The organism is Paenibacillus tianmuensis (genome assembly GCF_900100345.1).
In the GTDB taxonomy this organism is placed as follows: domain Bacteria; phylum Bacillota; class Bacilli; order Paenibacillales; family NBRC-103111; genus Paenibacillus_G; species Paenibacillus_G tianmuensis.
The window spans coordinates 1-57,671 of record NZ_FMTT01000013.1 but is presented as its reverse complement, the minus strand read 5'-3'; the positions used below and the strand labels follow the sequence as shown (position 1 = coordinate 57,671).

Genomic DNA, 57,671 nt, shown 5'->3' with positions numbered 1-57,671 from the left:
CTGAACCATTTGGTCAAGCTGATCGACGAATACGATATCGATTCGGTCATCTACTTTTCGCTCAAGTTTTGCGACATTTATTCGATGGATTACCCGTACATCCAAAGCAAGCTTAGCGAGAAGGGTACGCCCGTGCTACTAGTGGAAGGCGAGTGCAGCATGACGAATATCGAAAGCATCCGCACCCGGATTCACACGTTCCTCGAAACGATGATGTATTAGAAAAGGAGAAGAGAGATGAGCGAATTTAAAGTGGAAGCGAAAAGCCGCGAAGAACAGTACAAAAAGATGATGTCCGTCCTCGAAACGTACCGGGCCGAGCCGTCCGATCCGTCCTCGGCGCTGAAAGCGGCGCGGATGAGGTCGTTGTTCAACGGCTACCGCCTGACGCAAGCCTATAAAGAGGATACGAAAGTAGCTTATGTCGTCGAACAGTTTCCGAATGAAATCGTCTTCGGCTTCAATATGCTTTCTTGGAATATGGAGTCGATGGCGATCCTGCTGGCCCAAACCGTCAACGTGGACCCGTTCATTAATTTGACGCAGGAGAAAAGTCTTTCCCGGGACATTTGTTCGTTTCTGCGCGGGTCGCTGGGCGTCATGCTGGCGAACGGCTACCCGAATCCCGATCTGGTGATGGTGAACGATCAGCCGTGCGATTGTCTGGCCAAAGTGGGGAACATGTCGAGCAAGCTGTACGATTGCACGTTCCTCTCGATCAATACGCCGAACCAGATCAACGAAGACACGCTGGCCTATCTCGTGCAGCAATTGAAAAAGCTGATCGCCGATATCGAAAGCAACCTGAATATCCCGTTCGACGAAGAGCTGTTCCGGCAGGTCGTTCAATATTCGAATGAAGCGAGAGACTATTACTGCAAGACGGTCGAGTTAAACAAAACCTACGAGCTGCCCGGCGTGTCCAGAGAATTGCTCGAAATTTTCGGCATGAACGGCTTCGGCTTGAAGGAAAACGTGCAAATCTGCAAAACCTTGTACGAAGAAGCGCTCGCAATAAGCAAGCAGTCCGACCCGAACAAAAAGAAGAAGCGGATTCTGTGGGCAGGCCAAGCGCCGCACAATGACCACGAATTAATCCGCTATTTCGAGCAGCAGGTCGAGATCGTCTATTGGGCGCCGCTGTGGGATGCCAATCTGGTGTCGCTTGATCCGGAGGACCCGTTAACAAGCATCGCGGAACGGGCGATCTTATATCACTGGAACGCCAAACGGTTAAAAGAAAATATTTCTCAGGTTTGTACTTCATTTCATATCGATGGTGTTGTAATATCAAATATATGGGGTTGCAGGAACATGATGGGAATCAGTTCGATGATTCGGGAGATGTCCGGTGAACAAGGATTGAAGTACTTGACGATCAGCGTGGATTACGTAGACAAGAACAACTATGCGTTCAATCACGTGAAAAACCGCATCGACGCTTTTCTGGAAATTATGAGCGACTGAATCATCCACTTATTCGGGATAAAGGAGAGTAGCCCTATGATTACCTTAGGAATTGATATCGGTTCTTTGTCGACCAAATCTGCGATTTTGAACGACAACAGCGTCGTAGCCTACGATGTCGTGTACACCGGAGGCGATAACCGGCAGTCCGCGGAAACGACGTTCAACAACGTGCTGACGAAAGCCGGACTCACGAAAAAGGATATCGACGTCATCGTCACGACCGGCTACGGCCGGGAGAACGTGCCGTTTGCGGATAAACACGTATCGGAAATTACGTGCCACGCCAAAGGGATGCATTTCTTGAACCCTTCCATCCGGACGGTCCTTGATATCGGAGGGCAGGACAGCAAGGCGATCCAGATCGGGGAAAAGGGCAACGTCGTCAACTTTATGATGAACGACAAGTGCGCGGCGGGCTGCGGCCGGTTCCTCGATATTATTGCCAGAGCGCTCGGGGTCAAGCTCGAAGAGCTGGGCGGGATTCACCAAACGGCCACCTCGACGGCCCGGATCAGCAGCATGTGTACGGTGTTCGCGGAAACGGAAGTCGTATCTCTGGTCGCGGTCGGCACGCCGACGCCCAGTATAATCAAGGGCGTGCACGAATCGATAGCGACCCGGGCGATCGCGCTGCTTAAGGCGGTAGGCATCAAGGAGCCGCTCGGCATGAGCGGCGGCGTCGCAAAAAATATCGGCATCGTTAGCGCGCTGCAGGATTTGTTAAACATGAAAGTGGAAGTGACGGATTACCCGCAAGTGACGGGAGCGATCGGGGCGGCTTATATCGGCCGGAGCGCGTAACCGGCGGGCGCTGCAAATCAGGAAACCATGAAAAGGGGAGTCGCTTGTGTCCATGTCGCCGGAGACGGAAAAAGCGCACGATGCGGTTGTTATCGGGCCGGCAAGCCAGGAGAAGTCCATTTCGATCCGAACGATTTTGAAAATTACGATGCCCGTCATTCTTTCGATGTTTTCGCTCAATTTGATGGTATTTGTCGACCGGGCCTTTGTCTCGATGTACGATCTGGGACAATTTGCGGCTGTCGTACCGGCCGGTAACGTAGGGACGGCGATCTCCAGCATATTTATCGGCATCGTCGGCTTCGTCTCCACGCTCATCGCCCAATATTACGGAGCCGGCAAATACCCGAAGTGCGCCTCATCGATGTGGCAGGGCGTCTATCTCAGCATCGTTTTTTCGGTGGTGCTGCTTCTGATGTCTCCCCTCGCCGTCAATATTTTTAATTGGATGGGGCACACGGGGGAGCTGTTGGCTTACGAGAGGCAATTCTTCTACCTGATCATGGTTTCCAGCTGCGTCCAGCTGTTCATAACCGCATTTTCCGGCCTGTTTCGAGGCGTTGCCAGCACGACGGTCATCATGATGGTCGGGATTCTATCCAATGTGTTCAATGTGTTGCTTGGCTGGCTGCTGATCTTCGGAAAGTTCGGTCTCCCGGAGCTTGGGGGTATTTGGGGTTCGGGACTGGCGACCATCAGCAGCTCCGTGCTCGCCGTGATCGTGTATATGATCTTGTTGGGGAGACGGGGGGTGCAAGCGAAGTATGAGATTCCAGCGCAGATGAAATGGGACGGCGCCTTGCTCCGCAAGCTGCTTCGCTTCGGGTTTCCCGCGGGCATTCAGGCGTTTCTCGGCACCGGGTATTTCAGCCTGCTGCTGCTGATTATCGGCAAGACCGGGGAATTTCCGTTGTCCGCTTCCAATATCGCGTTCACCATCGAAGGGGTGTCGATTTTCCCCATTTGGGGGCTAGGCGCGGCCATCGCCATTATTGTCGGCCAGGAGAAGGGAGCCGGACGTCTCGACAATGTCCGGAGAGCCGCGAAATTGGGGCTTGGGATCGGACTTGTGTTCAACGTGCTGATCATCTTCATCTTTAATTTGTTCCCGCAGGCTTTAATCTCGATCTTCGGCGGAGGGGAGCAGCAGGACACGTTCCTGAAGCTGATGGCGGTCACCGTCCCGCTCGTCCGGCTCACTTCGCTGTGGATCGTGTTCGATACGATGCAGATCATCATCGGCAATGTGCTGCGCGCGGTCGGCGACACGATGTTCATGATGGTCATCTATATCGTCGTTCCTATCTTGTTCTATCTTGTGATTCCGTACCTGTTCAGCGTCGTTTGGGGGCTTTCGTTAATCTGGATATGGATTGCCTTGATCGTTTATTCCATGGTGATGCTGCTTCTGGTATCCGTCCGCTTTCTGGGCGGGAAATGGAAGCGGATCGAAGTCATCTGAACGCAGGCGGCCCATCATCCATTACTATAATTCCATTGGGAGAGGTGCTACAGCACATGGAGTTTTCAAATGTATACGAAGACGCTGAACGGGCGGAAGCCTACGCTACATTGGAGTTTCCGGGAACGTATTATTTGGCTTTTCGGGATTTGCCGGAGATGCTGACCAAGCATATCGCCGGAGCGAGCGCTTTGGATTTCGGCTGCGGAGCAGGGCGATCGACCCGTTTTTTGCGGGATCGCGGCTTTGACGTGATCGGCATCGATATTTCGGCCGGCATGCTGGGCAAGGCGAGAGAAATGGACGCAGCCGGCGATTACCGGCTCATTCCGGAAGGGGATCTGCGTCTGCTGGACGGGGCGACCTTCGATCTGGCGCTGTCGATGTTCACCTTCGATAACATTCCGACCTTGGAGAAGAAGCTGCAAAATTTCAAACAGCTCGCTGCTTCGCTGAAGGAAGGCGGGAAAATCGTGATGGTTGTCTCCTCTCCCGACATTTACCTCCACGAATGGGCTTCCTTCACGACGAAGGCTTTTCCGGAAAATCAGCATGCCCGAAGCGGGGACAAAGTCAAAATCATCATGAAGGATACGCACGATCAAAGGCCGGTAGAGGACGTCATGTGGTCGGACGCCGCTTACCGGGACATTTTCGACCAAACCGGGCTTTACGTGGTGGAAATGCATCAGCCGCTTGGCCGGGAGGAGGAGCCTTACCCATGGATTAACGAAACCCGTATTTCGCCGTGGGTCATGTACGTACTGGGGAAGAAATGAGCGGCATGTTTTCGTAAGGCTGAGGATGCCCCGAAGAGCTTAGGCGCTCGGGACATCCTCAAGCTCTTGATCGTGAGAAGGAGCCAAGCGCTCTTTTTTAGTTTACATAATATTTATTATGTTTACTGTTTCGATGACAAATCGGAGGATAGACTACGAAACGAGGCTTGCAGCGGCAAGAACGATTAGGTGGGTTTTGCTTTTCTATGGAAATCAAGTGAGCAACAATATTTTAGAAACGCTCTTTTCGTGAAGATTGTTGCTTAATGGGTACTCAATTGTTTATTTACCCTCCAAAAAATCGTTGAGTAGATTCCAATATTTCAGAGATTCTGATTTAAGATATGGTTTAAAAACATCTGGATTGAGGTCGCTATCAGAAGAGAGATTTTATCCGTTTTATAGTCCTTTTTCTAAATCAAATGGTTTATCGTTAATGCCCTCTTGAGTGCAATTTTTGAAAATAAAGTTATAAGAAAACCAGTTTCTTCTCTCCATACGGCTGCAGCTAACGTGATCAATGCTCTTATTGCTCATCCCGTCTAAAGTATTGTCTTTTATTATTGCTATACTTTGATCAGTCGCTGATTCTAACTTCATATGTAACAGGTCCACTATCAATTGATGGTTTCACGATTTTAAATTGAGCAGGTTGATTGTACTTATAACCGTTCCACAAACAAACCCTTCCCTTATAATTATAAGAATTTGCTTCTTCAACACCACAATTATCTCCAGCAGCATTGAAGTAGAAATTGTTAATTATAAGAAAACATAACATTACCAATAAAATACCTATCGAAACGGTAATATATTTAAATCTGAAAGAACACTTCATTATTCCCCCCTTGCAGGACTTATCCTCGTATTTCATTCAGTTCCTTGCTCAAATAGTTGAGTGTCACCGCTCGTTCCTGTGCCTCTTGCCGGTCAAACAAGAGCTGCTCCATAAACTCCCAAATATCCTCCAATTTGCGTCTGTACCGATAAAATTGCAGCACATCGGGGTTGATTGCAAAATCGTTATGCACCTTCCGATAAATCTGCACAAAATCATCGTAATAAGGCTCGTCAACCAGGAACATCAGATCGGCTTCGACAGGAGCCACTTTCAGCCCTTCCCAGTCAATCAGCATCAGCTGCCGGCTGGATTGCATCAGATTCCAAGGGTGAAGATCGGTATGGCACAGGGCCATTCTTAAATTTCGATTCCTCAAATCGGCAGACAGCTTCTCTACGGTATCCGTCAGTCCATTCAATTGGTTCAGGTGAGAGGTTATCAATTCCTTGACGTCAAGAGGAAGCTCGTGAACTTCTCGTTCCAACGTATTCCTCAACTGCGGCACAAACGGAACAGCAAAGTCTTCCTTCAACGCCTTCGTTTCCACCGGAATTTCTTCGCCGTATAAATGAAGCTCCGCAATCATGTTCGAAAGCTCGCCAACCTGCTCCGCGGTTAAGGCTTTCTCACCAATCGTTTCTCCCTCGATATATTCGTACAGCAAATAAATCCCGTCGTCATCTTCACATTTGTAAGCGCCGGTTTGGGTTGGCACAGGTACGGGAAGCTTGCCTTTCAAGCCGCTATGCTGCATAAGCCATACCGTGATGGGCACATATTGATCAATGAGCGCCGTCAATTTCGGAGTCGACGCCCGGCTCTTTTCGTAAGCCTTCAAGAAGAAGGTCTGCTTGCCGCTGTACACTTTAAAGGCTAGTGCCGCCCAGCCGCCCCGTTGTGGTAAAATGTTAGTAGCATCCAGATCGTAGTGTTCTTTCAAAAGGTTTGGGATATTGTCCATAAGCTCCTCCTGCAAAAATTTGTATCCTTATTATACATCATGACAAGGCACAGGGGTCAAATCCGAGGCAGGAACTTTACAAAATGATGCATTAAGTTTACAAAACAAGTTGACAAAAAAGCAGGGGAACCATACAATTTTAAAATCATAAACTAAAAAATGGTTCGTACTAAGGGGAAGAAAGAGAGAGCCGATGAAAAAACAAAAAGTGACGACCCACGATATATCCAAGCTCCTTGGCATATCGCGAAATACCGTGTCCAAGGCGCTCAACAATCATGCAAGCGTTTCCGAGCAAACGAAGCAGAAGGTGCGCGAAGCGGCCGCCAGTCTCGGCTACAAAACCGCGGATGTGACGGCAACGGAGGAGACGGAGGCGGCAAACGCGACGGCCAGAGGCGGCATCGCTTTCATCACGAACATATTTACCCCTGCCAACAACGGCTTCTGGATGGGCGTTATCAAAGGGATCGAGGAGATTACAGCCAAGAACGGCTACGAGTTGCTGTTCGATTTCATCAAGCCGGACGAGCTTGCCAAGCTTTCGCTGCCTTCATGCGTTGTGAACCGGTCGGTGAACGGCCTGATCGTCAGCGGCTATCTCAGCAAGGAATATACCGATCTTCTGGCCTCCGTCGATTTGCCCAAAGTATTTCTCGATGCCCGTCCGGACCTTTCGTTTTCCGCGCTGTACGCCGATATTCTATTGGTGGACAACGAAGACAGCGTATACGATATGACGACCCATCTGATCGGGAGGGGGCACCGTCATCTGGGATTCGTAGGCGATATCGCCAGCTGCCGGTCGTTTATGGAACGGTGGCTCGGCTTTAAACGGGCGCTGCTCGACGCGGGCTTAACTCTGGAGCCGGACTACTGCGCCACCGGGCCCAATCCGTCGCAGTATCATCATTACGACGATATCGAAAACGCGTTCCAACGCCTCGAAGCGTTTCCGACGGCTTTCGTATGCGCAAACGATACGATTGCCATCCGCGTCATTCAATATTTGCGAAACAAGGGCCTTCAGGTGCCGGAGCAAATCGCCGTGACCGGGTTCGATCATTCCGAGCATGCCGATTTCGTCACGCCTGCGCTGACCACCGTGCACTATGACGAGAAGGATTGGGGCCGCCGCGCGGCCGAAGAGCTGCTGTGGCGCATGAACAACCCTGCACGGCCTTACGAAATGGTCCGTCTGGGCACGAAAGTGATCTACAACGACTCCACCTCGACTGTCCCGGCATCCTTGCCGATTGCGGCAGCTCCGCGTGTTTCCTGATAAATCCATGTGATTTTACACACTGTAATATTACAAAACGCAATGATGTAAATGATAATGTAAAATTATTGTTTACAATGTTGCGTTTTTTGTTTATGATGAACCTAGTCGATTTGTAAGGGTTTACATTCTCTTCTTACAGGAGGTCATCCGTTTGAAAAAGTTAAAGGCTTTTGTTCCTGTAGCATTCCTTACCGCAAGCCTCGTTGCCTGCCAGAACGGCGGGAATAACGGGGCGAACTCCGCCGACGGCGCAGGGCAGTCCAAGCCGTCGGACGCTTCGCTTAACCTTTCAATGACTTTGATGGGCGGGGCGAAAACGCCGAATTCCTGGGCGGAAAAAGAGCTGGAAGAAGATTTGACGAAAGCGCTCGGAAAACCGGTTGCACTTGAGAGCGTTTTCCTGCCGGGATGGGAAGATGCGCAGACGAAGATCAATTTGAATATGAGCGATAAAAGCACTATGCCCGACATTCAGTGGTGGTACGGCATGGACAAGGAATACACGAACTGGGTAAAATCCGGCGCACTCGTCGACCTCGTGCCTTACCTCCAGAAGCACGGCAAGACGGTTTTGAATTACTATTCTCCCGAAACGATGTTCTATTCCTATGAAAAAGGGAAGATGTACCGCCTGCCGGGAGACGTAGCGGAAGCGACCTCCATGACGACGATCATCCGCAAGGACTGGCTCGATAAGCTGGGGCTGAAAGTGCCGACGATGGTGGATGAATATATCGAAGTTTTGAGAGCGTTTACCAAGCGAGATCCCGACGGCAACGGCAAGGACGACACGTACGGCTTGTCCGGTCCGGGAATCGCAGGCTCGGCGGAATACCGCACGTTCGCGCCGATTTTCTTCGCGTACAAGTCGATTCCGAACGAATTCATGGTGCAGCCTGACGGAACGGTCAAATACGGCGCGGTGCTTCCGCAGACGAAAGAAGCTTTGAAGGTTTTGCAGAGCATGTATAAGGAAGGGCTCATCGATCCGCGGACGATCAGCAATACGGACGCCAACAAATTCGAGGAAATCGCCGCAAGCGGCAAAGTCGGCTCCTTCTACCGCTGGATCGCTTATTTCAACCCGTCCAGCACGCTGTACAAATCGTTCAAGGCGAACAACCCTTCGGGCGAGCTGCTCGCGATTCCGCCGATCAAAGGCCCGGACGGCTTCAGCTCGGATTATCCCGAAGCGGTCGGAGGCTGGTGCTTCATCGGCGTGACCAATAAGGCCAAAGATCCCGCGGGCGCGGTTCAAGTGCTGAACCGGATCGCTTCTCCGGAAACGTTCAAGCTGGTCAGCTTCGGCAAGGAAGGCGAGCACTACAAGATGGAGAACGGCCAGTTCCAATCGCTTCTGACCCCGGACGCACAGAACAAGCTCGGCATCGGCAACTACACCTGGTACTTGAGCCGGAAGGACGAAGCGAATATTTCCAACATTCCGCAGGTGATTGACCTGTTCAAGAAGAGCGAGGCGACGTCCAAGCCGCTGCGGGAGATGGTGGTCAGGTTCAAGACGAACGATCGTCCGGCCTTCAAGGAATACATCAAGGATATCGAGAAAGTGCGGGACGAAGTGTTCTACGGCATCATTTCCGGCAAGAAAAGCATCGACGAATTCGATAAGTTCGTCGACAAATATTATGCGATGGGCGGCAAAAAGGTAGAGGAAGAGGCGAACGCCCTGTACAAAGCGCAAAAGCAGGAATATGCGGAATTTTTAACATGGTACGACAAAGAAATCAAGCCTTATAAATAAGGGGGAAAACCTCTTGCTAAAAGATCTGGTCAGGGACAAGTACTTATATTTGCTGCTGCTGCCCGGTATGCTGTTCATCGTTGTGTTCAAATATATCCCGATGTACGGCTTGGTCATTGCTTTTCAGGAGTACAACATATTGCAGGGCGTCGGGGGCAGCGACTGGGTCGGGTTGTACCAGTTCGAAAAGCTGTTCACGATGCTGGACTTCACGAACGTGTTCAAGAATACGCTGATCATCAGCACGCTGAAGCTGGTCTGGGGCTTTCCGGCGCCGATCGTACTGGCGCTTTTGCTAAACGAGGTCAAGCAGCTCGTGTTTCAGCGGTTCGTGCAAACCGTCGTGTATTTGCCTCACTTTATTTCGTGGGTTATTTTTTCCGGGATTATCATCATCTTTTTGAATCCGGTGGACGGTCTGGTTAATCAGGTGATGGGCTGGTTCGGGGGAGCGCCAATTGACTTCCTGATCGAAAAATCGTATTTCCGCTCCATTCTGGTCGCTACCGATATTTACAAGGAGGTCGGCTGGGGGACGATCATTTATTTGGCCGCCATTTCGGGTATCAGCCCGCAGTTGTACGAAGCTGCTATTGTGGATGGGGCAGGAAGGTTCCGGCAAATGTGGAATATCACGCTTCCGTCGATCCGCCACGTGATCGTCATCCTGTTTATTCTCAGTCTCGGCAACATTTTGGACGCCGGATTCCTGCAAACGCTGCTGCTGTACAATCCGCTGGTCATGGATGTGGCGGATATTATCGACACGTACGTATACCGCAAAGGGATCGTGGATGCGAGCTATAGCTTGGGGGCGGCGGCCGGTGTGTTTAAGTCGGTCATTGCGCTGATTCTGGTCGCAGCTTCGAATCAACTGGCGAAAAGGTTCGGCGAGGAGGGCTTATGGTGAGGAAGCTGAAAAGAAAGCCGTCCGCCGGAAGCAGGCTGTTCCAAGCGGCCAACACGCTGTTCATGCTGGCGCTCGTCGTTATCATGCTTTACCCGTACTGGTACGTGATCATGTATTCGTTAAGCGATGCAAAGCTGGCGGGAAGCGGCGGATTGTTCCTCCTGCCCAAAGGCTTCTCGCTCGCCGCTTACGAAACGGTACTCGGCAATGCGGCCGTGCTGTCCGGCTTCAAGGTTTCGCTCATCGTTACGCTGACGGGCACCTTGCTCGCCACGTTCATTACGGCGGCGACTGCGTACGCGATCTCAAAATCGCGCTTGCGGGGCCGGAAGCTGTTTACGCTAATGATTTTGTTTACGATGCTGTTCCACGGCGGCATGATCCCCGGTTATTTGCTCGTCAAGGAACTGGGGATGCTGGACTCGTATTTGGCGCTCATTCTTCCGTCGGCGATCGGGGCGTGGAACATTTTCATCATGCGCAGCTTTTTTGCCGGAATTCCGGCGGAGGTGGAGGAGTCGGCTTACATCGACGGGGCGAACGATCTGGTCATTTTTTTCCGGATCGTGCTTCCGCTGTCGAAAGCGGTGCTGTCCACGATTGCCTTGTTTATGGCCGTCATGTATTGGAACGACTTTTTTTCCACGATCCTTTATATTTCTTCGAAGGACAAATGGGCGCTGCAAGCGGTATTGCGGGACCTGCTGACCAATACGTCGACGGCGATGCAAAGCCAAGGCATCAGCATCGCCTACCAGCAGGAAATTAGCGAATCGACGATCAAAATGGCAAATATCGTGGTCGCCACGCTGCCGATCTTGATCGTATACCCGTTCGTGCAAAAATATTTCGTCAAAGGCGCGATGATCGGTTCCGTTAAAGGTTAGAAAGGAGTCAGCATGGACAACGTTATGGTATTGTATGATCCGGAGTTCCCTTTTCTTGGGGAACGAATGGACGAAGGCGGTCTCGAACGGCTGTCCGATGTCTTCCGCGTCGTTTCGGCGGAGCAGCTGCCGCAGGCGCTTTCGGGCATGGACACCGGATGCCTGGTGAATCTCCATGCCCCTTATTTCCCGAAGGACGCGTGGGGTGCGATCCTGGATTTTCTGCAAAAAGGAGGCGGGCTTGTCAGCATGGGCGGAGCCCCGTTCCGCATTCCGGTCTACCGCGAGAACGGAGCATGGCATGCCGAAGCCGAGCAAACGGCCTATCATCGGCAGCTTCGCATTCACGAAGCGATGACGGTCGATCCCGCTCCGGTCGCGAAGCTGGCGGCCAGCGAAGAGGTGCCTCTGCTGCGGGGGCAAGAGCCGCTGTTTGAGATTCAGCCGACCTACAGCCTCATTCTCCATGTAACGCGTCATGACGATCAGCCGCACGAAAGCGGCTCGGCCGGACCGATGGATGCGCATCTGTACCCGCTGCTGAAAGGCGTATCGTTCGAGGGCCGTGAGGTCGCCGCTCCCGTGGTGCTGCTGGAAAATACGAAAGGCGAGTTCGCCGGAGGCCGCTGGCTGTTCGTTCACCAGCTTGCCACAGCGTCGTTCTGGGAAAAGGGCGGGGCTGCGGCCCTTGCGGAGTGGGCGGCGTACTGCGCACTTGGCGTGACCGAGCTGACGCTCAAAACGAACTACGCCACTTATGAGCCAGGCGAACGGCCGAAGCTGAAGCTGCAAATGCAGGGCCTGCGGCGAACGGGCGGGACGGCTTCGGCCGGCCGCTCTTGGCGCTTTGCCATCGAAGTCCGCAGGGAGGATCGGACAGCGAATGCGGGCGGAGGTCCGGCGGACCCGTTATGGTCGGGGGAGCTTCAGGCCGCCGTGTTCCGCGAGCAGAGCTTTGCGGAGCTGCTGCTGCCGGTTTCCGTCGAGCCAGGGCTGTACGAGATTGTCTGCAAAGCGGAGTCTGACCTCGGCGAGGTCCGCATGCTGCGGCAGGGCTTTTGGGGAAGGGACGAAGAGCTGCTGCGCGCGGGCAGTCCGTTGCGGTGCGACCAGGATTACTTTTGGAAGGACGACCGTCCGATGCCGGTGGTCGGCATGACTTATATGAGCTCGGATGTGGCACGGAAATTTCTGTTTTTGCCGAACGTGTCGGTGTGGAACCGGGATATGGCGCAGATGAGGCGGGCCGGAATCAACTTCATCCGGACCGGAATCTGGACCGCGCACCGGCAGGTGATGTTCGTCGACGGCCATCTGTCCGAGGAGGCGCTGCGCGCGATCGACGCTTTTATTCTTACGGCGAAAAGGCACGGGCTGGAAGTGAATTTTACGTTTTTCACGTTTGCGCCGGAGGCGTGGGAAGGGGCGAATCCGTATCTGGACCCGCGGAGCGTGGAAGCGCAGAAACGGTTTCTGGCCGGTATCGTATCGCGGCATCGCCATACGACAAACGTGCATTGGGACTTGATCAACGAGCCTTCGCTGTTCGATCCGAAACAGGTGTTCGCCGGTCCGCGTCCGGTGCGGGACCGGGAGGAGCGTGCGGCCTATTCCGCTTGGCTGCAAAGACGGCACGGCTCGGTGCGGCGGTTGCAGGAGCGCTGGGGCATGACGCCGTCCGAGCTGCCGACCTTCGAGGCGGCCAGTCCGCCCGCGCCGGAAGAGATCAACTTCGACGTGCACGATATGGCGAGAGGGAAAAGGGGAGCGTCTTGGCTCGACTACACCCTTTTTACGATGGAGATGCACAATGAATGGATACGCAGTCTAAGCGGCACGATCCGCGCGCTGCATCCCGGGGCGCTCATTACGGTCGGGCAGGACGAAGCGCTTGGCGGCCAGCGTCCGTCGCCGCTATTCTACGGCTCTGAGGTGGATTATACGTCGGTTCATTCGTGGTGGCTGAATGACGATTTGGTATGGGATGGGATTTTTACCAAAACGGTGACGAAGCCGAATCTGGTGCAGGAAACCGGCATCATGTATCTGGAGGCGCCGGACGGGCGGGCGAAGCGGTCGGAGGCCGAGCTGAAATATTTGCTGGAGCGCAAATATGCCTATGCGTTTGCTACCGGCGCCGCAGGCGCGGTCCAATGGATCTGGAACACGAATTATTACATGAACAACATTAACGAGTCGAACATCGGCGCCCTCCGGGCCGACGGGACGGAGAAGCCGGAGGCGGATGTTTCGTACGATTTCGGCCGTTTCATGAACAAAATCCGCGACTTGTTTACCGGAAGGAAACCGGAGGAAATCTGCGTCGTCTTCCCGTATTCGAACGACTTTTCGAACCGCAGGCTCGCCTGCGAAGCGACTTCCCGGCTGACCCGGGTGCTTGCTTACGAGCTGAAATGTCCGTTTTTCGCTGTCGGGGAATACGATCTCGGACCGCTATCCGAACGCTGCCCGAAGCTGATCGTCGTTCCGAGCGCGCACAATTTCAGCGACCGGGCGATGGAGACTTTAGTCGAGCATATTCGTACCCGAGGCGGGACGCTGCTCTTCACAGGGCCGCTCGGGCTGGATGAATATTGGAGGCCGACCGGGCGTCTCAGCGAGCCGTTCGGTCCGTACCGGGAAGGGAACGTATGCCGGGAAGAGCAGCTGATGATCGACGGGAACGCCCATTCCGTCTCGTTCGGACGCCGCAAAATCGCCGAGCTGTGCAAAGGGATTCCGGAGGAGGATACGGCGTCCGGCGGTACCCGGCTGACCGACGTTTTCCTAGGGATGGGACGCCTATTCTGGTGTCCGCTGCCGATCGAATTGAACGACCGCACCGAACCGATTCGCGAGCTGTACAAGCACGTCATCCGGGCCGTCGGTGTACAGCCTGACATGGTGTGGCGGCAGGGCGGGGAGCTTGCAGGTATTTATGGACGCAAGCTTTCGTTTGTGAAGGGGGCGCTCTTCGTCTTCGTATCCGAGTACGCTCATCCTGCGAATGTGGAGATTGAGGACCCGGCTAACGGCGCGCAGTACCGTTTTACGATTGAAGCGGAGCGTTCGGTATTGTTTGCTGCGGACGTGACAGGCAAGCTTATTGCCGTTTATCGCGATAATGAAGTGCGAATCGAGCATGGGAACGAACAACCGGCGTGGCTGTAACGCCCGGACGGGGATGAGGAATGAGACTGTGCGTGAGTCACAGTCTTATTTTTTATATGTAAGGATGTGCGGATGGCCTTGTGCCTGCTACAGTCATTGAATTGAATTACAAGGTCATTTCCTTTACTATGAATAGGGAAGGAGGGGCTTACGTTGATCACTGCGAATGAGATACTTTCGATTATAGGCGATGGAACGTTTTTAGGGCGTGTATTCAACAAAGATGTGGATTGGGACGCCGAATTGGACGCCCGGGATGAAGCTGAATTCGATCAAACGTGGAGTTCCAGTTACAACAAGCTGGAAGCAATCGATCCGTCTGAAGGCACGGTGATCCATGAGATTAGGGAGACGGTGTTCAAGCAAACGTTTCAGATCACTCAGAGCCCGGATCTGGCAGGGTATGTATCGGACGACTTCGGGCTGATTGCCAAGGCATTTGAGAATAAAATCGATATCGAATTTGTCAATCATCTGTGGGATTCCTACAGGAAAGGCAGCTTTCCGAGATAAGAAAAATCGAGGGCTTCCAAAAGTCCAAATCCTGCACAAGACACGACCTTTAGAGGCACGTGTCTTTTTTTAATTTAAGACGGAAATGTTGCGTTACAGCCTGGTTGGCGGACCCTGCAACAATTTCTGCGCTGCTTCCCTTTATTAGGAGGATAATGACAATATTTGCTGAATATATAAAAAATGTGGTCGGAGAACATACATGGAATGGGGGCGTTTTTGTGGAATCTAAGCCATTAGTCCGTGGACTGAAGACACGGCATATTGAACTGATTGCGCTCGGAGGCACGATTGGCGTCGGCTTGTTCATGGGGTCGGCAAGCACGATAAAATGGGCCGGTCCGTCCGTATTGCTGGCCTATTTATCCCCGATACCCGTGTCTCGCTGATTGTCGGAGCGGCATTCATTCTGATCGTCGTTGCGAGCTATTCTGTTTTTGGCATAGGAAAACGGCGGTAAGTCAAAGAAGTGGAAGAAGCATAGAAAGGCGCAATTTTATGAAAATGTAGCCGAGCGAGTTCAGGTCATGTCCTGCGTCCGCTCGGCTGTATTCTATCAAGTCGAAGATAGCTCACATTGATATATTTTCCATAAAGGGTTACTATGTTAGAAGCGTTTCTTGACGTCTAAGGCCATTTTGGCGCTTGGCGTTGAAGGAACGGCGATGCCACCCCAAGGACTTTGTTGCAGGGAACAGCGATGAGAGCCTGAGGGGATACGACTCCGAATGCCTGCTAAGGCAACTTGGACAGAACTTTTGGGAGGGAACGGATAATGAGCGAAGAAGAAAGCACAGCGGGCTGGGATGCCATTGATGAGGAAATGTCGAGGCTTTACGGGGATCAAGAGCCGATGCATTACGGATCGATGCTTCCCTTTATGTTGGGGGGAGAAGATCCGCTGGACGGCATCAGTGCGTATAAGGTGGACGAGCCTGCGCCACATTGGCATTTTGTGACTTATGGATTTACGGAGCTATACGATAAGGAGTCGGACGATGCCGAAGAGAGCGGCTATGGATTCGAATTGACGTTTCGGCTGGCACGCGAGGAAGACGAGGAAGAGCCTCCGGCCTGGGCGCTGAACCTGCTCCAAAATATGGCGAGATACGTGTTTAAAAGCGGCAATATTTTTAGATCGGGCGATTACTTGGATGCCAACGGCCCGATCTGCCTGGATGCCGATACGCAGCTGACCGCCTTGGCCTTCGTCGAGGACCCAGAGCTTCCGGCCATCGATACGCCGAACGGGCGGGTGCAATTCGTGCAGATGGTCGGGATTACGCGCGACGAGCTCGAAGCGATGCAAACGTGGAATACGCTTGGCGTGCTCTCCGTTTGCTTGAATCATATGCCTCATTACATCACGGATTTGGGACGGGCTTCGCATCTGGGGATTCCGGCCATTTCCGAAGCCGTGCAGAAAGGAATGCAAGAGGAAGGCTCGAATACCGGCTTTTTATACATCGATCAATTGGCCTGGGAGCCTGGGAAAAAGGGCTTGCTTAGCAAGTCGCCTTCCACGCTTACGCTGGGAGCCAAGCAAGCCGGAATCATCGGAAAGCTGCTTCAAGGGCGCATTCTGAAGGGGAACGATCTGACGCTGCTCGGTCCGGAGATCCGGGTCGTGTTTGATGCGGGCGAGAAGGCGGAATGCGAAGTTGGAGAGGAAGAGATCCTATTCACGCTGGATGATGCGACGGCCGGGGAATTGAGCCGGAAATTGCTGCCTAAGGAAAGTGTGATTGAGCTCTCCGCTTTACCAGGAATCGCGATTCAAATTGTAAAAACGCAAATTAAGGATTCCGAAGGGAACGTCGTCAAGGTGATCGGTTAAAGCTGACTGCTTCTGGCGGCTGCATGATCGAAACGGCGAAGCGCAAACCGCCAGCGGGACAAACGTCCTACTGGCGGTTTCTTTATGTTTCATATGCCCAAACGCGCTGGAAAGTGTATAATAAACTGGTAGAAGTAAACACTAATGCGGCGGCCTTGTATTAATTTTTGAACGGTAAAAAGGAGATCCGATGACTGAGAACAAAGCAATTTTAGAAGCAGGATGGAATTTCGACAACAGCTATGCCCGTTTGCCGGAAACGTTTTATTCCAGGCTCGAACCGCCCCCTGTCCGCTCGCCGAAGCTGATCGTTCTTAATGAGCGGTTAGCGGCATCCTTGGGGTTGGACGCTCAGGCGCTGCGAGGTAGCGATGGCGTAGCGGTGTTAGCCGGTAACCGTATTCCCGAAGGGGCTTCGCCTCTTGCTCAGGCATACGCAGGGCATCAATTCGGGCATTTTACCATGCTGGGAGACGGTAGGGCCTTGCTGCTTGGCGAACAGATCACCCCCGATAATACACGGGTAGATATTCAGCTCAAGGGTTCCGGCCGGACGCCGTATTCCCGCGGAGGCGACGGTCGGGCGGCGCTTGGACCGATGCTGCGCGAATACATTATCAGCGAAGCGATGCATGGGCTCGGCATTCCGACCACCCGCAGCTTGGCGGTGGTGACGACCGGCGAGGAAATCATCCGCGAAACCGAGCTGCCCGGCGCGGTTCTGACCCGCGTGGCCGCGAGTCATGTGCGCGTCGGAACCTTTCAATACGCTGCCAATTGGGGCGACGTTGAGGAGCTCCGGACCCTGGCGGATTACACCATACAGAGGCATTATCCGGCGGCGGACGCGGCGGAGAACCGCTATCTTGCCCTGCTTCAGGAAGTGATCAAGCGTCAAGCTGCGCTGATTGCCAAATGGCAGCTCGTCGGCTTTATTCACGGGGTGATGAATACCGACAACATGGCCCTGAGCGGAGAGACCATCGATTACGGTCCTTGCGCCTTCATGGATGCCTACGATCCGGCAACGGTATTCAGCTCCATCGACGTTCAAGGCCGCTACGCCTATGGCAATCAGCCGTCGATTGCCGCATGGAATCTCGCACGATTGGCCGAAGCCTTATTGCCGCTGCTGCATGATGATGAGGATCAGGCTATCCGGCTGGCGGAGGACGCCATTTCCGGTTTTGTCGAGCTGTTCGGTCGTCATTGGCTCGCGGGAATGAGGGCGAAGCTTGGCCTCTTTAACGAAGAGCCGGAGGACGAAGCTCTGATGAAGGACCTCCTCGTCATGATGCAACAGCATCGTGCGGACTATACGAATACCTTCCGGGCTTTAACGTTCGATAAACACGAGGATTTGGCGTTCAACGGAACGGCGGAATTCGCCCAGTGGCACGAGCTGTGGCAGGCGAGACGGGGCAGACAGCAAGAGCCGCAGGACTCCTCGAAGCAGTTGATGCGCAGCAGCAATCCCGCGCTTATTCCACGTAACCACCGGGTAGAAGAAGCGCTGAATGCCGCGGTGGAACATGGAGATTACAGCGTGATGGAGCGGCTTGTGCAGGCTCTGTTGAACCCATATGCGCACTCTCCTGAGCAGGTGGAATACTGCACACTGCCCGCGCCATCCAACCGTCCTTACCGCACCTTTTGCGGCACGTGATCGTTTTGTATGGTTCTTGACAATACGTTCTAATTTAGGTATAACTACTTTTAAACATCATGCCACAAATTGAATAAGCCAACATAAATGAACGGGATAGTAGTTCAGGACGAACAGTCGCAGCGAGCCGGGGGTGGTGGGAGCCGGTACGTTGGTCTTGGATGAAGCGGACCCGGGATATGATTTGCCGAACCGAATTCGTCAAGCAGGCTTCAAGCCTTCGGGACGACGCGCAGTAGGCCGATCCGGTCAAGGACCGTTACACGATTAAGCGGTGAATCGCCATGTTGGCGATTTGCACATGGAGTGGTACCGCGGGAAGCAATAGGCTCTCGTCTCTTTTTGGAGACGGGGGTCTTTTTTTGTTTTTCCATATTTATACATCGGGAGGTTGGGAAAATGATTCATAAGCAGCTTTATCAAGCGCTCGAAGACATTGCGAAGCAGCTTCTTCAGGAAGCAGGGCATGCCGTATCGGAAGAGCTGTCGATCGTGATTGAACATCCGGCAAATGACCAGCACGGGGAATACAGCACGAATCTGGCCATGAAACTGGTGCGGGTGCTCAAGCAAAACCCATTGACAATCGCTAACGAAATCAAGGCGAGGCTCGTTAATCATCCGGGGCTTACGGGATGGTTCGAACGTATTGAAGTCGCTTCGCCGGGTTTTGTGAATTTGTTTATCCATTGGGAGCACTGGATCATTAACTCGCACCGCCAGGATGCCTTCCAGCCGGAAAATGACCGCAAAAAAGTATTGATCGAGCATACGTCGATTAATCCCAATAAAGCGGCGCATATCGGGCATTTGCGGAATTCGTGCATTGGCGATACTTTGGCAAGAATGCTTAAGCGAGCGGGCCATCAGGTCGAGGTTCATAATTACATCGACGATTTGGGCAACCAACTGGCCGATACGGTTGTTGGAGTATTGCGGACGTCAGTACAGCAGCAGCATTCCCGGTTCGGCGATTTTTGTTGGGACGTCTATGCGGAAATCAACCGAAAGTATCGCGAACAGCCTGAGCTGGAGCAAGAGCGGGCGAATGTATTGCATCATTTGGAGCTAGGTCACAACAATATCGCCTGGCTCGGTTTGCTGGTCGCAGAGCAAATGGTCAGGGAGCATCTGGATGACATGCGGCAGTTTGGAATTGATTATGATGTATTGGTGTGGGAAAGCAGCATTGTTCGTGAAGGCTTCTGGGAGGAGACGTTTAAGAGGCTGCAAAAAACTGATCTGTTCCGGCAGGAAAGCGAAGGCAAGCTGGCTGGTTGTTGGGTACTCAAGCAAAGGACGGAGGAGGCCGACCCAGCCGAACAGACGGAATTTCAAGGTGACAAGGTGCTGGTGCGATCCAACGGGATACTCACGTATACGGCCAAAGATATTGCCTATCACCTGTGGAAGTTCGGTTTGCTCGACAAACAATTCCGCTATCAGTCCTTCGGCGACGGGGTGTGGTCTACGCATTCGCGAGGAGTGGAGCAAGACATTGGGCGAGCGGATATGGTCATCAATGTAATCGATCATCGCCAGGAGTACCCGCAGCAGATGGTGAAGCAGGCTCTGCAGGCATTGGGATACGATAAGCAAGCTGCTGAGCTGCGACATGTCAGCTATGGGGTGGTGTCACTGAGCCGGGCAACAGCCGAAAGTCTCGGCATCGACACGTCCGACGGCAGGTCATCATATCCCATGTCCGGGAGACAGGGGATCGGCATCAAAGTGGCGGATCTTGTGGCGCACATGGAAGCGGTCATCGAAGCTAAGCGTTCGCAGCACGAAGGCTTGGACAGCCGCTCGATCGCTGCGGCAGCGATCAGGTACTATTTGCTTAAATTCCATTTGCAGACGGAAGTGGTGTTCGATTTGGAACAGGCAACGGAGGTGTCCGGCAATACCGGCGTGTATTTAATGTACTCTTATGCCAGGGCATGCAGCATTCTGGACAAAGGCCGTTCCCTGACGGACACAGGGATGAACGACATCGCCGCGATAGCAGCATTTCCGGCCGAGAAGGGTCTTGCGCCGCAGGAATATGCGGTTCTCAAGCACCTCGCTTACTGGCCGGAGACATTGGAGGAGGTCGTTACCGGCTTGGCGCCAAATCTGCTTTGTACGTACTTGTATGAGCTGGCGTCACTTTTCAACCATTTCTATGCGATGTGCGAGATTCTTAAGGCGGACGAAGAGACGCGGCCGTTCCGTCTATGGCTGGCCGGGCGGTATCGCGATACGATGCACGACGGGCTGTCTATCCTCGGCTTGCCTGCACCGAACCGGATGTAGGCTCGATATGTGATAGAGTCGTACAAATGTTCCCGGTGGTTCACAATATCCTTTGACTTATGGAAATAAAATTAAATATAATTAATTATATCTAAACATAATTAATCATAACTAATTCCATGTTAAAGTGCGGATAATTACATGAAATAAATCTATTTAGTATTAATATGTATGATGTGATTCATACCGACAATGGAGTTGAAAGGGATGTGGATGGAATGGCCGGGATCATCAATTGGGAAAAGATGCTTGAACTCGCTTATGGCAAGACAACGGATGACAAGGACGTAGATCCGGCTAAGTTTTGGGATCAGTTCGGCTATATGTATGACAAGATGTCCAGAATGGAAAAAAGTTATACGAAACATCAAGTGGAGGCTATGATCCTGGACCCCCATGACCGTGTTCTGGATGTAGGCTGCGGGACAGGAAGATTGTGTGTGCCGATCTCCAAAAAAGTGAGCAGCGTCACCGCCATCGATGCATCTCCGAACATGTTAAGTTATGCGAGAAAATACGCCGAAGAAGAGCAGGCGGATAATATTCATTTTCATCTGTTGGATTGGAATAACGAAAGCGAAATAAACCAATTAGAACAGCATGATGTTGTTTTTGCATCACGCACCGTTGCGTTAAAAGATATTAAGAGACTAAATCAGCTTGCTAAAAAATATGTCTTTCTTTTGAGCTTTGCCAATGGGCCGTCCTTAAGATCGATACAATTGGATTTATTTCGTGGAGTAAGAGGCAATTTACAGCTTGATTTCAAAGAAAACCGCCAGCTCGGGTATAACATTCGGTTTAATATGCTGTACGACTTGGGGATTGATCCGAGCGTTGTCATCGTGAAAGACGGGTTTGAAAAAAGCTTTCGGAATAAAATAGAAGCCTATGATGATTTAAGAACTTTAGGAACGGTGGACGAGGATCAAGAACAATTATTCAGGCAAAATGTAGACAAGTATTTGATCGAAGGTAAGGACGGTTCCGTTCGGTTTCTAAGAGAAACCTCCACTTATGTCATGTGGTGGAAGCCTGAAGACGTGGATTTTCAATACGAAGGAGTCTAATGATGAGAAAAAGAAAGTTGAACATCATGCTATGGTTTCTTGCCATAACGATTGTTGTAGCGGGATGTGCAAAATCAACGGCGACGAACCATGCAGACGCTGATGTTAAGGTTGCTGAATCCAAACATGATGCGAATGCAATGACAACCAAAAAAGTCGTCAGTATGTCGGGGAAAGAAGTCGAACTGCCTGGCAAAATAACAAGAGTCGTCAATACCTGGCCATCGTCTGCAACCATGATGATTTTCTTAGGAGCCGGCGATAAATTAGTAGGCGTACATAAATACGTGAAAACATTGCCCTTTAACAAGCTTATTTATCCGAACCTGGAGCAAATTCCAACAGCAGAAGATAATGCCGAGGAATTGCTAAAGCTGGACCCGGAAGTAATCATAACCGCCGGCGATGAAAATATAAAAAATTACGCCCAAGTTGGTTTAAAGGGTGTAAATCTAATGTTCAACAATTATAAAACAATGAAAGAATCCGTTTCTGCTTTAGGCGATATTTTAGGCGATGATTACAAAAGTAAAACAGATCAATTGGTCGCCTACATTGACGCAAATTTAAAAAAGGTTCAAGACACGTTCAAAAACTTGCGGGAAGAAGATAAACCGTTAGTTTATTATGCGGTCGATCATATGTACTCAACAACAGGTGCCGGAACCATTATGGAAGAATGGGTGACCAACGGCGGAGGGAGATTTGCAACCTCTGATTTGGGGAAAGGCATGCGGGTGACCGTGACCCCGGAAGATATTTTAAAGAAAAATCCCGACATCATCGTCGTGAGTGGCGGAGAAGGGAGCAAGAAGGTTGTACAGAGCTTCAAAACAACTCCGGAGTGGAGTGAAATTAAAGCGGTAAAAAACAATAAAATATTCGTAATCCCATCCGGGTGTTTTGCTTGGGACCGCTTTGGGGCAGAAAGCGCATTGCAAATTTTGTGGGCGGCAGCTACGCTCCATCCCGATTTGTTCGTGATGGATATGAAAGAGGAAACAAGAAAGTTTTACAAACAATATTCGAATTTCGACATGACCGACCAGCAGTTGGAGCAACTGTTAAAAGGGGAAGTTGTTAAATAAAAAACCGGGTGAGCAGAAGATGGAAGCGATAACGCAAAAGGCTGATTCATTCAGCAAGGTTAAAGATTACATGTTTTTTTTAACGCTATGGCTCTTGCTGTTTGTCCTTTCGATCACAGCGCTTTGCTTAGGGCGATATGGCATTCCGATTTCGGATGTCCTGGATGTTTTATCGTCGAAGCTGCTTGGAAAGCCGTCAAATGTAAATCAAACCATTGAAAATATTATTTTGAATTTAAGATTGCCCAGGATCATCGCTTCCATCGTGATCGGGGGTTCACTGGCATTGGCTGGGGCCGCTTACCAAGGGATTTTTAGAAATCCTTTGGTTTCCCCGGACATTTTAGGTGTTTCTTCCGGTGCAGGGCTAGGGGCTGCTTTGGCGATTCTTTTTCATTTGGGAACATTCGGTTTACAAATCTCCTCCTTGGCCGGAGGCATATTGGCCGTTATGATCACAAGCGCGATTCCGAAGTTCATGAAAAATAGCTCAACCATCATTCTGGTCTTAGGGGGAATCATCGTTAACGGAATGATGGTTTCCTTACTAGGGTTGGCCAAATATATGATGGATACGGAGAATAAGCTTGCCGAGATCACCTATTGGCTTCTGGGCAGCTTAGCCAAAATCTCCAAGGGCGATATAATGATGATCTCCATTCCTATGGTGGTCTCGATGCTGCTGCTGCTGGCCATCCGATGGAGAGTCAATATCCTTGCTTTAGGAGAAAGCGAAGCTAAAAACTTGGGCGTCAATACAGAATTTTATCGCGGTCTCGTCATCGTACTATCTACAATTTTAACCGCTTGTGCCGTATCTGTTAGCGGAACCATCGGTTGGATCGGGCTAATCGTCCCTCATTTGGGACGGATGTTGATCGGGCCGGACAATAAAAGGTTATTTCCTCTTTCTATCATCATAGGAGGAGGATTTTTGTTACTGATTGATACGCTATCAAGAATCGTTTCTCCGGCAGAATTGCCCATCAGTATTTTAACGGGACTTGTGGGAGCGCCCTTTTATTTTTGGATTCTCCATAAACAAAGGATGAACATGACATGAAACTTGAAGTGAACAATGTAAGTTTTTCATTTAAACAAAAGAAAGTTTTTTCCAATGTATCCTTTAGCCTGAACGAGGGGGAGATTCTTTCGATTTTGGGACCCAACGGGTCAGGCAAGTCTACCCTGTTGAACTGTATAGCGAGACTGCTTAAAGGGGAACAGGGGGATATTTTCCTTGATGGAAAATCTATTTATGACTATACCATGAATGAATTTGCAAGAAATATTGGCTATGTTCCTCAAAATCATACGCCTGCCTATGCATTCACGGTCAAGGAATTCGTTGTCATGGGGCGCTCGCCGTATATCTCGGCATTTTCGATGCCATCCGACAAGGATTACAATATGGCACTTGAGGCCATCGAGATGATAGGGATCGGTCATTTGTTAGCCAAGCCGTATACGGAGCTTAGTGGCGGAGAGAGACAGCTGGTTACCATTGCCAGAGCCATTGCCCAGCAATCCAAAATCATATTAATGGATGAACCGACCTCACAGTTAGATTATGGAAATCAGATTCGAACCATTGAAATCATAAAAAAGCTAGCCCACAAAGGCTACGGCATCATCATGACAACGCATACGCCGGATCATGCCATATTGTTGAACGATAAAATCGGAATCATGGATAAGTCAGGCCAATTTGAATGTGGCCATGCCACAGATATTTTAAACGAAGAGAAGCTGAAAGAAATATATAACATTAATTTGAAGCTCGTGTATTTAAAGGAAGTCGATAGAATGGCCTGTGTAGCCGGAGGGATCTAAAAACATTCTCGCGATCTGCAAGGCATGTGCATAATATCATAGAGCGGATGGGGGCGATAATTATATGATGGTTGTGCAATAAGGTGCGAGAGGAGCGACTGTCCCATGAAGAAGCGAAGTATAGTGATTCCTCATGAACACGGCGGTTGGGCCATGGTCAGTGTTCCTTTTCTGCTCGGCATGTTCGCCGGGAAGCCGCAGTTGATGCATCTGCCGTTATTTATGGGATGGCTGCTTCTCTATCTATCGTCTTATCCTTTTCTTCAATCCATGAAAAATAAAGCGAATCGGCGGGATTGGATCAAATGGGGGACGATTTACGGTTTGCTTGCGGCTTGTTGTTTGGCGCTGCCGCTTCTCAGCCATCCGGCGTTGCTCTATTTCGGCCCGCTTCTTCTTGTGCTGCTTTCGGTCAACATATGGCATACGAGACACAAATCCGAAAGGGCACTGATTAACGATCTTTGCGCCGTCCTCCTATTCAGCATCGGGGGAGCCGCCGCTTACCTGGCAGGCGGGGGAGGATGGGACCGGATGATGGCGTCGGTCGTTCTGTTCTGCTTTTTGCATTTTACAAGCAGCGTCTTTTTTGTGAAGGCGGTATTCCGCGAAAGAGAAAACAGACGCTGGGTCGCTTACACCCGAGTGTATCATGGTCTGCTCCCATTCGTCCTGTGGGCGGGGGGCTATCCGTGGATGATCCTGGCTTATGCGTTTTCCGCTGCACGGGCTTTCGCTTTCGCAGGCAAACCGATTCGTCCTTGGAAGGCGGGAATTATTGAAATTGTGGGTGCGGTGCAGTTTGTCATTCTTTCCGCTGCGATCATTCAACGATGAAAGGTGAGAAGGATTGTTGAATCAACTTCGTTTTCTGGATGAAGTCCAAGTTTTGTTGCTTACCGGCAACGAACCTTGGACTTTTCATTTTTGGGCCAGGAAAGACGCGGAACGAGAGCCGAAAAAAACGTGATTGCAAACACAGTAGGCTTACGCTCGTTGCACTACAATTGAGACAAGCACATGATCGCTGGATAAACGGTCATGTCAAAAGGAGGTCAAACCAATGAGCATTACTTTTAACGGTTCCGAAACGATCGGACAAATCGTGACCGCGTTTCCCGGGTCCAGCAACTTGTTTCAGGAGCACGGCATCGACTTTTGCTGCGGCGGAGGCCGCCCCCTGACAACGGCGCTAAGACAGAAAAACATCGAGGAAGAAGCTTTCATCGAAAAACTGAATCGGTTCTACGCGGAAGCGAACAAAAGAACCGATCCTAACACGGACTGGAGCAAGCTCTCGTCGAGTCGGTTAATCGATCATATCGTCAGCACCCACCACGCGTATTTGCAACGAGAGCTCCCTGTGTTAAGCGAATTCGTCACCAAAATTTTGCGGGTACACGGTCTGGAACGCCGCGAGCTTGCCAAGCTTCACATGCTTTTTCATCAGATGAAAATGGAGCTTGAGCAGCATTTGATCGCCGAGGAGGCGACTGTCTTTCCGCTAATCAGGGAATGGGAGAACAATCCGGCCTCATCCCTTGCGGAGAAAACGGCGAATGTGATAAGGGAGCTTGAGGCGGATCACAGCGGCGTCGGCAATCTTCTGCACGAGATGAGAGCCGTCACAAGCGATTACGAGCTGCCGGCCGGCGCGTGCCGGACTTACACGCTGGCGTTCCACAAGCTGCAAGAGCTCGAATCAGATTTGTTCCAGCATATCCACTTGGAAAACAACATTCTTTTCCAGCGCGTGAGCCATCCCGCTAACAAATCATAACAAGTGGATTTCCAAGAAGAGGTCGTCTAGGGAAGGCGATCTCTTTTATGTGACTCGAATCACCGAAATATACTACATATGGTGATAAAATATTTTCGATAACACAACAATTAGTTTCTTGAGAGAGGAGGCTAGTGGGGAAGTGCTAAGATTTTATCCAAGCATGATTCGGACTTTCGACGATCTGCCGGGGAACACCTCTTTATTGATTCATTCTCTTGCCGGCTGTAATTTACACTGCTTCGGGTGCCATAACTATGATGAATTGGTTGCAGCCAAGCATGAGCATGATTTATTGGCGAACGATATTTTGCAACAAATCAAGATGAACGGATATTTATTCGATGCCGTCATCTTCAGCGGCGGGGAGTTTTTAATGGGGAACCTCGCAGAAATTTCCTTGTTTCTTGCAGAACTGAGGAATCGGTTCCCGGGTAAAATCATCATTAACACGAACGGCACTTTTCCTGAGAAAATACGTCATTTGCTGGAGAGAGAGCTGGCTGACGGGATTCATATCGATATGAAATTACCGTACCATGCTTTTGATAAGAACGCTGATATGGCCGCCTATCAATCTGTTCTCGGCGTCGTTCCCACCCCTGCGCTGATTCAAAACATGATGTCGGCGATCCAATTGGTCGTTCGGCACAATAGTCCTTTCAGTCAGGTGCGCACCGTAAAATATCCTGTTTTAAGCGAGGAGTATTTTGAACAAATTCGCAGCTATGTCGAGGAGCTGAAGGAGCGTTACAACAGCGAGGTCGTGTATAAATTAAATGAGTTTTATTTTCCGGCTTGAACGGGACAGAATCAAAATCATTCGTAGTCAGGGAGGAACAGATGAATGTTTAATCATTTTAAGGAAATCATCGAAAAATTCACCTCGGAGGTGGAAGACAAAAAATCGGACTATTTAAAACGCGAGAATAGCAATTTCGTTTACTCTTTGCCCCTGCTGCGCCACAATCTTACAAACTTTGCCGAAGAGGAATTTTTGCTTTCACACATATTGCCATCCAAACTGACGGAGCTCTATAAAGAAGGCGTTGTATACATACACGATAAGCAATTAAGCCCATACTGCATGAGCGTCGGATGCAAAGATATCGCGATGATGGGAATCCCCAATTTGGCCAAAAATATGCTGTCCTCCAAACCGACGAAAAAGCTGGATGTGTTGTTAAGACACGTTAGCAACGTCATCGTTCTGATGTCGCAGCAAGTATCTGGCGCGGTTATGTTGTCTCAATTGACAACCATATCTGCATCCTACCTGTACTTTGAACAATTGGATAGCGGTAAAGCGTACTCGGATCACGAGCTGAAGCAGTTGTTTCAAGGCTTGATATGGGAAATGAACATGCCATTGCGCGGAGGTTCGCAATCCGCATTTTCGAACATCACGATGGAATTCGGCAAACCGTCCGAGGAAATCAAAAACGAATACGTCATGATCGGAGGCGTTACCAAAAATATCAAATATAAAGATATTCCGCCTATCTATTTTGACCGGATCAACAAAGCGATTATCGATGTGATGAAAGAGGGGACGGGAACAGGGATTCCGTTTACGTTTCCTTTAATTACCGTTCAAATTGACGATCACTTTAATTTACAGGACGAGCTGTTTCTGTACTTGCTTGAGCAAATGTATTATTGGGGCGGCGTCTACTTTGAAAACTTCCGGACGAAACCGTTTGAAAACGAATATTACAAAAAACTCAACCCTTTGTTGAAACCGCGTGATCCGGAAGCGAGCCGTAGTTTATGCTGCCGACTGCAGATCGATTTGTCCGTGCTTTCAAGGGCCGGAAGCGGCATTTTTGGCAGCTCTACCGGATCGACCGGCGCCGTGCAAGTGTTGAATCTTAACTTGAATCGAATGCTGATGGAGTTTGGACATAACGAAGCCGTACTTCTGTATAACATCAGAGAGGTTCTGGAACTTATGCAGCAAGGCCATCAGGCAAAAAGGGCATGGATCGAGAGAAACAAGGAGCTGTACCCGACGTTTTTCGCCTTCAACAAGGATCTGAAAAACTATTTTAATGTATTTGCCGTGACCGGTATGCACGAGGGATTGCATAATATGGGCTTTGAAGGCGGATTGTTGAATGAGGAGGGCAAGAGGCTGGCTCATCGTCTCATGCAAGCGATGACGGACATCATCAATGAGTTCATCGTGCGGGATAAAGTGGCCTGCGGGATTGAATATGCTCCTGGGGAGAACGCCGCGATCAAGCTCGCCCGGCATGATTTGAAATGGGGGAAACAGCATGGGCGGGATGTCTATGTTCAGGGCAGCGGAGATAACGTATACCTGACGTCCGGGTGCATGCTTCCGTTCAGCGAGGAAGACTTCCTCAAACAAATCGAAAACAGTGCGGAATTTCAGGCATACGCCACCTCGGGAAGCATTCTCCATCATTTTTTGGAAAGCAAGCTTGCACCGGGCCAACTTGCGCAATATCTCAGTAAAATATTTGAAAAACCGATTAACTATATCACGCTTACGCCTACCCTTACAAGCTGCTTAAGCTGCAATCGGCAATTGGTGGCGCAGGATGGAAAGCATATGGGGAGCTGTCCGGTTTGCGGCAGTGACGATATCGCCACATTCAGCCGCGTGATCGGTTATGTAAAGATGATATCCCGAAAAAACATCAAGGTGGATAACGAAGGATGTTATCACGGGGAGTTCAACTTCTGGAGCAAAGCGAGAAGGTTTGACTGGAATACGAGAAAGAGAGTTAAGGTTGAAGAGCTGTAACCTATGAACTGCGCACGTGGCAGCCTTCCTGCGAAGAAAACAATCATCTGGGAACAAGGTAACGGGATACCGGTTTCGAATATTTTGTGTCCATTTTGTGAAAATGAATCATTTTACACTGGATAGTTACGGTTCATGATGATTAAAATCACAGTGATGCAATGACGAGAAATGTTATTTTCAGAATGTTCCTTAATGAAAAGAAACGAGCTTTATGAACATTTGGAACGATGACAATTGACTAAGAGTGGAGGGAAATAGGATGGATGTTCGAAAGCTCCAATTGCCGTTGCAAACGGTAAGTCTCATTCTCGGTTTTGCTGTGTGGGTGATTCTGTCTTCACTCATGCCTTTCATCAAGTCGGACATCCCGATGACCCCAGGACAGCTGTCTTGGGTAACGGCCGTGCCCGTGATTCTGGGTTCGATTCTGCGCATTCCGATCGGTTTCTGGACGAATAAATACGGTGCGAGAAAGCTGTTCGCCATCAGCTTTGTTCTGCTGCTGCTTCCTGTCTATTATGTGAGCCAGGCAACGACGTTCGTCGATCTGCTCATCGGCGGTTTTTTCCTCGGCATCGGCGGTGCCGTATTTTCGGTCGGCGTTACCTCGCTGCCGAAATATTATCCGAAGGAAAAGCACGGTTCCGTGAATGGGCTGTACGGCATCGGCAACCTTGGGACGGCAGTGTCGGCGTTCGGCGCTCCCGTTATCGCAAGCTCGATCGGATGGTCGGCCACCGTCCAACTGTATTTGATTCTGCTTGCCGTATTTGTCCTCCTTCATGTTTTTCTCGGCGACCGCAAGGAGCCGAAGGTCGTGACCCCGGTGCGGGAGCAGATGAAGGAAATCTACCGCAATCCGCGGCTATGGGCGATCAGCCTGTTTTATTTTATCACCTTCGGCTGCTTCGTCGCATTCACGATTTATTTGCCGAATTTTCTCGTCAGCCACTTCCAATTGGCCAAGGCGGACGCGGGCTTCCGAACGGCTATGTTTATCGCGATCGCGACAGCGGCACGGCCGATCGGCGGATGGCTGGGCGACAAGTTCAATTCTTTCGTCATTCTGATGTTTGTATTTGGCGGGCTGACCTTATCCGGCATCTTGCTTTCCTTCGCGCCGGGCATTCAGCTTTATACCGTCGGTTGTCTGCTGATCGCGGTTTGCGCAGGGACGGGAAACGGCACGATTTTCAAGCTGGTGCCTCTCTATTTCCTGAAGCAGGCCGGGCTGGTGAACGGTATCGTTTCCGCCATGGGCGGCCTCGGGGGATTTTTCCCGCCGCTGATTCTCGCTTCGCTTCTCAGCTTGACGGGCCATTATGCAATCGGATTCATGGCCTTGTCCGAGTTTGCTTTGGTCAGCCTTGTCCTTGTGTTTTGGATGTATTACCAAGACCGGCTTCGGTTGGCTACGGAAGTTATTGAAAATACGGCGGAAGCCATTCTTATCACAGATTTGAAGGGCACGATCCGGCAGGTGAATCCGGCGTTCACCAAAGTGACCGGCTATACGCAGGAGGAAGTCGTTGGGGAAAATCCACGCATTTTAAAATCAGACAAACAGCCGTCGGATTTTTATGCCGCGATGTGGAACACGATCAAAGAGAAAGGCTTCTGGCAGGGCGAAATATGGAACCGGAGGAAAAACGGCGAAGAGTACCTGCAATGGCTTACGATCAGCGCAATTAAAAACGACGCCGGCGAAGTAAAACATTACGCGGGGATGTTCAGCGACATTTCTGAGCTGAGAAATAAATAAAAAAGAAACTGAGAAAGCTTCGGACCCATGCAAGTCTGTGGTCTTTCTCAGCTTTCTTGTCATTCCCTATTTATACAGCACATCGTCTTTTACTTCGGCAACATGAGATAAGGCTTGCTCGATTTCCGGCTCGCTGACGCCGAAATGTGCAAGTGAATCATGCAGATGCTTAACGATGGCGTTAAAGTGAACCGGTTGCAGGTTCATGCCTTCATGAGCTTTGGCCATGGTTTTTCCCGAGTATTGGTTCGGCCCCCCTAACGCAAAACTGATAAATTTGGTCTGGTGGCGCCGTTGTTTTTCCATATCGGTGTTCTTAAAAAACTCGTTCACCGTATCATCCGCCAATACAAGCTTATAAAAATAATCGACGACTTTGGAAATGGCCTGTTCTCCGCCAATTTTCTCGTAAAGGCTTTTCGTCGTTTCCATGGGAAACCTCCTGAGTCACAATATGTCAACAAATAGGATGCTTCGGATCAATAAAAATATTCATGCTTTCTCTCCAGATTGCAAATGAAAAGGAGGGATTTTATTGAAGCCCCTTATCCAAGAAAGGAATTACAGCGAGAACCCGTTCATCGTCATATGGGAAGTCACCCGGGCCTGCGCTTTGAAATGTCTGCACTGCCGCGCGGAGGCACAGTATGGAGCGGACCCTGGACAGCTGTCTTTTGAAGAGGGGAAGCAGCTCATCGACGAGATCGCCAAGATGGATCATCCGCTATTCGTTTTTACCGGCGGAGATCCGTTAATGCGTCCCGATCTGTTCGAGCTTACCCGCTATGCGATCGAAGAGAAAGGTCTTCCCGTCTCCATGACGCCTAGCGCCACACCGAAGGTGACGCGCGAAGCGGTCCGGAAGGCGAAGGAAGTCGGGCTGTCGCGGTGGGCGTTCAGTCTCGACGGCTCCTGTGCGGAGATTCATGACCATTTTCGCGGAACGAAGGGTTCTTATGATCTGACCATGAGAGGGATCGAATACTTAAAGGAACTGCAAATCCCGGTTCAGGTGAATACGACTGTATCTCAATACAATCTTCATGATCTGGAAGCGATCGCGGACAAGGTCAGGGAGATGGGAGCCGTGCTGTGGAGCGTATTTTTCCTTGTGCCCACCGGACGCGGGATGGTGAAAGATATCATCACCCCGGAGCAGCACGAAGAAGTGATGAAGTGGCTGTGTCAGATTCAGCAAAAGATGCAGTATGGCGTAAAAGCAACGGAAGCGCCGCATTTCCGGCGGGTTCTCCTGCAGGAGAAGCAGCGTTTAGGCGGGCATGTTGCGAAACGCCCGGATCTTCTCGGACGCGCGCCAAAGGGGGTAAATGACGGAGACGGGTTTGTGTTTATCAGCCATACCGGGGATGTTTACCCAAGCGGATTTTTGCCTGTCGTATGCGGCAATGTCCGGGAGCGGCCGCTAACGGAAATTTATCGCAGCTCTCCGGTCATGACCGCATTGCGCGACAAATCGCGGTTAAAGGGCAAATGCGGGGTTTGTGAATTCAAGGCATTGTGCGGAGGTTCGAGGGCGAGAGCCTATGCCGTGACCGGAGATTATCTGGAAAGCGATCCTTACTGCGCTTATGTACCCAAAGCCCTTGCCGCGGAGTGATGAATGTTTTTTGAATAAAATCCCCTTCTCGGGTCGGACTTGTGACTTCCGTCACAGTCAATAGAGTGAGGGCAATGCTTTAATGAAAGTGACCAAAAACGAATTATGGAGGTCAAAACATGGACCGGGCGTTTGCATCCAAATTTGCTAAGATGTTCTTTTTTACGGTTGTTTGTCTCATCATTCTGATGTATATCGGGTCCCGTTTTTTTACTCATATCGACTTGGCTTTATACGGGTACATGGTCGGTACGGTCGTTTTTATCGGAGGCTTTTTCTACCGGTTTATCGCCTGGGCCGAGCGCCCGCCGACGAAGGTCATCATAAAGAAAGGCCTTCGGCTGCTGTTTCGCAGAAGCACGCCGCAAACAACCGTTGAGCATTTGGCCACCTACAAGTTTATATGGAACCGCGGTATTTACCGCTGGACCCAGCACATTTTGCTGGGGTGGGGCTGTGTTCTCGCCTGTCTGGTTACGTTTCCGCTCGTATTCGGATGGATGTACTTTACGATGGAGAATAACGGAACCTACACGGTTGTCGGCTTCGGCATCGACATCATGCGGGTCAAAGCGGACGGCTGGATTGCCTTCTTGTTTTACAATGCACTAAACATTACTGCCTTTATGGTCATCGCCGGCGTCTGTATGGCGCTGTACCGGCGTATCAAAAACATGCAGGCAAGAGCGGAGCAAACCTTTGTATACGATTTTCTCCCCTTGTACCTGCTCCTGTTTATCAGCATTACGGGATTGATGCTTACAGGATCGAATATGTTCCTGCACGGCTGGGGCCATCCGGTCATTACGCTGATTCATCAATGGTCCGTTATTATTACGTTAATTTACCTTCCTTTTGGTAAACTGGCACATATTCCGTTCCGGCCGGTGAGCGTGCTCGCCCGAAATTACCGGGAGCATTATGGGGAGAAGGAAATGAAAGCCTGTAAAGTGTGCAGCACCGGATTTGTTTCGGTCGAGCAATCGAACGATGTTATCGAAGTGTTGAAGCAAAGCGGCGTCGAATTCAAGATGGACGAAGGCTTTCACCTGGCCGAGCTGTGCCTGCCTTGCCGGCGGAAGTATCGCATGTCGCGGTTTGCGGGTGTCCCAACCCACGAAATCAAGGTCAAGGAGGCGAACCAGAATGCAAAAGGATAAATTTTACCGCGAGATTGAGAATAAGCATCATCCGAAGGAAAAGCTGGTTCCGACCCACTGTTCTTACTGCGGCATGCAGTGCGGCATGCATCTGAGGGTGGATACGGATAGCAACAAGATTATCGGCGTAGAGCCAAGGTACGATTTTCCGGTGAATCTGGGTAAAATGTGCCCGAAAGGCGTCACCGCTTACCAGCAAACGAATCATGACGACCGGCTGCTCCGGCCGTTGATCCGGGATGACGCTTCGAAGAAAGGAACGAAGGAAGGCTTCCGTGAAGCGTCGTGGGACGAAGCCTACGACTTGATCGCGCGGAAGTTCAAGGAACTGCAGAACAACTACGGCAAAGATTCGTTGTCCGTGTTCAGTGGCGTGTCCATGACGAATGAAAAATGTTACCTGACCGGCAAATTTGCCCGCGTCGCCCTGCAGACGCGCTACATCGATTACAACGGAAGATTCTGTATGTCCAGCGCGGCAGCCGGATTCATGCGCAGCCTTGGGGTGGATCGTGGATCTACGCTGCCATGGACGGATGTTCACCAGACGGATTGCTTGTTTATTGCCGGAAGCAATACGGCCGACTGCCATCCGACCTCGATGTTCCGGGTGTGGGAGGTGCAAAATCGTGGAGGGTATCTGATTGTCGTAGACCCGCGGGAAACCCCGATTGCGAGACGGGCCGACGTCCATCTCGATCTCAAGCCCGGCACCGATCTGGCGCTGGCGAACTGCATGGTGAATCTGCTGATTCAGCAAGGCTATGCGGATGAAGCGTTTATTCGCGAGCATACGAACGGTTTCGAAGAAACGATGGAAGTCGTGAAGACGTTTACCCCGGAGTATACGAGCGAAATTACGGGCGTGGCGCCGGAGAAATTGATCCGCGCCGCAGAAATCTACGGCAAAGCGCCGAATGCCATCGTCATGTTCGCGCGCGGGATCGAGCAGCAGCATAAAGGAACGGACAACGTATCGGCCTATACGAATATGTGCCTGGTTACCGGCAAAATCGGCCGGCCCAAATCCGGAGTAGCCACGTTTACAGGCCAAGGAAACGGCCAGGGCGGCCGGGAGCACGGGCAGAAAGCGGATGCGCTTCCGGGCTACCGCAAAATCACCAATCCGAAGCACGTGCAGGAAGTGTGCAGCGTCTGGGGAATTGCGCCGGAGGAGATGCCGCAGGCCGGCGTGTCAGCTTATGAGATGTTCGAATTGATGACCGATAAAACGTTACGCGGCTTATATTTGTTATGCTCCAACCCTGCGGTTTCCGCGCCGAATCTAAACTTCGTCCGTTCCGCGCTGAAAAGCCTGGATTTCATGGTTTGCTGCGATATGTTCTTATCCGAATCGGCGGAATTTGCCGATGTCGTCCTTCCCTCCGTGACGTGGTCGGAGGACGAGGGCACCGTGACCAACCTGGAAGGTCGGATCATCAAGATCAATAAGGCTCAGGAGCCGCTTGGCGAGTCGAAGCCGGATTGGCTGATTCAGGTGGAGCTGGCCGAGCGTCTCGGCCGAGGCCAATATTTCCGTCATCTGACGACGGCCAGCAAAGTCGCGGAGGAATTCAGGCTTGCGTCCAAAGGCGGATATGCGGATTACTACGGAGCGACGTGGGATAAAATCGAGAAGCAAAACGGTATATTCTGGCCCTGCCGAGACGAGCAGGATCAAGGAACTCCCTATATGTTTTTGGATAAGAAGTTTTATCATCCGGACGGCAAAGCGAAAATATGCGCGCTTCCTTACCGGCCGCCTGCGGAAGAGCCGTGTGAACAGTATCCGCTCAGGCTGACAACCGGCAGGGTCGTCTACCATTACTTATCCGGAAACCAGACGCGAAGAATCCCTTTTTTGCGGGATATGTGCCCGGAGCCGTTCGTCGAAGTTCACCCGGAAACGGCCAAGCTGTATGGTATCGAGCACGAAGAAACCGTCCGTTTGTTTACTCGCCGCGGCGAAGCGTACTTTAAAGTGAAGATCATTGAAGCTATACGTAAAGATACCGTGTTTGTCCCTTATCATTTCGGACATGAGCAGTCGATCAATCTGCTGACCATCGCTGCGTTGGACCCGATGTCGCGAATGCCGGAGTTTAAAGTTTGCGCGGCCCAGATTGAGAAGCTGGCGGATGGGACGAAGGGGGCACTGCTGTGAAAAAAATACTGTATATCGAAATGGACAACTGCATCGGCTGCCGAAGCTGTCTTGCCGCTTGTACGCAATGCGGCGGTCACGACGAACGGAACCGCAATTACGTCTATGATGTCAATCCGCTTGTGGACCGGCAGACGATTCCGTTGATGTGCCTGCACTGCGTTAACCCGGCATGCGCCAGAAGCTGTCCGGCGCAAGCCATTCAGATCACGGAAGAAGGAGCGGTGCTGTCCGCTCTCGTCGAGAAATGCATCGGATGTCAAAACTGTACGATCGCCTGTCCTTACGGGATTCCGAAATTCGATGAAGAACAGAACCTGATGTATAAATGCGATCTTTGTTACGACCGTACGAAGGATGGCATCCCGCCGATGTGCGCATCCGTTTGCCCGACCAATACGCTGCAGTGGATCGACGAGAACGAGCTGGCCGAGAAGCGGGAGCAGCACCGATTGGGCAAATGGCTCGCCAGCAAGCAGCCGTTCGAGCCTCTGGAAGGGGAGACTCATGTCAAGATCAGCCTTCCCGGTATTATCCAAGGAAAGCAGAAGCTGTTCTGAATCGTCTGATAAAGGAATGTGACCATTATTAGAAAGCGGGTGGACCGCATGGATCAAGAGAAGAACAACAAGGTTCCGTATAGCGAAGACAATTATACGCATAACATTCATAAAAATCATGAGCGAACGCTGGACCGGCGCGGCTTTATGAAGACGATGGTGGGGGCGGCAGGGGTGTTTGCCATTTCCACGCTGCCCTGGGGCGGACTGGCGGCCAAAGAGCTTGCGGGGCTCGGCCAAAAAAGCCATCCCAAAAAGAAAATCGCCGATGTTCAAGCGTTGAACGTGGGGGAGGCGGTCGAGTTTGCTTATCCGGAGGAGCACGATTCGGCGTTGTTGATCCGCTTGGGCGAGCATGAATACAAGGCGTATCAAAATGAATGCACTCATCTGAAATGCCCCGTCTTTTGGAACGGCGAGGAGAAAAAAATGGTTTGTCCTTGCCATCACGGTTTTTTTGACCCCAAATCGGGCGCTCCGACAGGAGGACCTCCAAGAAGGCCGCTGCCGGAAATTATGGTTAGCGTCGAAGGGCCGACAATTTATGCAACGGGAGTGAAGCGGTATGAAGCGTAGCTATCGGGGCGTCATCCTGCTGAGTATCGTGTTGCTGCTCAATATCATTTTCACGCAGTATACGGTCAACCATTATTATTTTGAAAACTATAAGCTTGTGATCTTGTTCGCCGCATTAAACGTCCTTCTGTTTCCGATTGCCTTATTTATTTACAAGAAGGAAGTGAAAAATAGATGAGGAAGTCCGAGTTTTTCATGGATTTATGCTTTATTCGGGAACAAGTGGCGGACGCTCCTAGACAGCCTTTTGCGCAAAACATTGACGATCAGTTGAAAAGCTTGTTTCCGAAGCATGCGAAATGGAGCCTGGAGCAGAAGCAGGCCGACGGTCTGGATTACGTCATTGCAGAGGTTACGGGTACAGGAGCTTGGGAGAAGGACGAGGACATTCTCGCCTATCTCGAGGAGCGGGCAGCGCATCATTTCTGGGACTGGCTGCAGGGCTACCGATTGCAGGTCGAAGTGAAGGAACATGCGGAATGCAGCCATTGCGGCAAAAATAACGTCAAAGCCGGGGTCTTATGATGGAATGGGAAACGATGTTATCCAAGTATGAAGGAAGCCGGATCACCGTATGGATTGAAGATCTTTCGGGCGAAGAACTAACGCAGCCCAAGCCATTCACCCTGTTCAAGACAGCGCTCACGGATAACCGGACCTGTCTGAAGTTTTACTTCAATGCCGATCAGTTCCTTTCCGTACCTTTATTTGACGATTCATTGACCAAGCTGGAGCGCAGCCAATCAAGAGACTGTTTTGTTTCGCATGATCTTCAAGCTAACCTGCGTTATCATATCTGCTTTGAAGAACGCGTCTAAAAGGAGCACAGTCGCGCGCTATTCGATGATGTCATCGGGTAGCGCATTTTTATAAAACGGTGTGACTTGCGTATATCCGTTTCGGCCTGCTTCCAGGAGAATGTCGCAAATTGGAGGATCGTATGGAACGTTTACAGCTTTCAAATCGCTTTCGCAGGAACGCCATTCAACCTGACGTGGCACAAAAGAGGATTCAGCATCATATTCGGCTGGGAGACGTCGAGCGCGTCCCATTGGAGGAAGCTTTCGGCAGGAGATTGGCGGCGGATGTATTCGCATCGGATCATATGCCGCATTTTTGCCGTTCGGGTATGGACGGGTTTGCCATACGATGGGAATCGACAATCAGCGCATCTTCCGATCTTCCGGTTGTTCTGGAAGTCATCGAGAGCATTCCTTGCGGCTCGACGCCGACGAAAGCCATAACGGGGAATACGGCATCGAGGATTATGACGGGTGCTATGGTGCCTGATGGCGCAAACGCGGTCGTCATGCTTGAGATTGCGGAATGCTTCGAGCAAGATGGAAAAACGTTCATCTCGATCAAAAAAGAACAGAAGGAAGGTCAAAACATAACCTTAACCGGATTTGAACTGGCTAAAGGCGAGCTTGTCTTGGAAAAGGGGAGGAAAATACACGCAGGCGAGATTGCCGTGTTGGCTGCCTTTGGCGTGGGAACGGTTAACGTATTTAAGCGCCCCAAAGTAGCTATATTCGCAACCGGCTCGGAATTGTTGGGCGTTCATTCGCCACTGGAGCCTGGGAAAATCAGGAACAGCAATACGCATATGCTGGCAGCACAAGTTCGGGAGGCAGGCGGTACCCCGATCCTGATGGAATCCATCCCTGACGATGTGGATCAGGCCATGGAGCAAATAACCGCCGCTCTTTCCATGGCGGATTGTGTCATTACGACAGGCGGGGTCTCGGTAGGCGATTACGATATTATGGTCGATATTTTTGATGCGTGGGAAGGGACGACGTTATTTAACAAGGTGATGATGCGGCCGGGCAGCCCCACGACAGTTGGCGTGGTGAAGGACAAGTTTCTCTTCGCGCTTTCCGGGAATCCGGGGGCCTGCTTTGTAGGGTTTGAGTTGTTCGTTCGTCCAGTGCTCTGGGGCATGCAGGGGAAGAAGGACGTTCTCCCGCCGGAAGCAACCGCGTTCTTAGGAGAGGATTTTACGAAAGTCAATGCCTATCATCGATTCGTACGGGCCAAAGGCTATATCGAAGACGGCAAGCTATATGTCAAAATGGCAGGACCTGATCAGTCCAGCGTGATGCTTTCGATCAAGGATTCCGACTGTTTAATGATCATTCCACCGGGAGGCCGCGGCGTCCTTGCAGGAGAAAAGGTACGGATTATTAAACTTGGAGTTACAGAGTAATTAACCTAGCGGTGTTTTGTGTCAAGAAGGTTAAAGGGATCAGCACGACTTGACACGCGCCTGATTCAAAGATACTATAGACTCAATAAGTCTTTAATCGAGGTGTTAGTCATGAGATTTTCCAAAGCGACGAATTATGCTCTGCACACCATGCTTACGCTTGTTGCCGCTTCTCCGGTTAAGCCGGTAGGTGTCCAGCATTTGGCGGAATCCCAAGGCGTATCACCGACCTATCTTTCCAAAATTTTAACGAGGCTCGTGAAAGCAGGGATGATCGAATCGGTATCCGGTGCTAACGGGGGCTATCGGCTATCCCGCACGAAAGACGACATTACATTTCTGGATATTATCCATGCCATTGAAGGCAACGCCTCCTTATTTGAGTGCGATTTCGTCCACGGTGACGGATGCCTGATTCAAGCTGTAATGGAGGAAGCGGAAGAGAAGATGGAGTCGCATCTCAAAAATACGAAATTGGTGGATGTGGCCCAAAAGCAAATGCAGCAAACTTAAGTTGAGTCCCTTTCGTTAAAAGGAAAAGAATGGTTCAATACGTGTTTAATTTTTACTTAATTTATAGATATAATAAATCTATAATATCTAATTTAGAGGAGATGACCATTATGATTTACGATTGCGCTATTATTGGCGGTGGACCCGCTGGGTTGAATGCAGCCCTCATGCTTGGAAGGGCAAGGCGAAACGTGGCTATCATTGATAACAACAAGCCCCGAAATGCCGTTACACATGAGTCTCACGGCTTTATTACGAGAGACGGCGTGACGCCAGCCGAATTCCGCCGTATTGCTTATGAGGAGGTTCTGCGTTATCCGTCTGTCGAGCACCTGCAAACCGAGGCGGTCGATGTTCGAAAAAACGAATCGGGATTTTTCGAGGTGCTGGGTACGTCCGGCCTTCTCGTCCAAGCGCGTAAGCTGATCTTAGCGACGGGGTTAAAGGAAATATTTCCTGAAATCGATGGTTTTTATTCGCTGTATGGGAAAGGCCTGTTTAATTGCCCTTATTGCGACGCTTGGGAAATGCAGGATCAACCGCTTGTCCTGGTTTCCGAATCCCCGGCCATTTTTCATACAGCCAAGATTCTCCTCAATTGGACCAAGGATTTGGTCGTCTGCACGCACGGCCGGTCGTCCCTGTCGGACGAGCAAAAAACACTGCTTCAATCCAGGGGAATCGTGGTGACGGAGCAGCCTGTAGCGGCTTTCGTCGGTCACAACGGGAAGCTTGAGCATGTTCGTTTTGCAGATGGAACTGAGCTGCCGAGAACTGGCGGCTTCGTACTGCCCAAATTTGTACAGGCTGCACCGTTCGGAGAACGCCTGGACTGCGAAAGGCTGGATAATGGCGGGATCAAGACCGATGGAGTGGGAAGAACCTCGATACCCGGTTTATATGCCGCAGGAGACACTTCGTATTTCAACCCTTCCCAAGTGGTTTTTGCCGCAGCCGACGGCAGTAAAACGGCTATGGCCGTTAATTTGGACTTGACAGAGGAAGATTACGGATAATAACCGCTTTGTTCGTTGTCATTTTATGAATGAAGAATTGGAGGAAGCTGCAAATGACCATTTCCCACACTACGGATACTACCTTCATCAATGATTTAAATAGAGATGGCTTGACATTAGTCAATTTTTGGGCGCCTTGGTGTTCGCCTTGCCGCTTCTTTGGCACCATACTCGAAGCATTTGATCGGGAACATAATGGCGAAGAGCAAATCCTCAAGGTCAATGTAGATGAACAATCTAATACGGCCAGTCAATTTGGAGTCATGAGCATTCCAACTACGATCCTGTTTAAAAACGGTGCACCGGTCGACAAAATCGTTGGCGCCGTTCCTATCGAAGAGCTAAAGAAATTCATAGCCAATCACAAAAATTAGTAGGAAGTTCGTGCTGAATGCCAACGATCGGCATTCATGCGGCAAGTGTGCAATAATATACATTTCCCCGTACAGACGGAGAGAAACCCAGGTCTACTTCTGCCAAGAAGAAGACCTGGGTTTTTTTTCGGCCATATCGTCTTTACAAAAGTTTTAGAAGAAACTTGGTACAAAACTATTGAGAAGCAACCCATTTTCAAATACAATGATAAAGGAATAATATTCCAAATATGATATATGGAGGTAATCGAATGGTTAAGAAGCAGGGTAAGGCGCTATTTTCGATTGTATTCCTCATCTCGGTTTTACTGGCCAGTTTATTTCCGGTTGCAGGCTCGAATAACGTTTCCTTCGCGGCATCATCTTACGACTACGTTCTCATTTTTCCGAAAGACCGCTACCCCGAGACAGGAGCGCATATTAAAGATGCCATTGCAGCGGGCAAATCCGATGTATGTACCATCGAGCGCGAGGATACCCGTGAGCGGCGTCAAGAAGCTTTGAAAGGCTATCCGCCGAAGAAAGGTTACGATCGGGATGAATGGCCGATGGCGATGTGCTTGGAAGGGGGAGCAGGGGCGGATATTCGATACATTAGCCCGTCCGACAACCGCGGGGCGGGAAGCTGGGTAGGAAATAAGCTTTCCAGATACTCGGACGGAACCAGAGTTAAATTTATCGTGAAATAAACGCCGGAGGGGCAGAAGCCGTACGAAGAGCCGTAGAAAAGACTTCTACGGCTTCTTTCAATAGAATAGGGCGATCTGCTAGATGCTGCCGCTGCGCGCTCAACTTACTTCAGCTGCCACAGCGCCGCAACGTTGGGCGGTTCCCAGCCTTGCAGCGAAGTGTGGTTTTGGCGGCACACGTAAGTTTTGCCTGCGTACGTAACCTCATCGCCGATTTTATAGGCGGTTCCGGGAGCCCATGGCTGAGCGCCTGACGGTGCGTCCGTCGTCACCGTAAGCACTGCGACAGGCGAGATATTGCCGGCGGCATCCCTAGCCGTTACCGAGAATGTATAGCTGGTATTTGGCTTCAGTCCCTCTATCGCTGCACTCGTTCCTGTCACATTCACTTGAGAAGTGCCGTAGGTGACCGTGTAACCGGTCACGCCGACATTGTCGGAGGACGCAGCCCAGCTCAGCGCTATGCTCGTAACGGACTTGGAGACTACGCTTAGTTGAGTCGGAGCGGTCGGAGCTTGAGTGTCGTTGGATGATTCGTCCGTCTTGACCGTCACCGCATTGCTGGCGGCCGAGACGTTGCCGGCGGCATCCTTGGCCGTCACCGAGAACGTATAGCTGGTATTCGGTTTCAGACCCTGTATCGTTGTGCTCGTGCCCGTCACGTTCACCTGCGAGGAGCCGTAGTTGACCGTGTAGCCGGTCACGCCGACATTGTCGGTCAAAGCAGTCCAGGACAGGGAGACGCTGGTCGCGGTTTTGCCGGTCGATACCAAATTTGCCGGAGCCGTCGGAGCTTGTGTATCCGGGGCCGGCGGGTTCAAGGCGTTCAAATAGGCGCGGTGCTTCGTAGAAAACTCGAATTGATTGAACTTATCCCAGTTGATCGACCACGTCATCAGACCGCCAAAGTTTGGGTAGCCGGTTGCGCTGCCCCGCGTTTTGTAGGAGCTAAGCTGCTGGCCCTTCACGAGCGTATCGAGCGCTTTATGCACTTCGGCAACCGGTGTAAAGCCACCGCCCGCATTGCCGTTCGCCGGTAAGCCAAGCAGCACCTGCTCCTGACGCAGCGGCGGGAAGAACAGGTTGGCGTTCTTGTTCACGGGGAACCCGGTCAACAGCATATCGGCCATGGCGACGTGGAAATCGGCGCTGCCCATCGTATGGTACTGGTCGTCGAGGCCGGTGATCGGGCCGGAGTTATAATTTTGCACTTGGAGCCAATCCAGAATGTCGCGCGTTGCGTAGATCACGGGTAGGTAAGCGCCGGCGCGCGAATCGCAGCTGATGCAGCTTCCGCCGTAGAACGAATACCCGAGCTGGACGAAGAATGTCTCCGGGGCCATGGTCAGAATGAATTTGTCCGTGCCGAAGTGGCTGTTCAGCGACTTGAGCGCATCGATCAGGTTAACGATGACGGGCGTTGTCGGATGGCGGAAGTCGGAATCACCGGCGTTCAAATAGAGCGAGTGTCCCTCAAAGTCGACATCGAGTCCGTCGAACCCGTATTTCTCGATGATGCCTGTCACCGAGTTGACGAACGCGTCGCGGGCGGCCGTAGTCGCCAACTGCACTTGCCCGTTCGCGCCGCCGATGGAGATGACGACCTTCTTGCCCTTGTTCTGCAGATACGCAACGTCGGCTTTGAAGTCGGCATCGGTGTAGTTATAGGGGGTGAAGCCGATCACACCGCCGCCGCCGCTTGTCGGCTCCGCGAACGAAACGTTAATCACGTCGAAATCCGGGGATACCTCGCGCAGCCTGATAAAGCCTGACCCATTGTCGAAGTTGTGCCAATAGCCGACGATCTTATAGCCTCCGGCTGGAGCCGCGTCAGAGGGGAGAGGGGACGCAATCATAGAGAATAGCGAGATGATGAGCGAGGTAATGAGCCCTAATAGCAGACGGGGGCGCAGGCGTGCATACAAAGGGGAATTATGGAAGTTCATCCGTTGAGCCTCCTCTAATGGATTAGTAGTTGAATTCGAACCGTTTATAAAGCGCTTACAAAAAAACCTTCGTCGGAAACGACGATCTTCGGCATGCCCTCCTTCCAGTCGTTCGGTACCTAAAGCATCCTCCTTTCCGCTATAAGGATTGCTTCCTATTATATGGGATGTTCCACACCCGAAAGAAGGGAGAAATTTTTATCGAAAGGGGGGAAATTATTCTAAAGCGCTCGACTTGGAGGAGTTGCCCATACCTAAAAATTCTTAAAAGCATATAATGCTTTTAGCTTTTTAAATAATGATGATCGCCCCGGAACAAATTCCGCTGCCGCCCCTTGTCAGCGGTTCCGTAGAAAAGAACACTTTCCCAAAACAAGTGCATAATTCATTTTTCTGTAGTGCTGTTGAAACAATAGTATAAGTTCTGCCTTTAATGAACGACTGTTACCAATGAAAGCTATGCCGTTCGGCATTTCAGTTGGCGGTTGACCGCTACAAAATTGGAGCAAATGTATAGGAGGGTGCAGACTTGAAGAAATCATCACAGCGTTCATGGTGGATTTTGACGACTGAATATGAACCCTATATCATCGGCGGACTGGGAACAGCAGCAACGAACTTGACTAAGCATTTAACAAGAAAAGGGGTTTATGCTACTGTTCTCAGTAAAAACCGATATCCTCGGTTCAATGTAACGAGGAGAGACAATTTGAGAATTATTCGTTTTCCCCTGAGAAAGTATACACCCTCTGCAATTCATCGTTGGATGAATAAACGGAGTTACTTAAATCCCGATTGTATTCATATTCACAGCTTACAGTTTACTGATCTGGCGAAATATTTTCGTAAAAAATATAACACTCCCGTCATTTATACGTGTCATTCTTTGGTCGATCTGGAAACGGGGCCTAAAAGCCAGAAGCGAAGGAGGATAAATCAGCAGGTGCAGTTGCTCAAGGTTGCAAATCGGATCGTTGTTCCGAGCCGCTGGGAGCTTGCAAAACTGAAGAAGTTATACCCATTTTGCGCAAAAAAAACGATTATTATCAAGCATGGAGTTAATGCGCTTACATCCAAGACTCGCGCGCCACGCTCCCGTCTTTTGTTTGTTGGAAGGCTGGTTCCGTCAAAGGGAATAGAGCCGCTTCTTAAAGCGATCGCCTTATTGAAGCACAAAAATAAAAAAGTCAAGCTACATGTGATCGGAAAAGGAAATAAAATTTATTTCAGGCGTCTGAAGTTACTCGTCAAGAGATTGAATATTCAGTCTGATGTTCATTGGCATGGGTTTCGCAAACAAAGACAGGTACAAAAACTGTATGCTTCTTACGGTGCGGTTGTTATGCCCAGCATTTTGGAAGAATCGTTTGGCCTGGTAGCACTTGAAGCTCTTGCTAGCGGGGTACCATTAATTGCGACCCGATCTGGCGGACTTTCCGAAATTGTGAACAGCAGTGTGGCGCAAGTGATTCCCAAAGCGAAGAGTCGAGCGATTGCGTCCGCGATCGAAAAAATGTGGAGCAACCCATCTATCACCCGCAAACGAGTGATTGCCGGACGAAAGTTAGCTTCTCGCTATAGATGGCCTCGTATCGCTGACCAATATAAAAAACTAGTCAAGTAAGTCCAATTAAGGTGAAAATAATTCGATTTCAATGATTAGAAGGGGATGTATTTCCATGAGACCCAACCGAGAGGTAAAAGGGCTTTCCAGAAAGTTTGGAATACGGGTCAGGCGTATGAAGATTATTCAAAACGGGGTCTATCAGGTTGTAACAACTAAAGGAAAAGTATACTGTTTAAAACGAATGTCTTACCCGCCAACTCGACTCCGCTGGATCGATAAAACATTGGGACGACTCCGTAGGCATGGTTTTCCGCGGATCGTGTGGCGAAATCCGAGAGAATACTCGGGAAAGCACCTTTTTGTAAAATGGTTCCATCATAGTCCGCCATTCGTACTACATCCCTGGTTGAAGGGAAGTTGGCCTTCACCCAAGTCGAGATCCCAAATGAAGGCTTGTGGAACCCTTCTCGCAAGATTCCATCGGACCGGAAAAAGAATAACGATACCTAAAGCCGGAATAAATAATATGAGTGGAAAATGGTATACCTACCTGCAAAATGAACAAAAAGTGCTGCAAAAAGCATTTCGTAAAGCTAAACGAAACGGATTTCGCAGCCCTCTGGACAGGTTGCTGCAAGCCCATGGCAAAGAAATTTTACAGATGGGGAAAGCTTCTTTGCGATCATTGAGAAACAGCGATTATAGATCGATTTGTCGTAAAACAAAGGCAACATTATGCCATGGGGATTGCGGTCCGACTAATATTATTCGATCCGCCAATGGAATGTACCTCATCGACTTTGAAACACTTCGCTTGGATTTACGCGCGTATGATCTATACCGGATTATCTTTAATTCTTGTATAGATCATGGTTGGAATTTTTCCATCGTCAAATCGATCCTGGATGGTTATCAGAAGGTATTCAAGTTAACAACATCAGATTATCAAATGCTGAAAATTTGGCTTCGTTTTCCAAGGGGAATCTGCAAGCTTATTGTACATTACGATCAGAAATCCCCTAAAGAGAAATTACAAATAGAACGTGATTTTCCAAGGTTTCTTGCAGATGAGCGTAAAAGAAAGGCTATGTTCAAGCAATTGGACGCTTACGCAAAAAAGCGAATCGGATGACGGATTCGCTTTTTTGCGTTTTGTTGGCGGGACTCCTTGGATGTACCTATCAATTTGCCTTCTTTTTCAACATTTCTCTTGTCTTTGCTTCGTATCTGATTCGGACTTCCATTTGATGGATATGGTGCCGATAACTTTATAAAGTTCACTCCGCAACAACAACCAAAAAACTGTTAATTTCTATTGCACTTGATGCTCTAATAGAGTAAATTCAAACAGTAGGAAAATGATGGTTTTGAGGAGGAACTCTTTTTGAAACATTTTACGATATTTGCTTCCAGGAACGACATCCATGATATTGAAAATATCATATCAGAAGTTTTTGGAAAAGGCTATGAAGTCAAGAGAGACGAAAACGATTATGTTCTCAAATCCAAATCGCTGTTCGGCAAACATAAAATGACGATAAGAGTCGCGTCCGAGGATACGAATCCCGATTATTTCGATAAAAACATTCCTGGGATGATGGGGTTTTATGATCGCATTCCTTTTGACGACGAGAACCTGAAAGCTTTGGTCATGACGCAAATATCCGTACTAAATACGATGCTTGCCATCGAAATGGAGAAGGACATAACCGACGGGCAGATGCAATTATTTACGGCGCTGCTATCGCGAATAGTAGGAGGAATCGGCTTTTTGCCGAACGGAATTTTGCTTGATCAAGCGGGAGATGTTATTGTGTATCCCGACGGGAAATCGGGCTCGTCTGACTTCAGGCCTCATGGCTGCACAAGAAAGATACTTGGACCTGAGATCACATCCGAGGAAGGCGAACAGAGAAAGAATAAGAACATCGCTTATTTGAATGAAATGGGTGTTCCGTTTATTAGCTGGCTGCCGCAGCTTCCGCCCTTAGAACAATGCGAGTTTAAAACAAAAGAAGACATAGCAAGAAGAGCTGTCACCGTATTAATCGTCATCCAATTCGCTTGCGACGTAGCGCAAGGTGAAGATATTCAGGGGTCGAGAGACTTTTTCACCGGCATGCTGCAAAAATTTGGCGTGGAAGAGTACCTCACGGAGAATGAAAGAAAGCTATTGCAGGATGAAGAGCCAGTTAGGGAAGAGGCGATCAATATTTCCTGGCAATATGAAGCGTACTGGACGCTTATCTGGGCATTGGGTCTTGTGGAGACACTTGATTTTCCCGATCAAGTATGCGACTGCGACTATGCGATTGAGGTTGTTTCCAGCTGCGAAACGTTCGAGCAGTTCTTGCTCAAAACCGCGATGCGCAGCAAGGAAGAAGTGATGGATGAGGCTGACAAAATTTATCGGCTTCACTGGGCATGCGTCAATAATCGGGTCAACGAAGGAAAAGAAGCGCCTGCCGGCATGAACGAAAGCATCGTCATCGAAAGGCGCAGGGGATTGTTCTGGATGATAGGCCACCGGGACGAAGAGTGGGACCATATTTCAATGGATACTTAGAATCAAGATGGAAATATAAGGGACTGCCTCTTAAGCAGAACAAGTTCTGTTTAAGAGGCAGTCCTCTCATATGACTCAAGCGGATAATCATAGCGAATGAACCCGTTGTGATTGGCAACTTTGTCATAGAGCAAGCGAGCTGTGGTATTATCATGACGAGTTTGCCAGTAAAATCGAGAAGCGTTATGGCGTTTAGCAAACGGTGCCACACTTCGTCATATTTGGAGTCCGGGAGCTCCGTCTCGTAAAAGGTTTATAACCTTGAGCCAAGATGTTCCAGCGGTTTTCGGTCTTCTGCTCTCAGCGGCACAATGTCAATCGAGATTTGTTTGTTCGATACAGTTGCGATTCCGGATCTAGTCCATTTTTTAGTCAAATCAAAATCCTTCCTCTTGATCCCATGTGCGATGAATCGCGAAGCTATAAAAGGTATCCGCGGCGGTAGGCATATACCGGTTCGTTATTCTTGATATACCGGTAGTCATTGTACAATGGGGCTCCGTAATTTTCAAAACATGAAGCCGGTCCTTCAGGATTTCAGAAAACTTTTCCCAAAGAGGCTTTGGGATAAATGAGATACCCAGACCAAGACTGACCATTTCCCCAATGACAACGGAATCATTTCCCTCGAATGAAATTTTCGGAGCAAATCCGGCTTGCCGACAAAGCTTTTCTAGCCAATTGGATGTATCGTAACTGGTGTTACCGCTAATAAATCTTTCGCTGGCAACCTCAATCAATCGTATTTCCTGACGATGAACAAAGCGTTCTTCTCTTGGCACCAGCAATAATAATTCTTCCGAAAATAAAGGGTCCCATTGGATATCAGGGCCTTCTATCGGCTCGGAAGAAATGCACATGTCGATCTCGCCTTGTTCCAGTAATTGGTACATATTGATGTCGCTTCGCAAATATTGACGTATCCGGATATCCGGGTATTGACGCAGAAAAGACGATACCAGACTCGGAAAGATACTGACATTTGTGGTAGCAATGGAGACTGACCGGTTTCCTAACTGAGCCATGTCATTGATTTTCTTCTTGGCTTGATCCAACTCCAGAAACGACCGCTCCAGATGGGCAAGAAAAATCTCGCCATATCGATTAAGCCGAATATGACGGCCCTTTCGTTCAAATAGGGGGACGCCGATATCTTCTTCTAATCGGGAGATCGTTCTGCTGAGTGCAGGCTGGGTAATGTTTAATTCCTCGGCCGCCTGCGTCATGTGCTCCAATCGAGCTACGGTTTGAAAATAGCGAAGCTGCTGCAGTTCCACGTTTCCTTACTCCATTCATTATTTTGATGTAATGAATTCATGTTCAATTATACATTGGATATTATGGATTGCCGCGGTTAAAATAAACCCATGCTTTCGAAAAAGTTTTCGAAGGTTAGGGTAATTTTTGTTACCGTTGTTGGGGAATATTAGGTTAGTAAGAGATGGCAGTATACCGGTTAACTCTAAAAAGAGGGAGGATTTTTTATGGAAAATTTGATACCGATCCCCCAGCCCAAAACCTATGGCGTGCTAGGGAATATCCCCTTAATCGATAAGGATTCGCCTACTTTATCTTTCTGTAAACTTGCTGACGAGTACGGTCCTATTTTCCGTTTCGAGGCATTGGGAAGATCCGTTTATATCATCTCCGGACCCGACTTGGTGGCCGATGTATGTGACGAATCGCGTTTTGACAAAGCGATAGGACATTTGCTTAAAGTACGGGATTTTGCCGGAGACGGACTATTCACAAGTCTTACCGAGGAGCCGAATTGGAAAAAGGCGCATGCTATTCTGATGCCTTCCTTTAGCCTTCAAGCCATGAAGGGGTATCATGACATGATGGTGGATATCGCGGTGCAGCTCGTCCAAAAATGGGCGCGCCTCAATCCGGACGAAAGCATCGACGTTCCGGACGATATGACACGGCTGACGCTGGACACCATTGGCTTGTGCGGATTTAACTATCGTTTCAACAGCTACTACAGAGAAACGCCAAATCCTTTTATTGTAAGTATGGTTCGATCGCTGGATGAAGCGATGCATTACGGCAACAGGTTGCCGATTCAAAACATGCTGATGGTCAAAACCAAACGCCAGTACGAGCAAGATAATCAATCGATGTTCTCCTTGGTCGATAAAATCATCGCCGAGCGCAAAGAAAGAGGGGATCGTGGAGAAACCGATTTGCTTGCCAGAATGCTGACCGCCAAAGATCCCGAGACCGGTCAACCACTGGATGATCAAAATATTCGATACCAAATTATCACGTTCCTGATCGCCGGCCATGAAACCACAAGCGGACTATTGTCATTTACGATTTACTTTTTATTAAAGCACCCGGACGTATTAAAAAAGGCGTACGCCGAAGTGGATGAAGTGCTTACAGGCGCAACACCCACGTACGAGCAAGTTCTGAAGCTGAAATATATCCGAATGATTTTAAATGAGTCTTTGCGTTTATGGCCGACCGCTCCTCAATTTAGCTTGTTCGCCAAGGAAGACAGCATTATTGGAGGGAAATATCCCATTAAAAAAGGGGAAGCCGTTTCCATTGTTTTGCCCAAGCTGCATCGGGATAAAGGGGTATGGGGGGACGATGCGGAACAATTCCGTCCGGAACGGTTTGAAGACCCTGCCCAAGTGCCGAATCATGCCTATAAACCGTTCGGGAACGGGCAGCGAGCCTGTATCGGCATGCAGTTTGCGCTTCACGAAGCGACTTTAGTGCTTGGGATGATCCTTCAGCAATTTCAATTGCTTGATCCTTTGAACTACCAGTTGAAAGTCAAACAAACGCTGACGCTGAAGCCGGACGACTTCAAGATCCGGGTTCAATTGCGGGAGAAGAAAATAACCGCTACGCCTCCCAACACACCGGGAGAAAACCTTACCCAGGCTCCCAGCCCTGAAAAACAAGCACAGCAAGCTTCCGTCATCGGAGTGAACAACAGACCGCTGCTCGTGCTTTACGGCTCCAATATGGGAACGGCAGAGCGTATTGCCAAAGAACTGGCGGACCTCGCCCGTTTGCACGGCATCCGGAGCGAAGCGGCGGCACTGAACGATCGGTTAGGCCATTTGCCGAAGGAAGGCGCCTTGATCATCGTCACCTCTTCTTATAACGGCAAACCGCCGGGCAATGCGCGACAGTTCGTTCAATGGCTGGAGCAGGTCGAACCGGACGAGCTTAGCGGCGTGCATTATTCCGTATTTGGCTGCGGGGACCACAACTGGGCCTCGACGTATCAGGATGTGCCGAGATTCATTGACGAACAGCTCGCCGAAAAAGGAGCGACAAGGTTCTCCCTTCGCGGAGAGGCTGATGCGAGCGGCGACTTCGAAAAGCAGTTTGAAGGTTGGAAAAGTCAAATGTGGACCGATGCGATGAAGACGTTCGATCTAAAACTGAATGAAAATGCAGAAAAAGAGCGGAGCACCCTGAACATTCAGTTTGTCAGCGGCTTTGCAGAGACGCCTCTCGCTCAATCGTACGATGCGGTTCACGCAACAGTCGCGGAAAATCGTGAACTTCAGCAGTCTGGTAGCGGACGAAGCACGCGGCATATCGAGATCGAATTGCCGGAGGAGGTTACGTATCAAGAGGGCGATCACCTTGGCGTCTTTCCAAGCAACAAAAAAGAGAATGTCGGACGCATTTTGCGACGTTTTGGGTTGAATGAGAAAGAGCAAGTGATTTTGACGGCAAGCGGAGTCAGCGCATCCCATCTGCCTTTAGACCGGCCTGTATCGCTGTTCGACCTACTTAGCCATACTATGGAGCTGCAGGAGGCTGCGACGCGAGCCCAAATCCGCGAGGTTGCCGCTTTTACGGTTTGTCCTCCGCATAAGCGCGAATTGGAAGCTTTGTTAGAAGAGGGGACTTACGAAGAGCAGATATTGAAGAAACGGATCACAATGCTTGATCTTGTTGAAAAATACGAAGCCTGCGAAATTCCGTTTGCGAAGTTTTTGGAGCTGTTGCCTCCGCTCAAACCAAGATATTATTCGATATCCAGTTCCCCACGGATGAACGCAGACCGGACCAGCATTACGGTAGGTGTCGTGCGCAGTCAGGCTTGGAGCGGACAAGGGGAATATGTCGGCGTCGCCTCGAATTATTTAGCGGAGCGTCAGGCGGGAGAGGACATCGTCATGTTCGTTCGCACACCGGAGTCCGGCTTCCAGCTCCCTGAAGATCCGCAGACTCCCGTGATTATGGTAGGGCCGGGGACGGGGGTAGCGCCATTCCGTGGATTCCTGCAGGCACGAGCGCTGATGAAGCGGGCAGGACAATCGCTGGGCGAAGCCCATCTTTATTACGGCTGCAGGAACGAAGCGGATTATATTTACCGCGAAGAGCTGGAACAATACGAAAGAGACGGAGTGGTTACGCTTCGTACGGCTTTTTCCCGTGAGGAAGGCGTGCCTAAAACTTACGTACAGCATTTGATGGCGAAGCATGCAGCGGAGTTGATCCGCATTCTTGACGCTGGCGGACGGCTTTACGTGTGTGGAGACGGCAGTAAAATGGCGCCTGATGTCGAAAACGAGCTGCAGAAAGCTTATCAGACCGTCCATGGGGTCGATAAGCAAGAAGCAGAACGATGGCTGGAACATCTTCAGTCGAATGGCAGCTATGCCAAAGATGTCTGGGCGGGGATGTAATTCTTACGAAAAAAGTCGCATATTGCGGCTTTTTTTCAATTCCAGGGCCGGATTCAATAGCCATGTCATGTGATCCCAGCAAGAATAAGAAAACCACCCAAGGCCAACATATCATTAGCCAAGGGTGGCCGATTTCCCTTGAATCCGTTATTTTAAATCATAGGATTCCATATCGTTGAGTAGTGATAATAGAGAATTGAAAAAGTTGACTTGCCTTTGATCATCCCAACCTTCTTCAAAGTCAGCCATCAACCAGATTACTTCATCCAAGAAAATATGTTTTACAACGTCTTGCCAATGTGTTCTTTCAATATCTGTAATCTCCACAAACTCAAAATATCCCTTTTTAAACAAGGACCATTGGTTGATATCAAATATACGGTCAGGGGCTGTATCCAATGCATTGTGGAAAAGAAGCAATGCCAGTGCTAAATCATAGATTCTTGGTAAAAAGACAGCGTTATCCGGGTCAATGAGATAAGGCTTTGCAGAGTCATTATAAATTAGATTATCTGCCTTATAATCATAGGGTGTAGCCACTGATGGTAATTCCAAAGCCTTTAAGGTCTCCTGCTGTTCAATAATTCTGAGCATTTGTTCACTTAAATGACCTTCATCCAGTGGAATCCCCCTTTCTTCGGCATAACCTCCTATTGTTTCCAAATTCTCCATTATTTCATTTTTCTCTAATTCAAACTCATCATAGATATCCAGACCTTCTTCATTATTCTTCGATGATAATGAATGAATGCGACCAAGCAACTTACCAGCCTCATAAATTTCCTCATCTTTCCCTGTATAGGACTTGCCCTTAATAAACGGATAAACTACCCATACTGTTTCATCTACTTGTTGAGGATTGTCAACACTCATTGGAACCGGAGCCACAATAGGAACACCAAGTTTATTCAATCTCCCAACGAAATTTGCAACCTTCATTGCTTCTTCAATAGGTGAAACCGTATGTTTAACAATGTAAGATTCACCACCTTGTTCCACCTTGTAAACAGGAGCGAACGGATAAATACTTTTTGGTTCTTCAGTCACATCAAACAGAAACACCTTTTCCATACTCACAAACACACACTTCCTTATCTTTTTTTATCTTTTATGGGCTTAGCGTTTGCTACTAACTCCGGTACATATTGTGTCATACATAGAAGAATGGTTGGAAGACATATCCTGCATCCAAACTTAAAGATCATTCGTTGCTCTTAGAGTAAGGAAAAATACCAAGTTCGACAGGACGCAGAAGTCCGATCGAGGCCACAATGCGACGTTTGTCGATTCGCATACGCTAAACTTGTCCAAATACCGCTTTATTCAATATAATAGGGTAAGAATAAAAAATAAGAATGCGAAGGCAGGTACCAGTATGGGACGTAAGTGGAATAATATTAAAGAGAAAAAAGCATCGAAGGACGCAAGCACGAGTCGGATCTATGCGAAGTTCGGAGTTGAGATTTATGTCGCGGCGAAGAAGGGCGAACCTGATCCGGAATCCAATCAAGCTTTAAAATTCGTGCTCGAACGAGCCAAAACATACAACGTACCGAAAGCGATCATCGACCGCGCGCTTGAGAAGGCGAAAGGAAACTCGGAAGAGAGTTATACGGAGCTCCGTTATGAGGGATTCGGTCCGAGCGGCGCCATGATCATCGTCGATACGCTCACCAATAACGTAAACCGTACTGCCGCGGACGTACGTTCGGCTTTCAATAAAAGCGGCGGAAGCATGGGAGTCAGCGGTTCTGTAACGTATATGTTCAGTCCGACGGCCGTCTTTGGGGTTGAAGGTAAAACATCCGACGAAGTTTTGGAGCTATTGATGGAGGCAGACGTAGACGTTCGGGATATTACAGAGGAAGAGGATTCGGTTATCGTCTATGCCGAACCGGATCAGTTTCATGCCGTACAATCCGCGTTCAAGCAGGCGGGCATTACGGAATTTATCGTTGCAGAACAGACGATGCTGGCGCAAAATTATGTGACTCTTTCGGGAGACGCTCTGGTGCAGTTCGAGAAATTGGTCGATACGCTCGAAGACCTGGAGGATGTTCAACAGGTTTATCATAATGTGGATATGCCTGAAGAATAAGCTTTGCATATATAGTAAAAAAACATTGGCTTCGCTCATTAAGACCGCGTGATTTGCGGTCTTTTTGTTTTGGAATGTTTTCCCATGATGGTTGATTCATTAATTTAAATAATACGGACAACAAGCCCTGTATATATAGGATATGCGGAATTTGAACGTTGCAAGATCATTTGGCCATGAGGAGGGGACCACGATCCAACGATCGGTTGGGAAAAGTATTCCCAGAAAGGAAACATGGGAGAAAGTTACAGGGAGAACCAAATATATTAATGATCATGCAATACCTGGGCTGCTCCATGTCAAAATGGCTGTCAGTCCGCATGCTCATGCTAACATAAAATCGATCGATTCGTCGAAAGCCATAAAAATTCCGGGTGTCAAGGCGGTCATAACAGGACAATATTACCCGATGTTGACCGGGTCGCCGCTGGCAGACCGGCCATCAATCGCAATAGACAAAGTAAGATATTACGGCGAGCCCGTCGCCCTTGTTGTCGCGGAACAAGAATATATTGCCGAGATGGCGGCTCTCCAAATCAAAGTGGAGTATGAGCCTTTACCGGTCGTCCTTTCTCCAAGGGAAGCTTTGCAGAAAAATGCTCTGCTCGTTCATGAGCTCTTGCAGAGTACAAGCGGCACGAAGAGGAGGTTTTCCCGGAGCCGGGAACGAACATTGAGAACCGAACAAAAATACGCAAGGGGAATATGGAGGAAGGATGGAGGAATAGCCGCCAAGTCGAGGTCACTTTACCGCAATCGGACCACGCAGCGATGGAAATGAGATGCAGCGCGGCAGAGATTAGGCCCGACGGCACCGTGATTATCCCTTATAAATAACTTGGTATTCTCCAACCGGGGTAGGAGTGGATGGATTGCCAACGGCAACGGGATAGGTTTTGAATCGCTGTCCATAGGCCCACACAACCAGTTGATGACGTTGAGGGCAAACTTCGATCGTATACATTCCATGGTCAGCCAAAATCGGTAAGGGCGGGTCATCATAGGGAGCCGAATGAGCCATTCCATTAGCCACGGTCAAAATCAGCAAAGCTATTGTGATGGTGCGCAGTAGAAGGTAATGAAGATTTCGCATTTTTTGTCTCCAAAAGTGAATATTTAGACAGAGTCCAAAACCTGGTAAGAAGGTTTTAGACTCATTTTCGAATCAAAATGGATCAGTGATTCACTTTGCAATTTTGTATTCCAAGGACCGCATTCCCCGGACAATAGCGGGTTGCGCCTGTAATGATCGGTGCTAATCCGACTAGCCCCCACCAGCTTCTGTAATATAGTCCGGCAAAAACGATAGCAGCTCCAATGGTCATTCGAACCGCTTGTTCCGTCTTACTAACGTTACAGTTCAAATGGTATACCTCCCTCCATAAGTTGAAGTCCATTCGTTGTTAATTTAAAGATTGCCGCTTCTTTATTGTTTGTGTTAGGATACCTTCTCATACGTAGGGGAGACTGGAAAATGGATAGCGGCAGTCGAACGCGCCAGCTATATGACAGTAGATGACATATTTCTATGTTATGATGTGTTTGCAAGAAACAATTTCAACCTTTGAAGGGAGAAGAAGAACATGAAACGCCCAGTCGTATTATACATTGCAACAACCCTGGATGGGTATATTGCGCGGCAAAATGGAGAGATTGATTGGCTTTATGAGGTAGAGGGAGAGGGGGACAACGGCTACAGCGAATTTATTCAGACGATTGATACGGTATTAATGGGGAACAAAACATACGAGCATACCTTTGAATTAGCTGATGAATTTCCCTATTCAGATAAGAAATGCTATGTGTTCTCACGTTCTGAAAAAGAGCCAAGTCCATACGTTACATTTGTAACCGAAGATGTACCGGGGTTCGTTGAGAAGCTTAAAGAACAAGAAGGTTCTAAAATATGGATTGTTGGTGGGGCCGAGATTCTTGATGTACTCTTAAAAAGAAAACTGGTAGATGAGTTTATCATCGCGATCACACCAACGATTTTAGGTAAAGGGAGACCTCTGTTTAAAGAAGATAATCCGGAATTGAAGCTTTCCCTGACGGAGACAAAACGCTTTGGCCAAATTGTTCAACACTATTACGTGGTGAAGAAATAAAAATGTAAAAGACTGCTCTGCTTGCTGCGCAGAGCAGTCTTTTATCATGTTTTCAAGCGAATCATCCTCCATTTTTCAATTCTCTCGCAAATGCTCCGTCCTGACGCCAAATGTAATAGTTTTGATTCCCCACAAAGCCGCAAACACAATCGAGCAGTTCTGCCATAAAATCTTGCTGCTTTTCATTTGCTAGATTCTGATGCCTTGCAACAAGTCGCTTGTAAACCCTTTGTTCGTCCAAACCGCTGTCACGCAGCAGAACGAGATAATTATAGCCCTGCTTTAATAACGGATGATAGTTTTGATCATTCAGTTGCAACGGCAAATGTTCAAGTTCATGAAAGATCAGTTCGACTTTCCTGCTCAATCTCATATCTTGGCTCCTTTACGATGATGACTGTGTGATGTACTGCAAATGACCCCATATGCATCTATTATAGAGAAGAAGCGATAGAAATTCTTTATATGACAATAGATGACATATTTCCATGTTATGATGTGTTTGCAAGAAATAAAGTTCAACATTCAAAAGGAGAAGAAGAAGATGAAACGCCCAGTCGTATTATAACATTGCAACAACCCCAGGCCTGTTGATTAACCAAATTATGTAATCTAAACAACCCTCTGGGGGTTATGTGTCTGCACAATATATTGAATCTTTATAAGCCATTCAGCAGGCAGCAGATGAAGAGCGAATAAACGTGTAAATCGGACAAAGGAGAGTTCCACATGCCGAGATATGGATGCAGAAACGGAGTCAAACAGCCATTTCAGCAGAACGTACACCATCAATGCTGCAAATAACTGACCATAAACGGCGTTCTCTGTTGTCCCAAACAACGTAGGAATGTTTAAATGCTGCTTAATCCAACGAAAAAATACCTCGATCTG

Annotated in this window: 52 protein-coding genes, 2 pseudogenes and 1 other annotated feature (1 of these 55 running past the window's edge); of the genes and pseudogenes, 44 read left to right on the top strand and 10 right to left on the bottom strand. The window is 49.5% G+C overall.

All coding sequences use genetic code 11. The annotated features are described in order from the left end of the window. The 5 genes in view from BLO51_RS10990 to BLO51_RS10970 are tightly spaced (at most 56 nt apart) and all read left to right on the top strand, a layout consistent with a single transcriptional unit that may run on beyond the window. A protein-coding gene (locus tag BLO51_RS10990; protein ID WP_090671096.1) for a 2-hydroxyacyl-CoA dehydratase subunit D crosses the window boundary here: on the top strand, positions 1-222 show its 3' portion. The gene continues 891 nt to the left of window position 1, outside the view; the window shows 222 of its 1,113 coding nt (coding positions 892-1,113); its start codon lies beyond the left edge, outside the window; it ends in the stop codon at positions 220-222. Between the two features lie 15 nt (positions 223-237). Continuing rightward, the gene (locus tag BLO51_RS10985) at positions 238-1,467 is read left to right on the top strand and encodes a 2-hydroxyacyl-CoA dehydratase family protein (RefSeq protein ID WP_090671091.1); all 1,230 of its coding nucleotides are present in this window, start codon (positions 238-240) and stop codon (positions 1,465-1,467) included. Between the two features lie 36 nt (positions 1,468-1,503). Beyond that, positions 1,504-2,271, top strand: a complete 768-nt coding sequence (locus BLO51_RS10980; protein ID WP_090671088.1) for an acyl-CoA dehydratase activase — start codon at positions 1,504-1,506, stop codon at positions 2,269-2,271. A gap of 52 nt (positions 2,272-2,323) precedes the next feature. Then, entirely contained in the window at positions 2,324-3,733 is a 1,410-nt protein-coding gene (locus tag BLO51_RS10975; RefSeq protein WP_090671085.1) for an MATE family efflux transporter, read from the top strand. 56 nt (positions 3,734-3,789) lie between these two features. Continuing rightward, positions 3,790-4,512, top strand: a complete 723-nt coding sequence (locus tag BLO51_RS10970; protein ID WP_090671081.1) for a class I SAM-dependent methyltransferase — start codon at positions 3,790-3,792, stop codon at positions 4,510-4,512. Between the two features lie 399 nt (positions 4,513-4,911). On the opposite strand, the gene BLO51_RS29760 is transcribed toward BLO51_RS10970, so the two are convergent. Together BLO51_RS29760 and BLO51_RS10965 are read right to left on the bottom strand one after the other, a co-directional pair. Then, a complete protein-coding gene (locus tag BLO51_RS29760) occupies positions 4,912-5,112 on the bottom strand; it encodes a hypothetical protein (protein WP_217266724.1) in 201 nt (66 codons plus the stop codon). 257 nt (positions 5,113-5,369) lie between these two features. Beyond that, the gene (locus BLO51_RS10965; RefSeq protein WP_090671078.1) at positions 5,370-6,314 is read right to left on the bottom strand and encodes an aminoglycoside phosphotransferase family protein; all 945 of its coding nucleotides are present in this window, start codon (positions 6,312-6,314) and stop codon (positions 5,370-5,372) included. A 193-nt stretch (positions 6,315-6,507) separates the two neighbouring features. Here BLO51_RS10965 and BLO51_RS10960 point away from each other — a divergent pair, with 193 nt between their 5' ends. From BLO51_RS10960 to BLO51_RS10870, 19 genes and pseudogenes are all read left to right on the top strand, one after another. Further along, positions 6,508-7,596 carry a LacI family DNA-binding transcriptional regulator gene (locus BLO51_RS10960; RefSeq protein ID WP_090671075.1) on the top strand — a complete coding sequence of 363 codons (1,089 nt, stop codon included), beginning with the start codon at positions 6,508-6,510 and terminating at the stop codon, positions 7,594-7,596. A 154-nt stretch (positions 7,597-7,750) separates the two neighbouring features. Further along, entirely contained in the window at positions 7,751-9,361 is a 1,611-nt protein-coding gene (locus tag BLO51_RS10955) for a type 2 periplasmic-binding domain-containing protein (protein WP_090671072.1), read from the top strand. Positions 9,362-9,374: 13 nt separating this feature from the next. Continuing rightward, on the top strand, positions 9,375-10,271 hold the full coding sequence (locus BLO51_RS10950) for an ABC transporter permease (RefSeq protein WP_090671069.1): 897 nt from the start codon (positions 9,375-9,377) through the stop codon (positions 10,269-10,271). Further along, a complete protein-coding gene (locus BLO51_RS10945; protein ID WP_090671066.1) occupies positions 10,265-11,158 on the top strand; it encodes a carbohydrate ABC transporter permease in 894 nt (297 codons plus the stop codon). Before BLO51_RS10950 ends, BLO51_RS10945 begins: the two co-directional genes overlap by 7 nt. A 12-nt stretch (positions 11,159-11,170) precedes the next feature. Then, entirely contained in the window at positions 11,171-14,329 is a 3,159-nt protein-coding gene (locus BLO51_RS10940) for a beta-galactosidase (RefSeq protein ID WP_090671065.1), read from the top strand. 153 nt (positions 14,330-14,482) lie between these two features. After that, positions 14,483-14,842 (top strand): hypothetical protein, encoded by a 360-nt coding sequence (locus BLO51_RS10935; RefSeq protein WP_090671062.1) that lies wholly within the window; start codon positions 14,483-14,485, stop codon positions 14,840-14,842. Positions 14,843-15,063: 221 nt separating this feature from the next. Then, positions 15,064-15,207, top strand: a pseudogene (locus BLO51_RS10930) (amino acid permease); the annotation flags it as partial. A 410-nt stretch (positions 15,208-15,617) separates the two neighbouring features. After that, a complete protein-coding gene (locus tag BLO51_RS10925; RefSeq protein ID WP_090671057.1) occupies positions 15,618-16,679 on the top strand; it encodes a suppressor of fused domain protein in 1,062 nt (353 codons plus the stop codon). Positions 16,680-16,869: 190 nt separating this feature from the next. Next, positions 16,870-18,345, top strand: a complete 1,476-nt coding sequence (locus BLO51_RS10920) for a protein adenylyltransferase SelO (protein ID WP_090671054.1) — start codon at positions 16,870-16,872, stop codon at positions 18,343-18,345. 78 nt (positions 18,346-18,423) lie between these two features. Next, positions 18,424-18,688 (top strand) — a binding site (T-box leader). A 56-nt stretch (positions 18,689-18,744) separates the two neighbouring features. Next, on the top strand, positions 18,745-20,640 hold the full coding sequence (locus BLO51_RS10915) for an arginine--tRNA ligase (protein WP_090671051.1): 1,896 nt from the start codon (positions 18,745-18,747) through the stop codon (positions 20,638-20,640). A 167-nt stretch (positions 20,641-20,807) separates the two neighbouring features. Further along, a complete protein-coding gene (locus BLO51_RS10910; RefSeq protein WP_090671048.1) occupies positions 20,808-21,710 on the top strand; it encodes a class I SAM-dependent methyltransferase in 903 nt (300 codons plus the stop codon). A 2-nt stretch (positions 21,711-21,712) separates the two neighbouring features. Beyond that, positions 21,713-22,798: an ABC transporter substrate-binding protein gene (locus tag BLO51_RS10905; RefSeq protein WP_167670176.1), complete on the top strand. Its 1,086-nt coding sequence runs from the start codon at positions 21,713-21,715 to the stop codon at positions 22,796-22,798. Beyond that, complete coding sequence (locus BLO51_RS10900; protein ID WP_217266723.1) at positions 22,788-23,861, top strand: FecCD family ABC transporter permease; 1,074 nt, start codon at positions 22,788-22,790, stop codon at positions 23,859-23,861. The genes BLO51_RS10905 and BLO51_RS10900 overlap by 11 nt, the downstream gene beginning before the upstream one ends. Then, positions 23,858-24,631: an ABC transporter ATP-binding protein gene (locus BLO51_RS10895; RefSeq protein WP_090671042.1), complete on the top strand. Its 774-nt coding sequence runs from the start codon at positions 23,858-23,860 to the stop codon at positions 24,629-24,631. Before BLO51_RS10900 ends, BLO51_RS10895 begins: the two co-directional genes overlap by 4 nt. A gap of 105 nt (positions 24,632-24,736) precedes the next feature. Continuing rightward, a complete protein-coding gene (locus tag BLO51_RS10890) occupies positions 24,737-25,468 on the top strand; it encodes a YwiC-like family protein (RefSeq protein WP_090671039.1) in 732 nt (243 codons plus the stop codon). Between the two features lie 226 nt (positions 25,469-25,694). Next, positions 25,695-26,411 carry an iron-sulfur cluster repair di-iron protein gene (gene ric, locus BLO51_RS10885; protein ID WP_090671036.1) on the top strand — a complete coding sequence of 239 codons (717 nt, stop codon included), beginning with the start codon at positions 25,695-25,697 and terminating at the stop codon, positions 26,409-26,411. Positions 26,412-26,553: 142 nt separating this feature from the next. Next, positions 26,554-27,213, top strand: a complete 660-nt coding sequence (locus BLO51_RS10880) for a 4Fe-4S cluster-binding domain-containing protein (RefSeq protein WP_090671035.1) — start codon at positions 26,554-26,556, stop codon at positions 27,211-27,213. Between the two features lie 45 nt (positions 27,214-27,258). After that, complete coding sequence (gene nrdD / locus BLO51_RS10875) at positions 27,259-29,184, top strand: anaerobic ribonucleoside-triphosphate reductase (protein WP_090671033.1); 1,926 nt, start codon at positions 27,259-27,261, stop codon at positions 29,182-29,184. Between the two features lie 262 nt (positions 29,185-29,446). Next, positions 29,447-30,949: a nitrate/nitrite transporter gene (locus BLO51_RS10870; protein WP_090671030.1), complete on the top strand. Its 1,503-nt coding sequence runs from the start codon at positions 29,447-29,449 to the stop codon at positions 30,947-30,949. 66 nt (positions 30,950-31,015) lie between these two features. Here BLO51_RS10870 and BLO51_RS10865 read toward each other — a convergent pair whose 3' ends face one another. Next, complete coding sequence (locus BLO51_RS10865) at positions 31,016-31,381, bottom strand: group I truncated hemoglobin (protein ID WP_090671027.1); 366 nt, start codon at positions 31,379-31,381, stop codon at positions 31,016-31,018. Between the two features lie 103 nt (positions 31,382-31,484). Between BLO51_RS10865 and BLO51_RS10860 the strand changes: the two genes are divergently transcribed. The 13 genes from BLO51_RS10860 (at position 31,485) to BLO51_RS10800 (ending at position 41,828) form a co-directional block, all read left to right on the top strand. Beyond that, positions 31,485-32,567, top strand: coding sequence for a TIGR04053 family radical SAM/SPASM domain-containing protein (locus BLO51_RS10860; RefSeq protein ID WP_090671022.1), 1,083 nt, complete (start codon positions 31,485-31,487; stop codon positions 32,565-32,567). A gap of 119 nt (positions 32,568-32,686) precedes the next feature. Next, entirely contained in the window at positions 32,687-33,727 is a 1,041-nt protein-coding gene (locus BLO51_RS10855) for a hypothetical protein (RefSeq protein ID WP_090671019.1), read from the top strand. Then, the gene (locus BLO51_RS10850) at positions 33,714-35,891 is read left to right on the top strand and encodes a molybdopterin oxidoreductase family protein (protein ID WP_090671016.1); all 2,178 of its coding nucleotides are present in this window, start codon (positions 33,714-33,716) and stop codon (positions 35,889-35,891) included. The genes BLO51_RS10855 and BLO51_RS10850 overlap by 14 nt, the downstream gene beginning before the upstream one ends. Beyond that, positions 35,888-36,451 (top strand): 4Fe-4S dicluster domain-containing protein, encoded by a 564-nt coding sequence (locus BLO51_RS10845; protein WP_090671013.1) that lies wholly within the window; start codon positions 35,888-35,890, stop codon positions 36,449-36,451. Before BLO51_RS10850 ends, BLO51_RS10845 begins: the two co-directional genes overlap by 4 nt. 48 nt (positions 36,452-36,499) lie before the next feature. Further along, positions 36,500-37,027: a Rieske 2Fe-2S domain-containing protein gene (locus BLO51_RS10840; protein ID WP_090671011.1), complete on the top strand. Its 528-nt coding sequence runs from the start codon at positions 36,500-36,502 to the stop codon at positions 37,025-37,027. Beyond that, a complete protein-coding gene (locus BLO51_RS10835; RefSeq protein WP_090671007.1) occupies positions 37,017-37,205 on the top strand; it encodes a hypothetical protein in 189 nt (62 codons plus the stop codon). Before BLO51_RS10840 ends, BLO51_RS10835 begins: the two co-directional genes overlap by 11 nt. Positions 37,206-37,222: 17 nt before the next feature. Beyond that, positions 37,223-37,552: a hypothetical protein gene (locus BLO51_RS10830; protein WP_143006871.1), complete on the top strand. Its 330-nt coding sequence runs from the start codon at positions 37,223-37,225 to the stop codon at positions 37,550-37,552. Beyond that, entirely contained in the window at positions 37,552-37,845 is a 294-nt protein-coding gene (locus BLO51_RS10825) for a hypothetical protein (RefSeq protein WP_090671001.1), read from the top strand. The genes BLO51_RS10830 and BLO51_RS10825 overlap by 1 nt, the downstream gene beginning before the upstream one ends. 122 nt (positions 37,846-37,967) lie before the next feature. Further along, positions 37,968-39,236 carry a molybdopterin molybdotransferase MoeA gene (locus BLO51_RS10820; RefSeq protein WP_167670175.1) on the top strand — a complete coding sequence of 423 codons (1,269 nt, stop codon included), beginning with the start codon at positions 37,968-37,970 and terminating at the stop codon, positions 39,234-39,236. A 111-nt stretch (positions 39,237-39,347) separates the two neighbouring features. Then, the gene (locus tag BLO51_RS10815; RefSeq protein ID WP_090670996.1) at positions 39,348-39,749 is read left to right on the top strand and encodes an Rrf2 family transcriptional regulator; all 402 of its coding nucleotides are present in this window, start codon (positions 39,348-39,350) and stop codon (positions 39,747-39,749) included. A gap of 110 nt (positions 39,750-39,859) precedes the next feature. Next, on the top strand, positions 39,860-40,765 hold the full coding sequence (locus BLO51_RS10810; RefSeq protein ID WP_090670994.1) for an NAD(P)/FAD-dependent oxidoreductase: 906 nt from the start codon (positions 39,860-39,862) through the stop codon (positions 40,763-40,765). A 53-nt stretch (positions 40,766-40,818) separates the two neighbouring features. Continuing rightward, positions 40,819-41,139: a thioredoxin gene (trxA, locus tag BLO51_RS10805; protein WP_090670991.1), complete on the top strand. Its 321-nt coding sequence runs from the start codon at positions 40,819-40,821 to the stop codon at positions 41,137-41,139. Between the two features lie 251 nt (positions 41,140-41,390). Next, entirely contained in the window at positions 41,391-41,828 is a 438-nt protein-coding gene (locus tag BLO51_RS10800) for a NucA/NucB deoxyribonuclease domain-containing protein (RefSeq protein WP_090670988.1), read from the top strand. Between the two features lie 104 nt (positions 41,829-41,932). On the opposite strand, the gene BLO51_RS10795 is transcribed toward BLO51_RS10800, so the two are convergent. After that, the gene (locus BLO51_RS10795; RefSeq protein ID WP_090670985.1) at positions 41,933-43,774 is read right to left on the bottom strand and encodes a fibronectin type III domain-containing protein; all 1,842 of its coding nucleotides are present in this window, start codon (positions 43,772-43,774) and stop codon (positions 41,933-41,935) included. A 529-nt stretch (positions 43,775-44,303) separates the two neighbouring features. Between BLO51_RS10795 and BLO51_RS10790 the strand changes: the two genes are divergently transcribed. The 3 genes from BLO51_RS10790 to BLO51_RS10780 all read left to right on the top strand — a co-directional run bounded on the left by BLO51_RS10790 (position 44,304) and on the right by BLO51_RS10780 (position 47,907). After that, complete coding sequence (locus tag BLO51_RS10790) at positions 44,304-45,398, top strand: glycosyltransferase family 4 protein (protein WP_090670983.1); 1,095 nt, start codon at positions 44,304-44,306, stop codon at positions 45,396-45,398. A gap of 31 nt (positions 45,399-45,429) precedes the next feature. Then, a complete protein-coding gene (locus tag BLO51_RS10785; protein ID WP_090670979.1) occupies positions 45,430-46,473 on the top strand; it encodes a phosphotransferase in 1,044 nt (347 codons plus the stop codon). Between the two features lie 252 nt (positions 46,474-46,725). Further along, complete coding sequence (locus BLO51_RS10780; protein WP_090670976.1) at positions 46,726-47,907, top strand: DUF4272 domain-containing protein; 1,182 nt, start codon at positions 46,726-46,728, stop codon at positions 47,905-47,907. 377 nt (positions 47,908-48,284) lie between these two features. Here BLO51_RS10780 and BLO51_RS10770 read toward each other — a convergent pair whose 3' ends face one another. After that, positions 48,285-49,184, bottom strand: a complete 900-nt coding sequence (locus BLO51_RS10770) for a LysR family transcriptional regulator (protein WP_090670973.1) — start codon at positions 49,182-49,184, stop codon at positions 48,285-48,287. 207 nt (positions 49,185-49,391) lie between these two features. Here BLO51_RS10770 and BLO51_RS10765 point away from each other — a divergent pair, with 207 nt between their 5' ends. Beyond that, positions 49,392-52,574: a bifunctional cytochrome P450/NADPH--P450 reductase gene (locus BLO51_RS10765; RefSeq protein WP_090670970.1), complete on the top strand. Its 3,183-nt coding sequence runs from the start codon at positions 49,392-49,394 to the stop codon at positions 52,572-52,574. A 147-nt stretch (positions 52,575-52,721) separates the two neighbouring features. Here the strand turns inward: BLO51_RS10765 and BLO51_RS10760 are convergent, their stop codons facing one another. Next, positions 52,722-53,645, bottom strand: coding sequence for a phosphotransferase enzyme family protein (locus tag BLO51_RS10760; protein WP_245719629.1), 924 nt, complete (start codon positions 53,643-53,645; stop codon positions 52,722-52,724). 304 nt (positions 53,646-53,949) lie between these two features. Between BLO51_RS10760 and BLO51_RS10755 the strand changes: the two genes are divergently transcribed. Continuing rightward, positions 53,950-54,672, top strand: coding sequence for a YebC/PmpR family DNA-binding transcriptional regulator (locus tag BLO51_RS10755; RefSeq protein ID WP_090670963.1), 723 nt, complete (start codon positions 53,950-53,952; stop codon positions 54,670-54,672). Between the two features lie 151 nt (positions 54,673-54,823). After that, positions 54,824-55,453: a hypothetical protein gene (locus BLO51_RS10750; RefSeq protein ID WP_245719623.1), complete on the top strand. Its 630-nt coding sequence runs from the start codon at positions 54,824-54,826 to the stop codon at positions 55,451-55,453. 39 nt (positions 55,454-55,492) lie between these two features. Here the strand turns inward: BLO51_RS10750 and BLO51_RS10745 are convergent, their stop codons facing one another. Then, a complete protein-coding gene (locus tag BLO51_RS10745) occupies positions 55,493-55,636 on the bottom strand; it encodes a L,D-transpeptidase family protein (protein ID WP_342672348.1) in 144 nt (47 codons plus the stop codon). Between the two features lie 211 nt (positions 55,637-55,847). After that, positions 55,848-56,069, bottom strand: a complete 222-nt coding sequence (locus BLO51_RS10740) for a YgaP family membrane protein (RefSeq protein WP_281180345.1) — start codon at positions 56,067-56,069, stop codon at positions 55,848-55,850. Positions 56,070-56,255: 186 nt separating this feature from the next. On the opposite strand from BLO51_RS10740, the gene BLO51_RS10735 reads away from it, so the two are divergent. Then, positions 56,256-56,780 carry a dihydrofolate reductase family protein gene (locus BLO51_RS10735; RefSeq protein WP_090670954.1) on the top strand — a complete coding sequence of 175 codons (525 nt, stop codon included), beginning with the start codon at positions 56,256-56,258 and terminating at the stop codon, positions 56,778-56,780. Between the two features lie 61 nt (positions 56,781-56,841). Here BLO51_RS10735 and BLO51_RS10730 read toward each other — a convergent pair whose 3' ends face one another. Further along, the gene (locus tag BLO51_RS10730; RefSeq protein ID WP_143006870.1) at positions 56,842-57,147 is read right to left on the bottom strand and encodes a hypothetical protein; all 306 of its coding nucleotides are present in this window, start codon (positions 57,145-57,147) and stop codon (positions 56,842-56,844) included. A gap of 245 nt (positions 57,148-57,392) precedes the next feature. Then, a pseudogene (locus tag BLO51_RS31000) lies at positions 57,393-57,671 on the bottom strand (IS4 family transposase); the annotation flags it as partial.

Excerpts from the sequence above, each read along its gene's own strand:
- BLO51_RS10985 (WP_090671091.1), top strand. The coding sequence starts at position 238 with ATGAGCGAATTTAAAGTGGAAGCGAAAAGCCGCGAAGAACAGTACAAA.
- BLO51_RS10980 (WP_090671088.1), top strand. The coding sequence starts at position 1,504 with ATGATTACCTTAGGAATTGATATCGGTTCTTTGTCGACCAAATCTGCG.
- BLO51_RS10975 (WP_090671085.1), top strand. The coding sequence starts at position 2,324 with ATGTCGCCGGAGACGGAAAAAGCGCACGATGCGGTTGTTATCGGGCCG.
- BLO51_RS10970 (WP_090671081.1), top strand. The coding sequence starts at position 3,790 with ATGGAGTTTTCAAATGTATACGAAGACGCTGAACGGGCGGAAGCCTAC.
- BLO51_RS29760 (WP_217266724.1), bottom strand. The coding sequence starts at position 5,112 with ATGAAGTTAGAATCAGCGACTGATCAAAGTATAGCAATAATAAAAGAC.
- BLO51_RS10965 (WP_090671078.1), bottom strand. The coding sequence starts at position 6,314 with ATGGACAATATCCCAAACCTTTTGAAAGAACACTACGATCTGGATGCT.
- BLO51_RS10960 (WP_090671075.1), top strand. The coding sequence starts at position 6,508 with ATGAAAAAACAAAAAGTGACGACCCACGATATATCCAAGCTCCTTGGC.
- BLO51_RS10945 (WP_090671066.1), top strand. The coding sequence starts at position 10,265 with ATGGTGAGGAAGCTGAAAAGAAAGCCGTCCGCCGGAAGCAGGCTGTTC.
- BLO51_RS10940 (WP_090671065.1), top strand. The coding sequence starts at position 11,171 with ATGGACAACGTTATGGTATTGTATGATCCGGAGTTCCCTTTTCTTGGG.
- BLO51_RS10925 (WP_090671057.1), top strand. The coding sequence starts at position 15,618 with ATGAGCGAAGAAGAAAGCACAGCGGGCTGGGATGCCATTGATGAGGAA.
- BLO51_RS10920 (WP_090671054.1), top strand. The coding sequence starts at position 16,870 with ATGACTGAGAACAAAGCAATTTTAGAAGCAGGATGGAATTTCGACAAC.
- BLO51_RS10915 (WP_090671051.1), top strand. The coding sequence starts at position 18,745 with ATGATTCATAAGCAGCTTTATCAAGCGCTCGAAGACATTGCGAAGCAG.
- BLO51_RS10910 (WP_090671048.1), top strand. The coding sequence starts at position 20,808 with ATGTATGATGTGATTCATACCGACAATGGAGTTGAAAGGGATGTGGAT.
- BLO51_RS10905 (WP_167670176.1), top strand. The coding sequence starts at position 21,713 with ATGAGAAAAAGAAAGTTGAACATCATGCTATGGTTTCTTGCCATAACG.
- BLO51_RS10895 (WP_090671042.1), top strand. The coding sequence starts at position 23,858 with ATGAAACTTGAAGTGAACAATGTAAGTTTTTCATTTAAACAAAAGAAA.
- BLO51_RS10890 (WP_090671039.1), top strand. The coding sequence starts at position 24,737 with ATGAAGAAGCGAAGTATAGTGATTCCTCATGAACACGGCGGTTGGGCC.
- ric (WP_090671036.1), top strand. The coding sequence starts at position 25,695 with ATGAGCATTACTTTTAACGGTTCCGAAACGATCGGACAAATCGTGACC.
- nrdD (WP_090671033.1), top strand. The coding sequence starts at position 27,259 with ATGTTTAATCATTTTAAGGAAATCATCGAAAAATTCACCTCGGAGGTG.
- BLO51_RS10870 (WP_090671030.1), top strand. The coding sequence starts at position 29,447 with ATGGATGTTCGAAAGCTCCAATTGCCGTTGCAAACGGTAAGTCTCATT.
- BLO51_RS10865 (WP_090671027.1), bottom strand. The coding sequence starts at position 31,381 with ATGGAAACGACGAAAAGCCTTTACGAGAAAATTGGCGGAGAACAGGCC.
- BLO51_RS10855 (WP_090671019.1), top strand. The coding sequence starts at position 32,687 with ATGGACCGGGCGTTTGCATCCAAATTTGCTAAGATGTTCTTTTTTACG.
- BLO51_RS10850 (WP_090671016.1), top strand. The coding sequence starts at position 33,714 with ATGCAAAAGGATAAATTTTACCGCGAGATTGAGAATAAGCATCATCCG.
- BLO51_RS10840 (WP_090671011.1), top strand. The coding sequence starts at position 36,500 with ATGGATCAAGAGAAGAACAACAAGGTTCCGTATAGCGAAGACAATTAT.
- BLO51_RS10835 (WP_090671007.1), top strand. The coding sequence starts at position 37,017 with ATGAAGCGTAGCTATCGGGGCGTCATCCTGCTGAGTATCGTGTTGCTG.
- BLO51_RS10830 (WP_143006871.1), top strand. The coding sequence starts at position 37,223 with ATGGATTTATGCTTTATTCGGGAACAAGTGGCGGACGCTCCTAGACAG.
- BLO51_RS10825 (WP_090671001.1), top strand. The coding sequence starts at position 37,552 with ATGGAATGGGAAACGATGTTATCCAAGTATGAAGGAAGCCGGATCACC.
- BLO51_RS10820 (WP_167670175.1), top strand. The coding sequence starts at position 37,968 with ATGGAACGTTTACAGCTTTCAAATCGCTTTCGCAGGAACGCCATTCAA.
- BLO51_RS10815 (WP_090670996.1), top strand. The coding sequence starts at position 39,348 with ATGAGATTTTCCAAAGCGACGAATTATGCTCTGCACACCATGCTTACG.
- BLO51_RS10810 (WP_090670994.1), top strand. The coding sequence starts at position 39,860 with ATGATTTACGATTGCGCTATTATTGGCGGTGGACCCGCTGGGTTGAAT.
- trxA (WP_090670991.1), top strand. The coding sequence starts at position 40,819 with ATGACCATTTCCCACACTACGGATACTACCTTCATCAATGATTTAAAT.
- BLO51_RS10800 (WP_090670988.1), top strand. The coding sequence starts at position 41,391 with ATGGTTAAGAAGCAGGGTAAGGCGCTATTTTCGATTGTATTCCTCATC.
- BLO51_RS10795 (WP_090670985.1), bottom strand. The coding sequence starts at position 43,774 with ATGAACTTCCATAATTCCCCTTTGTATGCACGCCTGCGCCCCCGTCTG.
- BLO51_RS10785 (WP_090670979.1), top strand. The coding sequence starts at position 45,430 with ATGATTAGAAGGGGATGTATTTCCATGAGACCCAACCGAGAGGTAAAA.
- BLO51_RS10765 (WP_090670970.1), top strand. The coding sequence starts at position 49,392 with ATGGAAAATTTGATACCGATCCCCCAGCCCAAAACCTATGGCGTGCTA.
- BLO51_RS10760 (WP_245719629.1), bottom strand. The coding sequence starts at position 53,645 with ATGGAAAAGGTGTTTCTGTTTGATGTGACTGAAGAACCAAAAAGTATT.
- BLO51_RS10755 (WP_090670963.1), top strand. The coding sequence starts at position 53,950 with ATGGGACGTAAGTGGAATAATATTAAAGAGAAAAAAGCATCGAAGGAC.
- BLO51_RS10745 (WP_342672348.1), bottom strand. The coding sequence starts at position 55,636 with ATGTATACGATCGAAGTTTGCCCTCAACGTCATCAACTGGTTGTGTGG.
- BLO51_RS10740 (WP_281180345.1), bottom strand. The coding sequence starts at position 56,069 with ATGGACTTCAACTTATGGAGGGAGGTATACCATTTGAACTGTAACGTT.
- BLO51_RS10735 (WP_090670954.1), top strand. The coding sequence starts at position 56,256 with ATGAAACGCCCAGTCGTATTATACATTGCAACAACCCTGGATGGGTAT.